General features: G+C 54.0%; 60 protein-coding genes, 2 tRNA genes, 1 other RNA gene and 1 pseudogene (2 of these 64 cut by a window edge). 36 read left to right on the top strand and 28 right to left on the bottom strand.

The window, feature by feature from the left end; genetic code table 11:
* The 3 genes from efeB to VF709_RS07725 form a co-directional block, all read left to right on the top strand.
* A protein-coding gene (gene efeB, locus VF709_RS07735; protein WP_038419084.1) for an iron uptake transporter deferrochelatase/peroxidase subunit crosses the window boundary here: on the top strand, positions 1-203 show its 3' portion. It extends 1081 nt beyond the left edge of the window; the window shows 203 of its 1284 coding nt (coding positions 1082-1284); its start codon lies off the left edge, out of view; its stop codon occupies positions 201-203.
* 500 nt (positions 204-703) lie between these two features.
* Complete coding sequence (phoH, locus tag VF709_RS07730; RefSeq protein ID WP_013097183.1) at positions 704-1495, top strand: phosphate starvation-inducible protein PhoH; 792 nt, start codon at positions 704-706, stop codon at positions 1493-1495.
* 409 nt (positions 1496-1904) lie between these two features.
* Complete coding sequence (locus VF709_RS07725) at positions 1905-3410, top strand: alanine/glycine:cation symporter family protein (protein WP_038419085.1); 1506 nt, start codon at positions 1905-1907, stop codon at positions 3408-3410.
* Positions 3411-3577: 167 nt separating this feature from the next.
* Here the strand turns inward: VF709_RS07725 and VF709_RS07720 are convergent.
* The 4 genes from VF709_RS07720 to VF709_RS07705 all read right to left on the bottom strand — a co-directional run bounded on the left by VF709_RS07720 (position 3578) and on the right by VF709_RS07705 (position 5543).
* A non-coding RNA gene (locus tag VF709_RS07720) (RtT sRNA) lies at positions 3578-3715 on the bottom strand.
* 44 nt (positions 3716-3759) lie between these two features.
* Positions 3760-3847: transfer RNA gene (locus VF709_RS07715), tRNA-Ser, on the bottom strand.
* Positions 3848-3984: 137 nt separating this feature from the next.
* On the bottom strand, positions 3985-4662 hold the full coding sequence (locus VF709_RS07710) for an isochorismatase family protein (RefSeq protein WP_020689641.1): 678 nt from the start codon (positions 4660-4662) through the stop codon (positions 3985-3987).
* Between the two features lie 20 nt (positions 4663-4682).
* Entirely contained in the window at positions 4683-5543 is an 861-nt protein-coding gene (locus VF709_RS07705) for a pirin family protein (protein ID WP_149897010.1), read from the bottom strand.
* A 109-nt stretch (positions 5544-5652) separates the two neighbouring features.
* On the opposite strand from VF709_RS07705, the gene VF709_RS07700 reads away from it, so the two are divergent.
* Positions 5653-6558: a LysR family transcriptional regulator gene (locus tag VF709_RS07700; RefSeq protein WP_029881942.1), complete on the top strand. Its 906-nt coding sequence runs from the start codon at positions 5653-5655 to the stop codon at positions 6556-6558.
* Positions 6559-6689: 131 nt separating this feature from the next.
* Here the strand turns inward: VF709_RS07700 and VF709_RS07695 are convergent.
* A tRNA-Ser gene (locus VF709_RS07695) sits at positions 6690-6777 on the bottom strand.
* 231 nt (positions 6778-7008) lie between these two features.
* On the opposite strand from VF709_RS07695, the gene ghrA reads away from it, so the two are divergent.
* From ghrA to VF709_RS07675, 4 genes are all read left to right on the top strand, one after another.
* Positions 7009-7947 carry a glyoxylate/hydroxypyruvate reductase GhrA gene (ghrA, locus tag VF709_RS07690; protein ID WP_149897008.1) on the top strand — a complete coding sequence of 313 codons (939 nt, stop codon included), beginning with the start codon at positions 7009-7011 and terminating at the stop codon, positions 7945-7947.
* An 84-nt stretch (positions 7948-8031) separates the two neighbouring features.
* Positions 8032-8769 carry a phosphatase gene (locus tag VF709_RS07685; RefSeq protein ID WP_040019375.1) on the top strand — a complete coding sequence of 246 codons (738 nt, stop codon included), beginning with the start codon at positions 8032-8034 and terminating at the stop codon, positions 8767-8769.
* A 20-nt stretch (positions 8770-8789) separates the two neighbouring features.
* Positions 8790-9344, top strand: a complete 555-nt coding sequence (locus VF709_RS07680) for a TorD/DmsD family molecular chaperone (RefSeq protein WP_013097176.1) — start codon at positions 8790-8792, stop codon at positions 9342-9344.
* A 96-nt stretch (positions 9345-9440) separates the two neighbouring features.
* Positions 9441-9923 carry a DUF1097 domain-containing protein gene (locus VF709_RS07675; protein ID WP_072200468.1) on the top strand — a complete coding sequence of 161 codons (483 nt, stop codon included), beginning with the start codon at positions 9441-9443 and terminating at the stop codon, positions 9921-9923.
* A 43-nt stretch (positions 9924-9966) separates the two neighbouring features.
* On the opposite strand, the gene csgG is transcribed toward VF709_RS07675, so the two are convergent.
* From csgG to csgD, 4 genes are read right to left on the bottom strand one after another with little or no spacing between them, the layout of a single operon-like run.
* Positions 9967-10800, bottom strand: a complete 834-nt coding sequence (gene csgG / locus VF709_RS07670; protein ID WP_028027948.1) for a curli production assembly/transport protein CsgG — start codon at positions 10798-10800, stop codon at positions 9967-9969.
* 26 nt (positions 10801-10826) lie between these two features.
* Complete coding sequence (gene csgF / locus VF709_RS07665; protein ID WP_013097173.1) at positions 10827-11240, bottom strand: curli production assembly/transport protein CsgF; 414 nt, start codon at positions 11238-11240, stop codon at positions 10827-10829.
* 23 nt (positions 11241-11263) lie between these two features.
* Positions 11264-11653, bottom strand: coding sequence for a curli production assembly/transport protein CsgE (csgE, locus tag VF709_RS07660; protein WP_440231221.1), 390 nt, complete (start codon positions 11651-11653; stop codon positions 11264-11266).
* A gap of 4 nt (positions 11654-11657) precedes the next feature.
* Complete coding sequence (csgD, locus tag VF709_RS07655) at positions 11658-12308, bottom strand: biofilm master transcriptional regulator CsgD (protein WP_023620195.1); 651 nt, start codon at positions 12306-12308, stop codon at positions 11658-11660.
* A gap of 744 nt (positions 12309-13052) precedes the next feature.
* On the opposite strand from csgD, the gene csgB reads away from it, so the two are divergent.
* The 5 genes from csgB to ymdB all read left to right on the top strand — a co-directional run bounded on the left by csgB (position 13053) and on the right by ymdB (position 15535).
* Positions 13053-13508 carry a curli minor subunit CsgB gene (gene csgB / locus VF709_RS07650; RefSeq protein WP_013097170.1) on the top strand — a complete coding sequence of 152 codons (456 nt, stop codon included), beginning with the start codon at positions 13053-13055 and terminating at the stop codon, positions 13506-13508.
* Positions 13509-13549: 41 nt separating this feature from the next.
* Positions 13550-14011 (top strand): curli major subunit CsgA, encoded by a 462-nt coding sequence (gene csgA, locus VF709_RS07645; protein ID WP_023620194.1) that lies wholly within the window; start codon positions 13550-13552, stop codon positions 14009-14011.
* Between the two features lie 61 nt (positions 14012-14072).
* Positions 14073-14405, top strand: a complete 333-nt coding sequence (gene csgC / locus VF709_RS07640) for a curli assembly chaperone CsgC (RefSeq protein ID WP_013097168.1) — start codon at positions 14073-14075, stop codon at positions 14403-14405.
* Positions 14406-14566: 161 nt separating this feature from the next.
* A complete protein-coding gene (locus tag VF709_RS07635; RefSeq protein WP_028027947.1) occupies positions 14567-14887 on the top strand; it encodes a type 1 fimbrial protein in 321 nt (106 codons plus the stop codon).
* A 105-nt stretch (positions 14888-14992) separates the two neighbouring features.
* Positions 14993-15535, top strand: a complete 543-nt coding sequence (gene ymdB / locus VF709_RS07630; RefSeq protein WP_149897007.1) for an O-acetyl-ADP-ribose deacetylase — start codon at positions 14993-14995, stop codon at positions 15533-15535.
* A gap of 33 nt (positions 15536-15568) precedes the next feature.
* Here ymdB and mdoC read toward each other — a convergent pair whose 3' ends face one another.
* Positions 15569-16708 (bottom strand): glucans biosynthesis protein MdoC, encoded by a 1140-nt coding sequence (mdoC, locus tag VF709_RS07625; RefSeq protein WP_013097165.1) that lies wholly within the window; start codon positions 16706-16708, stop codon positions 15569-15571.
* A gap of 255 nt (positions 16709-16963) precedes the next feature.
* On the opposite strand from mdoC, the gene mdoG reads away from it, so the two are divergent.
* The 3 genes from mdoG (at position 16964) to VF709_RS07610 (ending at position 21350) form a co-directional block, all read left to right on the top strand.
* The gene (gene mdoG, locus VF709_RS07620; protein ID WP_020689627.1) at positions 16964-18517 is read left to right on the top strand and encodes a glucans biosynthesis protein MdoG; all 1554 of its coding nucleotides are present in this window, start codon (positions 16964-16966) and stop codon (positions 18515-18517) included.
* A complete protein-coding gene (gene mdoH, locus VF709_RS07615; protein WP_020689626.1) occupies positions 18510-21038 on the top strand; it encodes a glucans biosynthesis glucosyltransferase MdoH in 2529 nt (842 codons plus the stop codon). Before mdoG ends, mdoH begins: the two co-directional genes overlap by 8 nt.
* Before the next feature lie 84 nt (positions 21039-21122).
* Positions 21123-21350 (top strand): YceK/YidQ family lipoprotein, encoded by a 228-nt coding sequence (locus tag VF709_RS07610; RefSeq protein ID WP_013097162.1) that lies wholly within the window; start codon positions 21123-21125, stop codon positions 21348-21350.
* A gap of 6 nt (positions 21351-21356) precedes the next feature.
* On the opposite strand, the gene VF709_RS07605 is transcribed toward VF709_RS07610, so the two are convergent.
* The 3 genes and pseudogenes from VF709_RS07605 to VF709_RS07595 form a co-directional block, all read right to left on the bottom strand.
* Entirely contained in the window at positions 21357-21731 is a 375-nt protein-coding gene (locus VF709_RS07605; protein WP_014831418.1) for a MysB family protein, read from the bottom strand.
* A gap of 97 nt (positions 21732-21828) precedes the next feature.
* Positions 21829-23041, bottom strand: a pseudogene (mdtG, locus tag VF709_RS07600) (multidrug efflux MFS transporter MdtG).
* 142 nt (positions 23042-23183) lie between these two features.
* The gene (locus VF709_RS07595) at positions 23184-24110 is read right to left on the bottom strand and encodes a Kdo(2)-lipid IV(A) acyltransferase (protein ID WP_029881949.1); all 927 of its coding nucleotides are present in this window, start codon (positions 24108-24110) and stop codon (positions 23184-23186) included.
* Positions 24111-24333: 223 nt separating this feature from the next.
* Between VF709_RS07595 and trhO the strand changes: the two genes are divergently transcribed.
* Positions 24334-25383 (top strand): oxygen-dependent tRNA uridine(34) hydroxylase TrhO, encoded by a 1050-nt coding sequence (gene trhO / locus VF709_RS07590; RefSeq protein WP_149896487.1) that lies wholly within the window; start codon positions 24334-24336, stop codon positions 25381-25383.
* A 41-nt stretch (positions 25384-25424) separates the two neighbouring features.
* Here the strand turns inward: trhO and VF709_RS07585 are convergent, their stop codons facing one another.
* From VF709_RS07585 to mdtH, 9 genes are all read right to left on the bottom strand, one after another.
* Entirely contained in the window at positions 25425-26003 is a 579-nt protein-coding gene (locus VF709_RS07585; RefSeq protein WP_040019425.1) for a YceI family protein, read from the bottom strand.
* A 1-nt stretch (position 26004) separates the two neighbouring features.
* Positions 26005-26571, bottom strand: coding sequence for a cytochrome b (locus VF709_RS07580; RefSeq protein WP_028027945.1), 567 nt, complete (start codon positions 26569-26571; stop codon positions 26005-26007).
* Positions 26572-26789: 218 nt separating this feature from the next.
* Entirely contained in the window at positions 26790-26903 is a 114-nt protein-coding gene (locus VF709_RS07575; RefSeq protein ID WP_020689623.1) for a YceO family protein, read from the bottom strand.
* 56 nt (positions 26904-26959) lie between these two features.
* Positions 26960-28078: an N-methyl-L-tryptophan oxidase gene (gene solA, locus VF709_RS07570; RefSeq protein WP_044158660.1), complete on the bottom strand. Its 1119-nt coding sequence runs from the start codon at positions 28076-28078 to the stop codon at positions 26960-26962.
* A 116-nt stretch (positions 28079-28194) separates the two neighbouring features.
* Positions 28195-28449: a biofilm formation regulator BssS gene (gene bssS / locus VF709_RS07565; RefSeq protein WP_008500827.1), complete on the bottom strand. Its 255-nt coding sequence runs from the start codon at positions 28447-28449 to the stop codon at positions 28195-28197.
* Between the two features lie 272 nt (positions 28450-28721).
* The gene (gene dinI / locus VF709_RS07560; protein ID WP_013097151.1) at positions 28722-28967 is read right to left on the bottom strand and encodes a DNA damage-inducible protein I; all 246 of its coding nucleotides are present in this window, start codon (positions 28965-28967) and stop codon (positions 28722-28724) included.
* Between the two features lie 74 nt (positions 28968-29041).
* The gene (gene pyrC / locus VF709_RS07555) at positions 29042-30088 is read right to left on the bottom strand and encodes a dihydroorotase (RefSeq protein WP_020689622.1); all 1047 of its coding nucleotides are present in this window, start codon (positions 30086-30088) and stop codon (positions 29042-29044) included.
* A 127-nt stretch (positions 30089-30215) separates the two neighbouring features.
* Positions 30216-30776 (bottom strand): lipoprotein, encoded by a 561-nt coding sequence (locus VF709_RS07550; protein ID WP_013097149.1) that lies wholly within the window; start codon positions 30774-30776, stop codon positions 30216-30218.
* 121 nt (positions 30777-30897) lie between these two features.
* Entirely contained in the window at positions 30898-32106 is a 1209-nt protein-coding gene (gene mdtH, locus VF709_RS07545) for a multidrug efflux MFS transporter MdtH (RefSeq protein WP_023620180.1), read from the bottom strand.
* A 236-nt stretch (positions 32107-32342) separates the two neighbouring features.
* Between mdtH and rimJ the strand changes: the two genes are divergently transcribed.
* The 4 genes from rimJ (at position 32343) to murJ (ending at position 36178) form a co-directional block, all read left to right on the top strand.
* Positions 32343-32927, top strand: coding sequence for a ribosomal protein S5-alanine N-acetyltransferase (rimJ, locus tag VF709_RS07540; protein WP_013097146.1), 585 nt, complete (start codon positions 32343-32345; stop codon positions 32925-32927).
* Positions 32928-32936: 9 nt separating this feature from the next.
* Positions 32937-33587: a YceH family protein gene (locus VF709_RS07535; protein ID WP_013097145.1), complete on the top strand. Its 651-nt coding sequence runs from the start codon at positions 32937-32939 to the stop codon at positions 33585-33587.
* Positions 33588-33589: 2 nt separating this feature from the next.
* Complete coding sequence (locus tag VF709_RS07530; protein WP_149896486.1) at positions 33590-34513, top strand: Gfo/Idh/MocA family protein; 924 nt, start codon at positions 33590-33592, stop codon at positions 34511-34513.
* Between the two features lie 129 nt (positions 34514-34642).
* Complete coding sequence (gene murJ / locus VF709_RS07525; RefSeq protein ID WP_023620179.1) at positions 34643-36178, top strand: murein biosynthesis integral membrane protein MurJ; 1536 nt, start codon at positions 34643-34645, stop codon at positions 36176-36178.
* Between the two features lie 59 nt (positions 36179-36237).
* Here the strand turns inward: murJ and flgN are convergent, their stop codons facing one another.
* The 3 genes from flgN to flgA form a co-directional block, all read right to left on the bottom strand.
* Complete coding sequence (gene flgN / locus VF709_RS07520; RefSeq protein WP_028027944.1) at positions 36238-36663, bottom strand: flagella biosynthesis chaperone FlgN; 426 nt, start codon at positions 36661-36663, stop codon at positions 36238-36240.
* A 4-nt stretch (positions 36664-36667) separates the two neighbouring features.
* Complete coding sequence (flgM, locus tag VF709_RS07515) at positions 36668-36961, bottom strand: flagellar biosynthesis anti-sigma factor FlgM (RefSeq protein WP_013097141.1); 294 nt, start codon at positions 36959-36961, stop codon at positions 36668-36670.
* Between the two features lie 93 nt (positions 36962-37054).
* The gene (gene flgA / locus VF709_RS07510; protein ID WP_013097140.1) at positions 37055-37711 is read right to left on the bottom strand and encodes a flagellar basal body P-ring formation chaperone FlgA; all 657 of its coding nucleotides are present in this window, start codon (positions 37709-37711) and stop codon (positions 37055-37057) included.
* 157 nt (positions 37712-37868) lie between these two features.
* Between flgA and flgB the strand changes: the two genes are divergently transcribed.
* The 11 genes from flgB (at position 37869) to flgL (ending at position 47720) form a co-directional block, all read left to right on the top strand.
* A complete protein-coding gene (gene flgB / locus VF709_RS07505) occupies positions 37869-38288 on the top strand; it encodes a flagellar basal body rod protein FlgB (protein WP_013097139.1) in 420 nt (139 codons plus the stop codon).
* On the top strand, positions 38289-38693 hold the full coding sequence (gene flgC, locus VF709_RS07500; protein WP_013097138.1) for a flagellar basal body rod protein FlgC: 405 nt from the start codon (positions 38289-38291) through the stop codon (positions 38691-38693).
* A gap of 11 nt (positions 38694-38704) precedes the next feature.
* Positions 38705-39415: a flagellar hook assembly protein FlgD gene (gene flgD / locus VF709_RS07495; RefSeq protein WP_013097137.1), complete on the top strand. Its 711-nt coding sequence runs from the start codon at positions 38705-38707 to the stop codon at positions 39413-39415.
* A 26-nt stretch (positions 39416-39441) separates the two neighbouring features.
* Positions 39442-40650, top strand: coding sequence for a flagellar hook protein FlgE (flgE, locus tag VF709_RS07490; protein WP_013097136.1), 1209 nt, complete (start codon positions 39442-39444; stop codon positions 40648-40650).
* 20 nt (positions 40651-40670) lie between these two features.
* A complete protein-coding gene (locus VF709_RS07485) occupies positions 40671-41426 on the top strand; it encodes a flagellar basal body rod protein FlgF (RefSeq protein ID WP_013097135.1) in 756 nt (251 codons plus the stop codon).
* A gap of 11 nt (positions 41427-41437) precedes the next feature.
* The gene (flgG, locus tag VF709_RS07480) at positions 41438-42220 is read left to right on the top strand and encodes a flagellar basal-body rod protein FlgG (RefSeq protein WP_008500810.1); all 783 of its coding nucleotides are present in this window, start codon (positions 41438-41440) and stop codon (positions 42218-42220) included.
* A 57-nt stretch (positions 42221-42277) separates the two neighbouring features.
* Positions 42278-42976, top strand: coding sequence for a flagellar basal body L-ring protein FlgH (gene flgH, locus VF709_RS07475; protein ID WP_003857987.1), 699 nt, complete (start codon positions 42278-42280; stop codon positions 42974-42976).
* A 12-nt stretch (positions 42977-42988) separates the two neighbouring features.
* The gene (locus VF709_RS07470; RefSeq protein WP_013097134.1) at positions 42989-44086 is read left to right on the top strand and encodes a flagellar basal body P-ring protein FlgI; all 1098 of its coding nucleotides are present in this window, start codon (positions 42989-42991) and stop codon (positions 44084-44086) included.
* Positions 44086-45039: a flagellar assembly peptidoglycan hydrolase FlgJ gene (gene flgJ, locus VF709_RS07465; RefSeq protein WP_020689612.1), complete on the top strand. Its 954-nt coding sequence runs from the start codon at positions 44086-44088 to the stop codon at positions 45037-45039. Before VF709_RS07470 ends, flgJ begins: the two co-directional genes overlap by 1 nt.
* Positions 45040-45114: 75 nt before the next feature.
* Positions 45115-46752 (top strand): flagellar hook-associated protein FlgK, encoded by a 1638-nt coding sequence (flgK, locus tag VF709_RS07460; protein ID WP_062934265.1) that lies wholly within the window; start codon positions 45115-45117, stop codon positions 46750-46752.
* Positions 46753-46766: 14 nt separating this feature from the next.
* Positions 46767-47720: a flagellar hook-associated protein FlgL gene (gene flgL / locus VF709_RS07455; RefSeq protein WP_013097131.1), complete on the top strand. Its 954-nt coding sequence runs from the start codon at positions 46767-46769 to the stop codon at positions 47718-47720.
* Positions 47721-47795: 75 nt separating this feature from the next.
* On the opposite strand, the gene VF709_RS07450 is transcribed toward flgL, so the two are convergent.
* Positions 47796-49010, bottom strand: coding sequence for an MFS transporter (locus tag VF709_RS07450; RefSeq protein ID WP_095427228.1), 1215 nt, complete (start codon positions 49008-49010; stop codon positions 47796-47798).
* A 145-nt stretch (positions 49011-49155) separates the two neighbouring features.
* Here VF709_RS07450 and VF709_RS07445 point away from each other — a divergent pair, with 145 nt between their 5' ends.
* Positions 49156-50058 (top strand): LysR family transcriptional regulator, encoded by a 903-nt coding sequence (locus VF709_RS07445; protein ID WP_095427227.1) that lies wholly within the window; start codon positions 49156-49158, stop codon positions 50056-50058.
* 40 nt (positions 50059-50098) lie between these two features.
* On the opposite strand, the gene rne is transcribed toward VF709_RS07445, so the two are convergent.
* Positions 50099-53203 (bottom strand): ribonuclease E, encoded by a 3105-nt coding sequence (gene rne / locus VF709_RS07440; protein ID WP_038419103.1) that lies wholly within the window; start codon positions 53201-53203, stop codon positions 50099-50101.
* Positions 53204-53774: 571 nt separating this feature from the next.
* Between rne and rluC the strand changes: the two genes are divergently transcribed.
* Positions 53775-54722, top strand: coding sequence for a 23S rRNA pseudouridine(955/2504/2580) synthase RluC (gene rluC / locus VF709_RS07435; protein WP_028028073.1), 948 nt, complete (start codon positions 53775-53777; stop codon positions 54720-54722).
* Between the two features lie 94 nt (positions 54723-54816).
* On the opposite strand, the gene VF709_RS07430 is transcribed toward rluC, so the two are convergent.
* Positions 54817-55401 (bottom strand): Maf family protein, encoded by a 585-nt coding sequence (locus tag VF709_RS07430; RefSeq protein WP_149896484.1) that lies wholly within the window; start codon positions 55399-55401, stop codon positions 54817-54819.
* A 140-nt stretch (positions 55402-55541) separates the two neighbouring features.
* Between VF709_RS07430 and yceD the strand changes: the two genes are divergently transcribed.
* Together yceD and rpmF are read left to right on the top strand one after the other, a co-directional pair.
* A complete protein-coding gene (yceD, locus tag VF709_RS07425; RefSeq protein ID WP_013097124.1) occupies positions 55542-56063 on the top strand; it encodes a 23S rRNA accumulation protein YceD in 522 nt (173 codons plus the stop codon).
* Between the two features lie 16 nt (positions 56064-56079).
* Positions 56080-56250: the 5' portion of a 50S ribosomal protein L32 gene (gene rpmF / locus VF709_RS07420; protein ID WP_003857964.1), read on the top strand. Its footprint extends 3 nt past the window's final position; the window shows 171 of its 174 coding nt (coding positions 1-171); it begins with the start codon at positions 56080-56082; the stop codon falls past the right edge of the window.

Raw genomic sequence — 56250 nt, 5'->3', positions numbered from 1 at the left:
CCAACTCCGGTCAGCTGGATATGGGGCTGCTGTTTGTCTGCTATCAGCACGATCTGGAGAAGGGTTTCCTCACCGTGCAGAAGCGGTTAAACGGTGAAGCGCTGGAAGAGTACGTTAAACCTATCGGCGGCGGCTATTTCTTCGCGCTGCCCGGCGTGCGCGATTCGAACGCATGGCTCGCGCAAGGGCTGATAGAAGCCTGATAATTGTCCCTGCGATAGTTCGCGGGGACATTATTTTTTCATATGACTATCCCTCTGTTATATTTCTGTAATATTCCTGTATGAGACTGTTTTCAACTGCAGGAGCAGTCTTAAAAGTTGCGTTCAGGTAAAATAAATGTTGCATTTATGATAATCCCTGATGTACTTAAGATAAGACAGCGGTAGTTCCCGGCAGTGATGCTGAATCACTATGGAGATCGCGAATGGTATCGTCCTGTACTGGACAAGGTAAACACAACAACCGCAGTACCCGGCGCGGAGGCTCAGACTCCGGCAGCGATTTCCTCACCACTAAATTTTCCCCTTCTATTCAGAAACCAGATTCTACCGACGTGCAGAATGGTGCGCGTAGCTATTCTGTATCGTCATCCGGCAAGGCAAGCAATGGCTTACAAGGAAGCCAACCCTCTGATGTTCGTGCGCATAATCGTGCCGAAACTGGCGCGTGTGATGAATACCAACAACTCAAGGTGCTATCCATGGGAAGACAAAAAGCAGTGATCAAAGCTCGTCGCGAAGCAAAACGTGTGCTGAGACGGGATTCACGTAGTCATAAACAGCGTGAAGAAGAATCGGTCACCTCGCTTGTGCAGATGAGTGGCGTAGAAGCAATTGGCATGGCGCGGGACAGCCGTGATAATTCCCCAATTGTGGCGCGCAATGAGGCTCAGGCGCACTACCTGAATGCTATCGAGAGTAAACAGCTCATCTTTGCAACCGGTGAAGCCGGATGCGGGAAAACCTGGATCAGTGCAGCCAAAGCAGCGGAGGCCCTGATCCACAAGGACGTGGAGAGAATTATTGTTACCCGTCCGGTACTGCAAGCTGATGAAGATCTCGGCTTCTTGCCCGGTGACATATCGGAGAAGTTTGCCCCTTACTTCAGGCCCGTTTATGACGTGCTGGTGAAGCGACTGGGTGCATCCTTTATGCAGTACTGCCTGCGACCAGAGATTGGCAAGGTGGAAATCGCGCCGTTCGCCTATATGCGCGGACGTACATTTGAAAATGCGGTCGTCATTCTTGACGAGGCTCAGAACGTGACCGCTGCGCAAATGAAGATGTTCTTAACGCGCCTCGGGGAGAACGTGACGGTTATCGTCAATGGCGATATTACCCAGTGCGACCTGCCATCCGGCGTGAAATCCGGCTTGAGCGACGCCATGTCACGTTTTGAGGAAGACGACATGATTGGGGTAGTACGCTTTACCAAAGAAGATTGTGTGCGGTCGGCGCTGTGCCAGCGCACGCTGGAAGTCTATTCCGACTGACGGTAAAACATCGCCGTTTTACCGCTCACCTGTCATCCCTTCCCGGCGTAATGCCGGGAAGCTTCTTTTATTTCTTCTCACGACTCGCGTCTGGTTGTCTTTTAAAAGATTGCCTGTCTTGCGGAATTCATCATGTCGGTTATTCATTTTTGACGCTGGTTTTTTTATCACGCTCAGCGAAATGTGATGTGTATTTATAATATCCACAAAGTACCCATGAATATCATGATCGCGCTAATTGTTCGCTCAAATTTAAACGTGAATGTTGTCACATAATGTTACTAAGATGTGAAAATTAAGTTGGTGTATTGTGTCTAATTCTCTATGTTTCGTACTGATTCAAACAACATTCTAACAAGAAAATCCCATGGGGAACCGTTTCCCTGGAACATCACGTTGAGGGTCATACATGAACGAACTGGTTGGTGCAATTAACGGTGTTATCTGGAGCCCGGCGTTAATATTTTTATGTCTGGGTGTCGGCCTCTATTTCTCATTACGTAGTCGTTTTTTGCAGTTACGTCATATAAAACATATGATTACCTTGATGTTCCAGGGGCGTCCTACCGATGCTGGCGTATCGTCGTTCCAGGCACTGACGATGACGCTGGCAGGGCGTGTAGGGACCGGGAACATTGCTGGCGTCGCCACCGCTATTACCTTCGGTGGACCGGGCGCACTTTTCTGGATGTGGATTGTGGCGTTTTTGGGGGCCAGCTCTGCGTTTGTGGAATCTACGTTGGGCCAGGTTTATAAAGAAAAAATCAACGGTGAATATCGTGGCGGTCCTGCCTTTTATATTGAAAAAGGATTAGGCGTTAAATGGTATGCATGGTTATTTGCCGTCGTCACCATTTTCTCCTGCGGTTTATTACTGCCAGGGGTACAAGCAAACTCGATTGGTGCTAGCCTGGATATTGCATTTGGGCTTGATCCAAATGTCACGGCGGCATTACTTGCCGTACTGTTAAGTTTTATTATTTTCGGTGGTGTGAAAAGGATCGCCAGTTTTAGCAGTATGGTCGTTCCGTTTATGGCGCTCGGCTATATTATTGTGGCTTGCGTTATTATCGCCATTAATATTACTGAGCTTCCTGGTGTGATTCTGTTGATCTGGAAAAGCGCTTTTGGTCTGGAAGCTGGTTTTGGTGCCATTCTTGGTCAGGCTATCATGTGGGGCGTTAAGCGCGGGGTCTATTCCAACGAGGCGGCGCAAGGTACCGGGCCGCATGCGTCATCTGCGGCGGCAGTGAGCCATCCGGTGAAGCAGGGGCTGGTTCAGGCTTTCTCGGTCTATATCGACACGCTGTTTGTCTGCTCGGCGACCGGGTTTATGCTGTTGATCACCGGTCTGTATAACGTCCAGGGCATTGACGGTGCTGCACTCTATACCGGTATTTCCGGCGTGGCAGCAGGGCCTGGCTATGTGCAGACGGCAATGGAAAGTATGATGCCAGGCTTTGGTAATTACTTTGTTGCTGTTGCGCTGTTCTTCTTTGCCTTCACAACCATTATTGCTTACTACTATATTGCTGAAACTAATATCGCCTTCATCAACCGCAAAATTCACCGTCCATGGCTGACATTCGTTCTCAAATTATGCCTGATGGCTTCAACGGTATATGGCACAGTCCGTACGGCGGATCTGGCATGGGGGCTGGGGGATATTGGGGTAGGGCTGATGGCATGGCTTAACATTATTGCCATTGTGCTTTTACATAAAAAAGCGTTTGCCAGCCTTAAGGATTATGAAATTCAGAATGCGCAGGGGGTGGATCCGCACTTTGACCCGATTCGACTGGGGATTAAAAACGCGGATTACTGGCTGGAAGAGCGTAAAGATGAACCTGCTGCGAATCCAGAACAGACGACTTCTGTCGTGAGAGAGCAGAACGCAGGGAAACTGAACAATTAATCGTGGTAGCCCGTATTGCTATACGGGCTCAGACAGCTGGCAATGTGCGCTTTGTGGGTTTCGCCCGGCGGCGCTACGCTTGCACGGGCCTACGAGGCTTGTCGGCGGGATAAGGCGACTATAAAAGAAAAAAGCCCGTACTTTCGTACGAGCTCTTGTCTTGAATATGGCGGTGAGGGGGGGATTGACTCGCTTCGCTCGCCCTTCGGGCAGCCTGTTCGCTGCGCTCGCAGTCTGTCCAACTGGCTGTCGCCAGTTGTCGAACCCCGGTCGGGGATTCTCATCCCCCCGCAAGCGAGCAACATGCGAAAAAAAAGCCCGCATTTTCATGCGAGCTCTTCTTTAAATATGGCGGTGAGGGGGGGATTCGAACCCCCGATACGTTGCCGTATACACACTTTCCAGGCGTGCTCCTTCAGCCACTCGGACACCTCACCATATTGTTTTGCTGCCTGACCGCTTGGGGGGCAACGGGGCGCTACTATAGGGAGTTGCGCTAAAACGGTCAAGCAGATTTTCAGCTTTAGTGCGTGTTCGGTTAAGCCTTAATCAGCTTTGGTCACAGCACGGGCACTTAACGCTGTGAATCGAGCGCTTCGCTGTTTTTAACCACTTCCTGTGCCTTGCCGTAGCTCTCGATCAGCAGCTGGTACGCCGGGAAAATGTGCGTGTAGACTTCTGCCCACTCGGCCGCATCTTCACGGTTCCATGTCCGCTGGATCTCAGAGGCAACAGCCGCCGTATCCATTGGCACTACGCCCGCCTGCACCACACGGGCCAGGGTGATCTCCTGCGCCATTTTGCTGTAAGTACCGGACGCATCAATCACCGCAAAGACTTTATAGCCATCCGCCACTGCGCTAATCGACGGAAATGCCATGCAGACGCTGGTGATGGTACCGGCGATAATCAACGTCTTACGTCCGGTGGCTTTAACCGCGGCCACAAATTCCGGGTTATCCCAGGCGTTGATCTCCCCTTTACGTGCCACATACTGTGCATGCGGCGCGTTGGCATGAATTTCCGGGATGAGCGGACCGTTCGGGCCCTGCGGGACGGAAGCGGTGGTGATCACCGGGATGTTCGCAAGCGTCGCGATTTTCGCCAGAGCCGCCGCACGGGCACGCAGCTCTGGCATCGGCATATCGCCGACGGTCTGGAACAGGCCACTCTGGTGGTCGATAAGCAACATCACCGCATCGTTCACATCAATGACCGGACGTGCTCCATTAAAGTTGGCAGGTGTAGACATGTTCATCTCCTTTATTACGGTTAGATCTGGCCGAAACGGCCGGAGTTGAAATCACGAATGGCTTCATTGATTTCGGTTTTACTGTTCATCACGAACGGGCCGTAGCCCACAATCGGTTCATTCAGCGGCGCACCGGCCATCAGCAGTACTTTGGCATCGCTGCTGGCTTCCAGGTGTAACCTGTCACCTTCCTGACTCATGACCACCAGTTGTGCTTCTCCCGCGTGAGCCGTACCGTTCACCGTGACATGGCCTTCCAGCACCACCAGCGCCGTGCTCCAGCCCTCTGGCTGACTGAACGTGACGTGGCTGCCCTGGTTGAGGGCAATGTCCCACACGTTCAGCGGTGAGAAGGTATGCGCCGGGCCGCTAACATCGTCGTAGTGACCAGCGATAACCCGCAGCGAGCCGCTGTTGTCGGGCAGCGTCACCACCGGGATATCGGCTTTGGTAATGCTCTGATAGCCCGGCGTGGCCATTTTGTCTTTCGCCGGCAGGTTGACCCAAAGCTGCATCATCTTGAGTTCTCCGCCTTTGTGCGCGAACGCGCTGGAGTGGAACTCTTCATGCAGAATGCCTGCACCGGCTGTCATCCACTGCACGTCGCCTGGACCAATGACGCCGCCTCTGCCGGTGGAGTCGCGATGCTCCACTTCGCCGGAATAGACGATGGTGACCGTTTCAAAACCACGATGCGGATGCTCGCCCACCCCGCGTTTTGTGCCGTCCGCCGGGAAGGTATGCGGGCCTGCGTAGTCCAGCAGTAAGAACGGGCTCAGCGACTCGCCGTGTGTCTGATAAGAAAACATCGAACGCACCGGGAAACCATTGCCAACCCAGTGTTGACGGGGGGCGGTATAGACGCCTGTTACGTTTTTCATGATGAACTCCTGATGTTCTGTTGATGTAATTAGCTTATATTCAGAGTTAATGTTTCGGTAGAGAGTGAAAATGGCATTCACTGTTCTGAAAATAGAACGATGAGGATTTATGCAGGATCTCAATGACTTTGTGTGGTTTGTGAAAGTGGTCGACTACGGTGGTTTTGCTGCAGCAGGGCGGGCACTCGATCTGCCTAAGTCGAGGCTGAGCCGCCGTATTGCGCAGCTTGAAGAGCGGCTCGGCGTGCGGTTAATTCAACGTACAACGCGACAATTTACGGTAACGGAGGTCGGGCAGACGTTCTATCAACACTGCAAAGCCATGATGGTTGAAGCGGAAGCGGCGGAAGAAGCCGTGGCCGCGCTGCAGGCGGAACCGCGCGGTATCGTCAGGCTCACCTGTCCTGTCACGTTGTTGCATGTGCATGTCGGCCCGATGCTGGCGCGCTTTATGGTGCGCTATCCCGGGATCAACCTTCAGCTGGAAGCAACGAACCGGCGGGTGGATCTGGTGGGGGAGGGTGTAGATGTGGCGATCCGCGTGCGTCCCCGTCCGTTTGATGACAGCGATCTGGTATTACGGGTGCTTGCCGACCGGGGACATTGCCTGGTCGCGGGCCCGGCCTTGATTGAACGCCTGGGAAAACCGTCGATGCCGTCAGAACTCAGCGCCTGGCCAGGGTTGAGTATGGGCGAGGGTAAGCATATCCATAAATGGCAATTATGCGGCCCGGAAGGCGCGAAAGCAGAAATCCATTTTTCCCCGCGCCTGATTACCACCGACATGCTGGCGCTGCGTGAAGCGGCCATGGCGGGGATCGGTGTGGTGCAACTGCCGATATTGATGGTGAAAGATCAACTGGCATCAGGAGAGCTGATTCGGGTGCTGGAGGCGTGGGAGCCAAAAAGAGAAGTGATTCATGCGGTTTATCCATCAAGACGCGGATTACTGCCGTCCGTCAGGGCGCTGGTGGATTTTCTTACAGAAGAGTATGCACGGATGGTTGAAGAGTAGCTTTTTGTAGGTCGGGTAAGCGCAGCGCCACCCGACATGAAGAGCGTAGGGGGCTCAAGGTTCTCATCCCCCTCAAGCGAGCAACATGCGAAAAAAAAGCCCGCATTTTCATGCGAGCTCTTCTTTAAATATGGCGGTGAGGGGGGGATTCGAACCCCCGATACGTTGCCGTATACACACTTTCCAGGCGTGCTCCTTCAGCCACTCGGACACCTCACCATATTGTCATCCCGTTGTTGTCGGGACGGGCGCTAATGTAAGGAAAAGCCGAACAGCCGTCAACACACTTTTTCAGTAAATTAGCGCATTTAGACAAACTTCAAACAACATGATTCTTAAATGTGCTGAAAGCGCCTTTTTTATCGGCAACGCGGTCCGGCGATAAATTTGTTATGCTGGCAATCCAGTTGAAAATGAAAATAAAACAGCGCAAAAAAGGCAGGAATGAGTATGGATATTATCTTCTATCACCCCACTTTTGATACGGCTTACTGGATTAAGGCACTTTCGGCAGCGTTACCGGGGGCGCGCGTGCGTGAATGGAAGCGCGGTGATAACGAACATGCAGACTACGCGCTGGTGTGGCATCCCCCGGTCGAGATGCTCCAGGGGCGCAAGCTGAAGGCCGTTTTTGCCCTCGGCGCCGGTGTGGATTCCATTCTGAGCAAACTGAAAGCGCACCCTGAAATGCTGCCGGAGGAAATCCCCCTGTTCCGCCTGGAAGATACCGGCATGGGCCAGCAAATGCAGGAATATGCCGTGAGTCAGGTGCTGCACTGGTTCCGACGTTTTGACGATTACCAGGCCTTAAAACTGCATTCCCGTTGGGAGCCGCTGCCAGAATATCAACGTGAAGAGTTTACCATCGGTATTCTCGGGGCGGGCGTGCTCGGCTCAAAAGTGGCCGAAGCGCTGGCACCGTGGGGCTTCCCGCTGCGCTGCTGGAGCCGCAGCCGCAAGAACTATCCTGGCGTTGAGAGTTTTGCCGGAACAGATGAACTCCCGGCGTTTCTGAAGGGGACGCGCGTACTGATCAATCTGCTGCCGAATACGGCGGAAACGGTCGGCATTATTAATAGCGCGCTTATGAATCAGCTGGCGGATCAGAGTTACGTGATGAATCTGGCGCGCGGGGTTCATCTGGTGGAAGCCGATCTCCTCAAAGCTCTTGATGGTGGCAAGGTGAAAGGCGCGATGCTGGATGTGTACAGCCGCGAGCCGTTGCCGGCAGAGAGCCCGCTGTGGGCACATCCGCGCGTGGCGATGACCCCACACGTCGCCGCCGTGACGCGTCCGGCAGAGGCGGTGGCCTATATTACGCACACCATCAGTGAGATAGAGCAGGGCAACGCGGTGACCGGGCAGGTCGACAGAACGCGCGGCTACTGAGTGAAACCCGGCGTTAGCCGGGTTTTTGCTAATAATCGCAGCAGATAACTGCTATCCTTTGGAAAAACCGCAGAGGAGAGAGAGATGTATCCCGTTGACCTGCATATGCACACCGTCGCCAGCACCCACGCGTATAGCAACCTCCATGATTACATTGCACAAGCGAAGCTCAAGGGCATCAGGCTTTTTGCGATCACCGATCATGGCCCGGATATGGCGGATGCGCCGCACTACTGGCATTTTGTGAATATGCGGATCTGGCCACGCCTGGTGGACGGTATTGGGATACTGCGTGGCATTGAGGCGAACATTAAAAATACCGACGGTGAGATCGACTGCACCGGCCCGATGCTGACATCTCTTGACCTTATTCTCGCCGGTTTCCATGAACCTGTCTTTGCGCCTCAGGATAAAGAGACCAACACCGCGGCGATGATTGCCACCATTGCCAGCGGCAACGTGCATATTATTAGCCACCCCGGCAACCCGAAGTACCCAATCGATATTCAGGCTGTCGCGCAGGCGGCAGCGAAGCATCACGTGGCGCTGGAGATTAACAACTCCTCCTTCGTGCACTCGCGTAAGGGCAGTGAAGCGAACTGCCGCGAAGTGGCGGCCGCAGTGCGTGATGCCGGAGGCATGGTGGCGCTGGGTTCAGATTCCCATACTGCGTTCACACTGGGTGATTTCAGCGAGTGCCTGAAAGTGCTGAATGATGTTAACTTCCCGGAAGCGCAAATCCTGAACGTGACCCCTCGTCGCATGCTCGATTTCCTTGAGTCGCGCGGAATGGAACCGATTGCCGAATTTGCCGATCTTTAATTGTGTAATGGAATAAAAAAATGAATGAGTTTTCCATCCTTTGCCGCGTGCTGGGCACGCTGTACTACCGCCAGCCTCAAGACCCGCTGCTGGTCCCGCTCTTTACATTAATTCGTGAAGGGAAACTGGCGCAGAACTGGCCGCTGGAACAGGATGATTTACTGGAGCGCCTGCAGAAAAGCTGCGACATGCAGCAAATCTCCACAGATTACAACGCGCTGTTTGTGGGGGAAGAGTGCCGTGTTTCACCTTACCGCTCTGCCTGGCAGGAAGGGGCAACGGAAGCGGAAGTGCGCGCTTTTCTTTCAGAGCGCGGCATGCCGCTGACCGACACGCCTGCCGATCATATCGGTACGCTGCTGCTGGCCGCATCCTGGATTGAGGACCACGCCGGTGACGATGAGAACGAAGCCATCGAAACCTTGTTCGAAATGTACCTGCTGCCGTGGGTCGGGACATTCCTTGGGAAAGTTGAAGCGCATGCCACCTCGCCATTCTGGAGAACGCTGGCTCCCCTGACGCGTGACGCCATCGCTGCAATGTGGGATGAGCTGGAAGAAGAGAATGAAGAGTGATCATGATCACATTAGTTCTGCAACGCAACGCATCATCTTGCATATAATGTGCTTCTGATCTCATTTCCATGGCGCGCTTCTGCTAAGATGCGCGCCATGAACATATTACTTTGTATCGCACTCACAACAGGTATCCTCTCCGGGCTTTGGGGATGGGTAGCCGTCTCTCTCGGACTGCTCAGCTGGGCTGGATTTCTCGGCTGCACGGCCTACTTCGCCTGCCCGCAGGGTGGGATCAAAGGGCTTTTTATCTCAGGCTGCACTCTGATGAGCGGCGTTATCTGGGCGCTGGTTATCATGAAGGGCAGTGCGCTCGCTCCGCATCTGGAGATCCTCGGCTATATCATGACGGGTGTGGTCGCCTTTTTGATGTGCGTTCAGGCAAAGCATCTGTTGCTGTCGTTTGTACCCGGCACGTTTATGGGGGCGTGTGCCACCTTTGCGGGGCAGGGTGACTGGAAGCTGGTGGTCCCCTCGCTGGCGCTGGGGTTGCTGTTTGGCTATGCCATGAAGAACAGTGGTCTATGGCTGGCGGCACGACGAGAAAAAGCGCAAAACGTGCCAGCGGTGAGTGAATAAAAAAAGGCGAGATAACTATCTCGCCTTTTTTATGCGCGTCCTGTCAGGATTCCGGAGGAACCGACATATCGCGGTATTTCACCAGTACCGGGTTTTGCACGTCTGCTTTGTTTTGCAGATCCCACAGCCCGCGGTCGATACCATCATTTATCAGGAAGATAACTCCGGTTTCAATGGCTGACATCAGGCACATCATCACCGGCTCGTTAGAGGTATAACCGATTTCACCCTCCAGCAGACGCTGATAGTCAATGAAGCGGAACACCCCGGCCTGCACTTCATAAGAGAGTATGGTTTTGCTGGTGGTTACCGAAGAGAGCACTTCCCCGGTACTGACGTTAACGACACGCAGGTTAACGGCAATTTGGTCGAGCTGATACTGCGTATCTGCACCGATACCGAAATAACGTGCGCCAGCACCGCCAGATTTCACGTTACTTTCGTAACCGATAATCGACCCTTCAATCATAACATTCGCCGCAGCCAGAGATTGCAGCGGCATGCGGTTATTATCTGCAACGGTACCATTCTCCTGCGCCGCACGAATAATTTTTCGTTCATTTAACAGGTTTTGCAACCCCTGACGTTCCAGTGGAATAAACCAGCGCGAATCTTTCAGCGCGGTCACCAGCATGGCGGTGGCGCTTTGCGGTACGGCCGTAGAGAAGTTACTTGCCGGGTAAGGTTTAAATTGCCCGGTTTCATCCTGAATGTTGTAGACGGAGACAAATATTTTACCTGTCGGGGCAGGCAAATGGGTTAAATCACGATAACTTTGAGCCCGAGGCATTAATGTCGGTTTTGCAGCTTCTTTAGGTGGAGCAGTTAAACAACCGCTCAATAAGCACACTGCAACAAGTATCAGGAAGCGCTGCATGATCGTTGTCCTTATTTTGGGGTTGTTCAAAAGTCAGTCGAGTTATTTTGTAAACCGGAAACCTGAATGGTTGAGGTTTTTCCGGTTTTACGATCGGTAACGTTCAACTGGAGCTGCCCGTCCCTGTTGGCGATATCGACAATGAAGTCATTGGTCACCATGCGGCCGGGTTTGCCGGTGTTGATATTGGTCAGCAAACCGCCCAAAATTTGTGACTGGATCGCCTGGGTGAAGTTATCCAGTGCAGATGGCGTATCCACGCTAAAATCCTTGAAGCTGGGATCTTTATAAGAATTTTGCGCCTGGGCTTCATTCAACATGAACGCCCCATTATTTGGGTTACCACCAAAGTTGGGATTACGGAACTGGAATGTCATATTCCCGGCCCAGCTTAATGGGGTGATGAGCATTATCGAAACAACTGCATATGCAATACGCATGACAGCCTCCGGATATAGGTTCGCTAGAACTCGTCTTTTGCTAAATCTCTTGTGCTTAATAGCACTTTGTCTATTTGCATGCGATTAATAGCGTCTTCTGATTGCGCCAGCGCCAAGGCTACGTTTTTATCGAAGTCTATTTTGGTGGGAAATAAAAATGTTTGATAAATAACGAACTGATTAGCCGTTATTGTTATCCAACTTCCCCATCGTGCACTGGGCCGCTCGTTGATTGTTATATTTCCAGGATACGTACTGTCCCATTTATCACTGAAGGCACGATAAAAATTGTGTCCGACAGAAGAGACGGTATGGTCCGTTAACAATCCGGGAACTTCGACCTCGACGGCCTTCAGGTTCCCGGCAGCGAGCAGAAAGCCCGCTGCGGCAATCCAACTCATGGTGCGTTTCATGTGATTAACGCCTGAGGTTATCGTTTGCCCATGAAACCGCCTGAGTTCGGTTTTTAACAGCTATCTTCTTGAAAAGATTATAAAGGTGCGTCTTTACCGTATTTTCGCTGATAAATAACGAACGGGCGATTTCAATATTTGAAGCACCAATGCGCAATTTGTTCAGGATCTCTTTCTCGCGGTGCGTTAGCAGTGCTGACTCTGAACTGTTGTAGCGGTAATTTCCGGAGTGCGTGATAAGGTAGCTGGCCAGCTTTTGCGAAAAATAACACTCTCCTCGCAAGATACCTTGCAGGCCTTCTACCACCCGATTCTCTTCTTCAGTGACGTAGAACACGCCATTGATATGCGGCCAACTTTCAATGTCCCGGAAAGGATACTCGTCAGGCGTATTCAATAATAACACGCGGATGTTATTGTTTTTCCTGCTCAAAGTATCTTGCCAGTAATGGATGAGCTTTTTATCCGCTTCCATCATATCGAAAAGAATAATGCAGCCAGGTGCAATATCATCGAAAGAACGTTGAATATTATGCAATTTCCCGTTCAGTGATAAAGATTGCTTTAAATGTTGTAATAAAGCGGTCGCCTGCAAAGAAGGTTTTGTGATCAACAGTAATGTATGACCATGTAAACTATGGACTTCATTATACATGATGAAACCCCACTTTTTTATGACACCTGGCAGTTGTCCTCCTGCGAAAAGAGGACACCAGAAGTACTGACAGATGTTGCGCTGCTGTGTGTAGAATCAAACCATAACCTCCACAAGGGAGGAAAATATAAAACGAATTTCGTACATCTAATTTCAATCTAGCTTTTACGAAGTTTAAAGCAAGTGTTAAACGTGTAACAAGATGTAAAAATCAATATTAATTTGTGAAATTACACCTTCTTAAACGCCTTTAATTGATGAGAAAGTTGTACAGATAAATAACGCTGCATAGATTTTAAAAATCATACAAATATTTATATGTGACTGATTTTAATGTTTTTATGCTATTCTTTTTCAGAAATTTTAAAGTATGAGTTTCAAAAAAAATCTAAGCTACGGAATGAATGCCGCTTCGCCTTAAGAAATCGCGTCTTGTGTCACACGTTAACGTTAATGTCATCCTGTCGTTACGTTTAACCCTTCCTCTCTCGCGTCGGAACAGCCGCTGCGATGTTTCACCCATTTGCGATGGATAAGGCTTTATAAAAATTAAATGGCTTCGCTTATCACTATTTTTGTTCAGGAATTAATACTTTGAGGTGACCTGTAAAATAAAAATAAGCCGCGCGGGTGAGATATTTAACGTGTTTCGGCAGACATACTCTTCACCGTAACGACGCGTTAACAAAATATGCGTTGTTCTAACCTGAAGTCTTTTAAAACAGCCAGGTCCAGGGTGGCAACATGAAAAACACATCGTTATTTATGATGTTTACATTACTGGGAGCGCCTGGGGTTGTCACCGCGGCGAATTCAGATTTGGCTACCTCTGAATATAACTTTGCGGTAAATGAATTAAGCCGTACATCATTAAATCAGGCAGCCATTATTGGTCAACAGGGTGTACTTAATGACGCTCAGGTGCGCCAGGACGGTTCAAAATTATTGTCCATCGTTTCCCAGGATGGGTCAGGTAACAGGGCGCGGGTTGATCAATCAGGGACTTATAATATTGCGTATATTGCTCAGAGCGGCTTTGCGAATGATGCAGATATTACGCAGGACGGATTTGGTAATAGTGCGAAAATTATCCAGAAAGGGTCGGGTAATAGGGCAAGCATCACGCAGTACGGTACACAGAAAAACGCAGTTGTAGTGCAAAAACAGTCGCAAATGGCAATTCGCGTTATTCAACGTTAGTTATTCGCGGCGACTTTAATCAATCCGATGGGGGTTTTACCATGAAATTTATCAAAGTGGCAGCTCTTGCAGCAATCGTCGTTTCTGGTAGTGCTATGGCCGGTCTCATTGATCAAGGTGGCTGGGGCCATGGACACGGTCATGGCCATGGTCAAGGCGGTAATGGCCCAAATTCAACCCTGAATATTTACCAGAACGGTGGCGGTAACTCAGCTGTCGCCTTGCAGACCAATGCCAGAGATTCAACGCTGTCTATTAGCCAGAGCGGTGGCGGTAATGGCGCAGATGTTGGACAAGGTTCTGACGACAGCACCATCTCTCTGACTCAGAATGGTTTTGCCAACAGCGCAACGCTTGATCAATGGAACAGTCACGACTCCACAATGAATGTGAGCCAGTACGGTGGATTTAACGGCGCAATGGTTGATCAGACTGCGTCTAATTCTACGGTCAATGTTACCCAGATTGGTTTTGGTAACCACGCTGCAGCTTATCAGTATTAATACTGAAATCTGTGCTACAAAAAAACAGGGCCTCAGCCCTGTTTTTTTTCGGGAGTGCATCATGAATACCTTAATTCTCCTTGCCGCGCTTTCCAGTCAAATAACGTTTAACACATCGCAGCAGGGCGATATGACCACCATTATTCCCCAGGTTACGCTGACAACGCCGTGTGATTGTCAGGTACAAATCGTGGCTGAACGGGAAGGGCAGAGTGGCCAAAGTACATCACGCCAGCAAAACAGGCTTTTTATCCCCGCTAATCAGACGATCGATTTAATGCGGCTGAGTTTAAATATTGGTACGGGGGATACGGTGAACATTATTGTCACCGTCTCTGATGGTAAATCGCTTCATTTATCACAGCAGTGGTCACCGCCGGAGAAGAGGCTTTAATCATTCATAAAATCAATGATTTGCCAATGTGGCAGGCCTTCACCGTTGAGCTATGCTGATAACAGGAACTGAGCAACTAAGTTCCGGAACGTGAAACTACGTTTGCTTTAATGGAGCGCTTTTACCCCTCAAGGACGATTTTCATTGAGGAGTACATACACGTGACCAAATATATCGCTCAACTCGCTTCTGGTTTTAGTCTGCTCGTTTCTCTTTTTGTAACCCCGGTTTTTGCGGCGACGGTTGTTGAGGGTGGGGTCATTCATTTTCGCGGCGCGATTGTCGCCGACCCCTGTGAAGTGACTGCACAAACGCGGCAGTTTGCGTTGTCATGCCCGGAAAATAACCGGATGCATACGCGCATGGTCAGTTATGAAGATGCACTTAATGGCCATGTGACCGATACCAGCCTCGCCACCCTCAGCATGAAGTACCTCAATCCTGAAAAAACGCTCGCGGTAGTACAAATTCAGTACCGCTGATGTGTGCTCTTCCGCTTTACGGCGGAAGAGGTTTTTCCCGATAGTTTTTTCTCTCGGGTACCTCTGCGATACACTTAAGAAAATGGCGGGAAGCAGAGGGTATTTATGAAACCGCAAATTGACGTTATTCATGGCGATATCACGACGATGCACGTTGATGTGATCGTCAATGCAGCCAATCCGTCACTGATGGGCGGCGGTGGCGTGGATGGCGCTATCCACCGGGCTGCCGGACCGCAACTGCTGGAAGCCTGCAAGACTGTGCGTCAGCAACAGGGGGAGTGCCCACCGGGTCATGCCGTTATTACGCTTGCGGGCGATCTTCCCGCGAAAGCGGTGATTCATGCCGTGGGGCCAGTATGGCATGGCGGCGATCGGCACGAGGCGAGTATCCTCGAAGAGGCCTACCGAAACTGCCTGCGTCTGGCCGCTGATAATGTCTATAAAACCATGGCGTTTCCGGCCATCAGCACCGGAGTGTATGGCTATCCGAAAGCTGCCGCAGCGACGATTGCGGTAGACACCGTGTATCGTTACCTGTCGCTTAAACCGATGCCCGAAAAAGTGACATTTGTCTGTTTCGATGAGGAGACACTGCATCTTTATCAGCGGCTGTTGACCCAGCGCGGACAGGAATTAGAGACCTGAAACACACGCGGCGCACTGAGTGCGCCGCGTTTTTTATGATGCTCTTACCTGCGGTTTCCCGGAGAAAAGGAAACGCAGAAGCGGTATCCGCAGATGGATTTCGTAAAGCACGATGGCGATTCCAATCACAAAGACCAGCCCGGTAAAGAAGCCCAGCGTGTTGGAGGCGATATGCGGTGTGATATAGGCCCCGAAGAACAACGTCAGGGGGTGGTGCACCAGATAGATAAACAGCGAAGCATTGACGAAATAGGTGACGCGGCTGGACTTAAAATTAAGCAGCCGGTGGCCCAGCGCAAAGACCACATTCACCATCCACAGGCCCAGCAGCATGGTAATGACGCTCTCGGTTTCATACATCCACGCATCGCCGCTGCCGTAGCGCTGATTTAACAGATAGGCCGCAAACGCGATGGCGGCACCAAAAGCACACCACGGTGAGGGCGTCGTAAACAGCGATTTAAGCTTCGGATAAATAAAGGCCAGCGCCCCGATTAAAAAGAAGGGAATGTAGAACAGCGACTGCATCACCACAAAATTGAATAATCCGTCGCTCAGAATCGGCGGATAAACAATAAACAGCGTCCGTCGCACTGCCGCATAGGCGATGCCCAGCAGCAAAAAGAGCAGCGACAGTTTTCCCAGGGTGATACTGGCGAAAAAGGCGTTAGCTTTGTCGCTTAAATGGCGGCGAAAGCGGCTAAAAATCAACACGCTGACTGTGGTAAGGACCACCAGTACCAGCAGGAACCAGAGGTGGGACACCAGCTCCCAAACCAGGGTGTTGTATTTTTCGTATAGCGACAGATTAGGCCAGTTTTCCGCCTTACCCTTTACGTACTGCAACATGATGAACTGCGGCAGCGTCAGCAGAGGAATGGCGGTGAGCATCGGAATGCCGACGCGCTCCACGCGCACTTTCCACCAGCGCTTGATGGGGTAGCGCAGAAACAGCATATAAGAGAAATAACCTGAAATGACAAAAAACACCTGCATGCGGAAGGCGTGAATAAAGTCATTAAACAGCGTCAGCCACCAGGAGGGCATTTGACTATTAACATGCCAGGTGTGGCTGGAGTAAATCAGTGAAATGTGGAAGGGGATCCCCAATAGCATCAGCCATGCCCGGATCGAGTCGAGGAAGTATTCACGTTCTACAGGTGTTGTGCTCATATAACTTTGTGCATTCTCAGACTTTTCGCCTTATCCCTAAGACTCATAATGGTTACATTCGAAGCCAACCCTACACCAAGACCGACACCCTGTCTCCAGGATAAGCACGCAAAGTGAAAAGCGGGTTCTTTCATTTGCTTAATCCCTGAGCCAGCGAGCTGAACAAAGCGGTGATAATGTTGTCGGATTGCCTGAGTTTCCATTAAAATGGATCGGATCGATATAAGCACACAAAGGGGGAAGTGCTTACTTATTATGAAACATAAACCACAGATGATGAAAATGCGTTGGTTGGGTGCTGCAGTGGTGTTATCCCTGTATACCTCATCGGCACTGGCCTTTAACATCGACGATGTCGCAAAACAGGCAAAATCGATGGCAGGCAAGAGCTACGAAGCGCCGAAAAGTAACTTGCCCTCCGTTTTCCGCGACATGAAATATGCGGACTATCAGCAGATCCAGTTCAATCACGATAAAGCGTACTGGAACAATATTAAGACCCCGTTCAAGCTTGAGTTTTATCATCAGGGTATGTACTTCGATACCCCTGTTGCCATCAATGAAGTGACGGCAACGGCGGTACGTAAAATCAAATACAGCCCGGATTACTTCAATTTTGGCGATGTGCAGCACGACAAAGATACGGTTAAAGATCTGGGCTTTGCAGGCTTCAAGGTGCTTTACCCGATTAACAGCAAAGATAAAAACGACGAAATCGTCAGCATGCTCGGCGCCAGCTACTTCCGCGTTATTGGCGCGGGACAGGTGTACGGGCTTTCTGCGCGCGGCCTGGCTATTGATACCGCGCTGCCATCAGGTGAAGAATTCCCACGTTTCCGCGAGTTCTGGATCGAACGTCCAAAACCAACGGATAAACGTCTGACTATCTACGCACTGCTGGATTCCCCGCGTGCAACGGGCGCGTACCGCTTTGTGATCATGCCTGGGCGTGACACGGTGGTTGACGTGCAGTCTAAAGTCTACCTGCGCGACAAAGTGGGTAAACTGGGCGTTGCGCCGCTGACCAGTATGTTCCTGTTTGGGCCGAACCAGCCGTCACCGGCGACCAACTTCCGTCCTGAACTGCACGATTCCAACGGCCTGTCTATTCATGCTGGTAATGGTGAGTGGATCTGGCGTCCGCTGAACAACCCGAAACATCTGGCTGTCAGCAGCTTTGCGATGGAAAACCCGCAAGGTTTCGGCCTTCTGCAGCGTGGCCGTCAGTTCTCTCGCTTTGAAGATCTGGATGACCGCTACGACCTGCGTCCAAGCGCGTGGGTGACCCCGAAAGGTGACTGGGGCAAAGGGAAGGTTGAACTGGTTGAAATCCCAACCAATGATGAAACCAACGATAACATCGTCGCTTACTGGACGCCGGATCAGCTGCCGGAAGCCGGGAAAGAGATGAACTTCAAATACACGATCACCTTTAGCCGCGACGAAGACAAACTGCATGCGCCGGATAACGCGTATGTCATGCAGACTCGCCGTTCAACGGGTGACGTGAAACAGTCTAATCTTATCCGTCAGCCTGACGGTACCGTCGCTTTCGTGGTGGACTTCACCGGCCAGGACATGAAGAAACTGGCGCCAGATACTGCCGTGACCGCCCAGGCCAGCATCGGTGATAACGGTGAGATCGTTGAGAACACCGTACGTTACAACCCGGTAACGAAAGGGTGGCGTCTGACCCTGCGCGTGAAAGTGAAAGATCCGAAACAGACCACTGAAATGCGCGCTGCGCTGGTCAGTAACGATCAGCCGCTGAGTGAAACCTGGAGCTATCAGCTACCTGCCAATGAATAATACATCTGAATATATTGATGCCATGCCGCTGACGGATATCGAAAAAGCGGCACTGCCTGAGAGCGACATCCGCGCGGTACATGCCGCGCTGGATGGGGAACATCGTCAGTTTTCACGTGATGACGATTCTCCGCTGGGGTCAGTGAAGGCACGTCTGGAGCAGGCATGGCCGGACTCGCTGGCAGAAGGGCAGTTGATTAAAGACGACGAAGGACGCGATCAGCTTCAGGCGATGCCGAAAGCAACGCGTTCTTCCATGTTCCCCGACCCCTGGCGTACCAACCCGGTTGGCCGCTTCTGGGATCGCCTGCGCGGGCGTGACGTGACGCCACGCTATCTGTCGCGTCTGACAAAAGAAGAGCAGGCCTCCGAACAGAAATGGCGTACCGTGGGGACGATCCGTCGCTACATTCTTCTGCTGCTGACGCTGGCGCAGACTGTTGTCGCAACCTGGTACATGAAGACGATTCTGCCTTACCAGGGCTGGGCGCTGATCAACCCGGCAGACATGATGGGCCAGGATATCTGGGTCTCCTTCATGCAACTGCTGCCGTATATCCTGCAAAGTGGCATTCTTCTGCTGTTCGCCGTTCTCTTCTGCTGGGTCTCGGCCGGTTTCTGGACCGCGCTGATGGGCTTCCTGCAGCTGCTGATGGGACGAGACAAATACAGCATTTCGGCGTCTACGGTCGGGGATGAACCCCTGAATCCTGAGCACCGCACGGCGCTGATTATGCCTATCTGTAACGAAGACGTTGACCGCGTATTCGCGGGGCTGCGCGCAACCTGGGAGTCCGTTAAGGCGACCGGTAACGCCGCCCATTTCGACGTCTATATCCTGAGCGACAGCTACAATCCGGACATCTGCGTTGCCGAGCAAAAAGCCTGGATGGAGCTGATTGCAGAAGTACAGGGCGAAGGTCAGATCTTCTACCGTCGCCGCCGTCGTCGTGTGAAGCGTAAAAGCGGTAACATCGATGACTTCTGCCGTCGCTGGGGTAACCAGTACAGCTACATGGTGGTGCTGGACGCCGACTCGGTGATGAGCGGTGATTGTCTGAGCGGTCTGGTGCGTCTGATGGAAGCTAACCCGAACGCGGGTATCATCCAGTCTTCGCCAAAAGCGTCCGGCATGGACACGCTTTACGCGCGTTGCCAGCAGTTTGCCACCCGTGTTTACGGGCCGCTGTTTACTGCCGGTCTGCACTTCTGGCAGTTGGGTGAGTCCCACTACTGGGGTCACAACGCCATTATCCGCGTGAAGCCGTTTATTGAGCACTGTGCGCTGGCACCGCTGCCGGGCGAAGGTTCGTTTGCCGGCTCGATTCTGTCGCACGACTTCGTGGAAGCGGCGCTGATGCGTCGTGCAGGGTGGGGCGTCTGGATTGCCTACGATCTGCCTGGATCCTATGAAGAACTGCCGCCGAACCTGCTGGACGAACTTAAGCGTGACCGCCGCTGGTGTCACGGGAACCTGATGAACTTCCGTCTGTTCCTCGTGAAAGGGATGCACCCGGTTCACCGTGCGGTGTTCCTGACCGGCGTGATGTCTTATCTCTCCGCGCCGCTGTGGTTTATGTTCCTGGCGCTGTCCACGGCTCTGCAGGTGGTGCATGCGCTGACGGAGCCGCAGTACTTCCTGCAACCGCGTCAGCTGTTCCCGGTGTGGCCACAGTGGCGTCCGGAGCTGGCGATAGCGCTGTTTGCCTCCACCATGGTGCTGCTGTTCCTGCCGAAGCTGCTCAGTATCATTCTGATCTGGTGCAAAGGCTCGAAGGAGTATGGCGGTTTCTGGCGGGTAACGGTTTCACTGCTGCTGGAAGTGCTGTTCTCCGTGCTGCTGGCACCGGTACGTATGCTGTTCCATACCGTGTTTGTGGTCAGCGCGTTCCTGGGCTGGGAAGTGGTCTGGAACTCACCGCAGCGTGATGATGACTCCACGCCGTGGGGTGAAGCCTTTATGCGTCACGGCTCGCAGCTGCTGCTGGGGCTGGTGTGGGCTGCTGGGATGGCATGGCTGGATCTGCGCTTCCTGTTCTGGCTGGCGCCGATTGTCTTCTCGCTGATCCTGTCGCCGTTTGTGTCGGTTATTTCAAGCCGCTCAACGGTTGGCCTGCGTACCAAACGCTGGAAGCTGTTCCTGATCCCGGAAGAGTATTCGCCGCCGAAGGTGCTGGTGGATACTGACACCTATCTGGAGCAGAACCGCCGTCGTACGCTGGATGATGGCTTTATGCACGCGGTGTTTAACCCGTCGTTTAACGCCCTGGCAACGGCAATGGCTACCGCGCGTCACCGTGCAAGTAAGGTGCTGGAGATTGCCCGCGATCGTCACGTTGAACAGGCGCTGAACGAGACGCCAGAGAAACTTAACCGCGACCGCCGTCTGGTGCTGTTAAGCGATCCGGTGACTATGTCGCGTCTGCACTACCGTGTGTGGTCTTCCCCGGAGCGCTACTCCTCGTGGGTGAACTACTACAACGATCTGAAGCTTAACCCGCTGGCGCTGAAGGCGAAGTAAGTGGCAACGTAGGGCGGGTAAGCAATGTGCCACCCGCCAGATAAAATACCGGCTTAAACGCCGGTATTTTTTTAGAGGTAACGGATGAAAATAATCATCGTCGTCATGATGGCATGTCTGCTGAGCGGCTGCGGCAGCATCATCAGTCGCACCATACCGGGGCAGGGCCACGGGAATCAGTACTATCCGGGCGTGAAATGGGATGTCCGGGATTCCGCATGGCGCTACCTGACGGTGCTCGATCTGCCGTTCTCGCTGATTTTCGATACGCTGTTGTTGCCCATCGATGCCAGCCACGGCCCCTATGAGTAGCGGGAATTAACGCTCGTCCCATTCGTCAGCTGCGGTTTGACCTTCTTCCGTATCCAGCGGTGGCTCGAGCTGAAATTCACCCTCATCCCACTCGTGCAGGGTGTTCTCTTCCAGCCACTCCTGACGCAACTCAATTTCGTCATAGTCACCATCAAAGACGGCCTGAGCTCCTTCACCGCTCAGGATCGGCAAACATTCGCCTTCTTCACCTTCGTCAGCAAAGAATTCGGCCTGCCACATAATATCTCCGTCCTGAAGGACATACTTTTGGATGTTGAGTTGTTGCACGTCCGCATCTTCTTCATCAACGCCGGGGTTATCGGCGAGGAACTCTTCACGAGCGGCATCAATAGCTTCTTCCAGCGTGGCGTACATGGTCATTGGTGTCTCCCTGTTTTCCAGAAGGTTTCAGGGAAAGAATAGCTGAATATCTGATTCTGCAAGTATGAATGCGAAAATAAGCCGTCACGTATTTGTCTTATTCCGCCACCGGCCGTAATGTCCGGGATAAACTGAACCACGAGTAAACCGCATTAAACAGTACTACGCCCGCCGTGACGATAAACACGGCGCGAAAACCGAAGCTGGCGGAGATCCCGGCCCCCACCAGCGGGCCGGTAACGTTGCCGATGTCGCGAAATGACTGGTTGTAGCTAAAGATACGCCCGGCGATCTGGTTCGTGGAGTTGTAAACCAGCAGGGTCTGAACGGCGGGCAGTAACGCCCCGTCGGCGGCACCCAGCAAAAAGCGCAGAACGCCCAGTTGCCAGGGTGATTGCACCATCGACATGGGAATGAGCAGCAGCACGGAGATCACCAGCGCACAAATCAGGATCTTTTCCGGGCCGACGCGGTCTCCCAGTTTCCCTAACCTCGGGGCGCTAAGCAGCGCCGCCACGCCGGGTACGGAGGCAATCAACCCGCTGATAAACGCAATGTTGCTCACGTTACCTGCCAGATCGCGAACGTACAGCGTCAGAATAGGGGCAATCGAACCGGTCGCGACCTGAATAATCAGGGTCGTCACGAACAGGCTCAGTACCAGTCTGGGGTTTTTGAGTGAAGCCAGCACATCCCGTGCGTGGAGCATCTCTTTTTTGGCGACGGGGGTGAAGTTTTCACGAATGCAGATCAGCGTAACGATAAAGCAGAGGAACAACACGCTGGCAGTAATGAAAAATACCGGGCGTAGGCCATAGCTGTCCGCCAGCAAGCCGCCCGCCAGAGGTCCCAGCAAGGCGCCGCTGACGCCTCCGGTTGAGAGCGTCCCGAGCGCCCAGCCGCTTTTATGACGCGGGATCTGGGTGGCGATCAGCGCATTCGCGTTGGGAATAAATCCTCCCAGCAGGCCAAGTAGCGCGCGCAAAATCAGAAACTGCCAGACGTTCTGCGCCACACCCATTAACGCCATGATGATGGCCATTCCCAGCGCCGAGCGCAGCAGCATGATTTTACGCCCTTTACGGTCGGCAAGGCCGCCCCAGAACGGCGAAGCAATGGCGGAGAAGAGGAAAGTGATGCTGAACACCAGACCACATATTGAGCGCACTGTGGCCCGTCACGCCCAGTTGTTCAACGTACAGGGGCAGAAAGGGCATCACGAGGCTAAACGCCGCGCCGGTAAGAAAACAGCCAAGCCAGGCAACCGTAAGGTTACGTTTCCAGTTTATGGGGGCATCTGAGGGTGACATAACAATCCGCATAATGAGGTGCAGCGCACCGTAAGGCATGAAGTAATAAGCCTGCTAATTATGCGCCTGGGTTATGATTGCCGCAATGAGGGAGAGCTTTTAAAGCTAAAACAGGGAGCGGCCCAAAGGGCCGCAGGGGGAATTAATAGCGGGACGGCGTACCTTCTGGCCGCGTTTTAAAGCGGCGGTGCAGCCACATGTACTGCTCCGGTGCGAGCATAATGCATTTCTCGACAATGCCGTTCATCCAGCGTGCGGTGGTTTCAGCATCATCCAGTGGAGGCGCCAGTTCGGGCTCCAGCATAATCAATTCGTAACCCGAACCATCCGGTTTGCGGCGCGGAACAAAAGGGACGATGGCGGCTTTGGACATGCGTGCCAGCATCCAGGTGCCCGTGGTGGTGGCCGCCTCTTCAACGGCAAAGAACGGAACAAATACGCTTGATTGCGGGCCGTAGTCGTGATCGGGGGCATACCAGACTACTTCACCTGATTTGAGGGCGCGGATCATACCCTTCAGATCCTTACGGTCGATCATGCTTTTGTTGGACCGCATACGGCCATTGGTCTGGATCAGATCAATAACCGGGTTGTCGTTTGGACGATAAACCCCAATGCCGGGCGCCTGCATACCGAACATACGGGCGCCGATTTCCAGGGTCAGAAAGTGTACGCCAATCAGCAGCACGCCCGTCTGATTCGCCTGCAGCGAATGTACCGGCTCCATCCCCGTACCGGCAACGACGCTCCAGCGTGCCATGCGTTTGTCCGGCCAGAACCACGCCATTCCTGTTTCCATCAGCCCCATGCCGACAGACTCGAAATTCCTGGTCACCATGTCATGACGTTCAGCCTCGCTCATGTCCGGGAAGCACAGTTCAAGGTTGCGGTAGGCGATTCTGGCGCGACGCTTCATAAACATTTGCGCAAGACGACCCAGGTTTTTTCCCAGACGGAAAATAACCGGGTAGGGGAGTTGGACCAGAAGCCATAAAAAGCCAATGCCAAGCCAGGTCAACCAATAGCGAGGATGCAAAAGGGTGACGGTAAATTTCGGTAATTGGGTCATGTCGGTCCTGTTTTCTAACGTCCTGAAGGTCTTAGTGTCTCATTTTTTACTACATAGCCAAAATGTCTGATGTCGAAACGCGCGCTAATGCAGCAAATGTTATGACGCATAGTTCAGGCTGACAGAAATGTAGCGTAAATTGTGTGGATGTAAATTGTTATTGTTTGCTATATGATGCCGACCGATTTTCCTTTCTCAATAACGATTGCAGGACTTGTACACCATGCCAGTGTTACACAACCGCGTATCGAATGAGATGTTGAAAGCGCGTATGTTGACTGAAACCGAACCGCGCACGACCATCTCATTCTATAAATACTTCACGATCAACGATCCGCAAGCGACCCGCGATGAGCTCTATAAAGCCTTCACCGCGTTGAACGTCTTTGGGCGCGTCTATCTGGCGCGTGAAGGTATCAACGCCCAGATCAGCATCCCGGAAAGCAACGTGAGCGCCTTCCGCGATTTTCTTTACGGCTTCGATCCGGCGCTGAACGGCTTACGCCTGAACATCGCCCTGGACGATGACGGTAAATCATTTTGGGTGCTGCGTATGAAAGTGCGTGAGCGCATCGTGGCAGACGGCATTGACGACCCGGCCTTCAACCCGGCCGACGTGGGGGAATACCTGAAGGCGGCGGAAGTCAATGCGATGCTTGATGACCCTGACGCGGTATTCATCGATATGCGTAACCACTACGAATATGAAGTGGGCCATTTCGAGAACGCAATGGAAATCCCGGCCGACACCTTCCGCGAGCAACTGCCGAAAGCGGTTGAGATGATGCAGGAACATAAAGATAAGAAAATCGTTATGTACTGCACCGGCGGTATTCGCTGCGAAAAAGCCAGCGCGTGGATGAAACATAACGGATTTAATAAGGTCTGGCATATCGAAGGCGGTATCATCGAGTATGCCCGCCGTGCCCGTGAGCAGGGGTTACCGGTGCGTTTTATCGGTAAAAACTTTGTCTTTGACGAGCGAATGGGTGAGCGTATTTCAGAAGACGTGATTGCCCATTGCCACCAGTGCGGCGCACCGTGCGATACCCACACCAACTGCAAAAATGACGGTTGTCATCTGCTGTTTATTCAGTGCCCGGCGTGCGCAGAGAAATTTAACGGCTGCTGTAGCGAACTTTGCAGTGAAGAGAGCATGCTGCCGGAAGAGGAGCAGCGCCGCCGTCGTGCGGGACGTGAAAACGGCAATAAGATTTTTAATAAATCCCGAGGCCGCCTGAATACCAAACTGGGTATTCCTGACCCGGAATGATAATGACGCCCGGCAACGTCAAACCCTGCCGGGCGTGTTTATTATGCCTTCTGCTGAACACCTTCAACGGAAATAATCAGTTCTACGTCCTGAGATGCCGGACCTAAATCCGTGGTGATATTAAAATCTTTCAGATGAATTTTCCCTGCGGCTTCAAAACCTGCGCGTTTGCCACCCCACGGATCGTCACCCTGGCCGAGTAATTTGGCTTCCAGGGTCACCGGTTTCGTGACGCCATTGAGCGTCAGATTACCGATAATATTCAGCTTATCACCTTCTTTCTTCACCTCGGTCGACGTAAAGGTCGCCTGTGGGAATTTTGATACATTCAGGAATTCCGCACTACGCAAATGTTTATCGCGCTCTGCATGGTTGGTGTCGACGCTATTCGTATTAATGGTCACATTGACCTTATCGGCGGCAGGATTTTTATCGTCAAAGGTGAATGTGCCGTCAAAATCTTTAAAGGTACCGTACAGCCAGCTATAACCGAGGTGCTGAATACGGAAATTGACGAAAGCATGCTGGCCTTCTTTATCAATTTTATAATCAGCCGCCACGGCAGAACCGGTGGTGAATAACAGAGAACCTAATGCGATACCCAGCAGGTGTTTTTTCATTTTATGCTCCAGAGTCAACTGACGAACGGCCAAGCATGCGCTTTAACGTATCGTCTTTATCGATGAAATGGTGTTTAAGGGCGGCAAGCCCGTGCAGGACAGACAGGATCACCACGCTCCACGCGAGCCAGAGATGCACCACGCCTGCGGTATCGGCCTGAACCCCTGCGTCAGAGAGCGTGGCCGGAACCTCAAACAAGCCAAAGACGTTAATCGGCTTGCCGTCTGCAGTGGAAATGAGATAGCCGCTAATCAGAATGGCGAACAGCAGGATATAGAGCGTAACGTGCGCGGCAACCGCGCTGACACGCGTTAATTTACTGTGGGTTTTGGGCGCGGCGGGCGGCGGGGAAATGTGACGCCAGATCACGCGAATAACCAACGTCATCATCAGCAGGATGCCGATGCTTTTATGCAGTTCTGGTGCCTGGTGATACCAGCCATCGTAATAACTGAGCGTCACCATCCACAGACCCAGTCCGAACATTGCATAAACGGTAAGAGCAACTATCCAGTGTAAACACATGGATATTATTCCGTAGCGCTGAGAGGAGTTACGCAATTGCATCAGAATGACCATTCGAAGAAAAACAGAATAGTAAAAATGAACGGGAATAAATGATATTGCAACTGAAATAATTGAATATAGATTTTTATTTTATTTATTTCAGCGGTTTTGAAAATGATCCGCAAATGTAATTCAATCGCTTCGTCCAAGGCGGAATAAGCAGCAAGCAAAAGATTAAGCTAACCTAAAGTAATGTCAGTAATTGTCAGCTTCACTTTTCAGTAAAATACAATATAAATAATATCGATGAGTGCCAGCAGCACCCATAATAAAATATAGAGCATAAAATGCTCACGAATGTTATTGATAAGAAAGCCAACGATCCTGCGCATAATGTCCCGTTTTCTGTCTGGAAAACGGGTTCCGGACGTCCGAAACCCGCGGCGGATTATCTGCTAAAACGCGAAAGTGAGAAGGGGGTGAGATCAAACTGCGGTGCGATCCCCTGGGCAAACTGCGCAGCAATCTCGCCCAGCACGGAGGCGAACTTAAAGCCATGACCACTGAGGCCGGTGATGAGTAGCGTGTTGTCATGCCCCGGCAGGGTGTCAATGATGAAGTCTTCGTCCGGCGTGTTGTCGTAGGTGCAGGCAGCACCATACAGTAAACCGCCTACGCCCGGCAGGATATTGCGCAGGAAGGTAAACGCTTCGGATCCATCCTGTGGGTATGCACCGAACGGTTTACGCTCTTCAGGGGAGGAGATCGCCTGCCCGCCATTGTGTTTTCCGATTTTGAGCGCGTCTTTCTCAGACGGGAAGCCGTAAAACTGATCGCCGTTCGGTAACTCCCCGGTAAATGCCGGGAATTTATTCTGTGCACTGTAACGGCCATCCGACTGGAACCAGGAGAAGACCTTGCGCACTGGCTGAACAGGCAGATCGGGCAGCAGACGGGTGACCCAGGTGCCTGCGCTAATCAGCAGACGGGACGCTGAATATTCTCCGTCCGCAGTGGTGACCGTAACGCCGTCAGCGTGATGAGTGAGGGATTCCACCGGACAGTTGAAGAGCTGAGCGCAGCCCGCTTTTTCCGCAAGATCGATCCAGGTTTTGATGGCCGTTTCACTGTGTAAGACCCCGGAGTTGGCTTCAAACAGGCCGATATAATCGTCCGGGACGGCAATCTCTGGCCAACGGGCCATGATGCCTGCCGCGTCCAGCTTCTCCACATCAAGATTAAACGCTTTCGCACTCTGCTCAACGTTGGCCAGAAAATCAGAGCGGGCAGGGCCCAGGTTGATGATGCCCGTGCGTTCGAAAATGCGTTCTTCCGTCAGCTTCGCCAGTTCATCCCATAGCGTCTGGGCGCGAAGCACCAGCGGAACATAGCGCTCGCCTTCACCATAGGCGTGGCGAATAAGCCGGGTGTCGCCATGATGGCTGCCCTCTGCATGGGGAGGACGATGGGCATCGATCATCAGGACCTTCAGACCCGCTTGCGTTGCGTAATAACCGGCGGCAGACCCCACGGATCCGCTACCAATAATGATTAAGTCGTATCTCATATCCATCTCTCGAACTCACGCTTTGTTAGCAGAGTAATTAACTATGCGGGCTGACACAAGGGAGAAATAAATAAGGCACCCGGAGGGTGCCTGTTGAGCGAAGAATAGGTATAAACCTAGTGCCGTTTATACTCATTTTCCTGATAGTCGCCAGATTCTATTTTGGCAATACCTGCCTCTAAAATAGAAATAAACTGACGGGCGACGTCTGTTGTAAGCCACAGCGTCTGTCCAACTTCCGCTTCTTCACGGTTGAGTTGATTCGGGGTCTGGTAGTGCAAACGCAGCATCAGCGCATCGTAGCTATCTACGGTACTGATATCCCAGCCAACAAGCGGATGGGTCTGGATGACTTCGCTATTCTTTTCCATTATAACCCCCTTAATGCGTGTTAGAAGACAACGGCTCCGAGGTTCAATGCATGTTTTTCTGAAAGCATCTTCAGTATACAAGTAATAAGGGTTCGCAAGGGAAAAATAAACAGTTGGCAACACATTTTTCTGCTTTTTAGGATTGTTCGAACAATAAAACACCACCTTGTTCACGATTTTTAAATTTGTTGCCGAATTAATTTGAACGAACCGGATTTCAGACGAAAAAAAGCCGGGGCGACCCGGCAAAAAAGAACAATGAGGGAGCAAGATTAATCTGTGATGAACCAGTCGTCGGCGCTTTCCCAGGTTTCCTGCAGGATTTCGCTGATACGGTCTTTATCTTCTTTCGCGCCGCCAATGACGGAGAGGTTGTTTGCCGCCGCATAACGAACCGTTACGGCACCAGCGTTGTCAGGGAAAGTACTGTTAATACGGCGGGATAATTCACCGGCCAGCGCATCAAGCGCGCCAGCAGGCAGAACGGTTGTTTTGGCTATGGTGACTTCAATACGCATAAATGCCCCCTGTGTAATATACTGTTTATTTATACAGGTATATTATAGGTTTGACAACAAGGGGAACTGTTTTTTTAGCGTTTTACCGTCCAGTTGACGGTTTCACCGGCAAGGAATGGGATGAGCGTGTCATCCGTCAGCGGAATGGCCTCGTCCACGCGGCTCTCTTTACGCTCCAGTTCAATGAACGTTTCGTTGACCGGCAGCCCGTAGAAGCGTGGTCCATTGAGCGAGCAGAACGCTTCAAAATGCTGCAGGGCATTCATCTCTTCAAACACGGTGGCATAGCTGGCGAGCGCTGTAGGGGCGTTAAAGCAGCCTGCGCAACCGCAGCTGGCCTCTTTGCGGTGGCGTGCATGAGGCGCGGAGTCCGTGCCGAGGAAGGCGCGGGAGAAACCGCTGGCAACGAGTTCACGCAGCGCCTGCTGATGAACGTTACGCTTCAGAATGGGCAGGCAATAGAGATGCGGACGAACGCCGCCAACCAGCATGTGGTTGCGGTTAAACATCAGATGCTGCGGCGTAATGGTGGCGGCAATCAGTTCATTGCCATCGCGGACATACTCTGCGGCATCTTTGGTGGTGATGTGTTCAAACACCACTTTAAGCGCAGGAAGACGCTGGCGCAGCGGCTCCATTACGGTTTCGATAAAGCGGGCTTCACGGTCGAAGATATCAATGTCGGCGTGGGTCACTTCACCATGTACCAGCAGCGGCATGCCCAGTTTTTGCATGCGCTCCAGAACCGGCATGATGGCGTCAATACTGGTGACACCGTGGCTGGAGTTGGTGGTAGCGTTAGCCGGGTAGAGTTTCGCCGCGGTGAACACGCCTTCGTTAAAGCCGCGTTCCACTTCATTCGGATCGAGGGTGTCGGTCAGATAGCAGGTCATCAGCGGAGTGAAATCATGTCCTGCCGGCACGGCATCAAGAATTCGCTGGCGATAAGCCATAGCGGCATCAACGGTGGTGACTGGTGGAACCAGGTTAGGCATGACAATCGCGCGGCCATAAATTTCGCTGGTATACGGCACGACCGTTTTCAGCATATCGCCATCACGCAGATGGATATGCCAGTCGTCAGGGCGGCGGATTTTAAGAACCTGGGGTTGTGCAGTCATGGAAGCTCCGGCTTGTCAGGAATCAGTCATTAGGATGGCTGTTTTTGCCGGACACAAATCATAAGCGGAAACGTTTTCGTTTGCACACTTTTCCGTAAAAAAAAGGGCGCTTTTGCGCCCCTTCAGGTTAATCGGTGAATGGAATAACGATCTCTCCCGGTTTCACCTCGATGCCTTTGGCATATTTTTTCGCCAGCGCCTCACCCTTGCTCTTGTCTTCACTTAAGACATAGGCCGGCTGCTGGTTAAAGTAGTTGCGCAGGGACTGGTTCAGGTAGGGCATCAGGGTCTGCATCACCGGTTTCATCTTGTCCGGCGTGACGTCCGCGTCTACCACTTCCATCTCCTGCAGGAAGATGGCCCCTTTCTCTTTGTTAAAGACCGGCAGCGCCTTGAGCTTCAGCTTAATGTTGGCTTTCTGGTTACCGAAGAGAGAGGTCATATCGAGATTGGCATCCCCGGCGAGAGTGACTTTATTCGGCTCTTCGCGCCCAATCTGGCTGGTGAGGTTGCTGAGGACGATATGCGCATCGGCAAGCCCCGGCACACCAATGTCTTTTGAAAAATTATTATGTTTTTCCAGCGCCTGATTAATTTCCTGCTCACTGACGGTGTATTGCGTAAGCTGGTTACAACCTACCAGCAGGCCGCTGACAATGAATGCGGCGGCAATGACAATTTTTTTCATAGTGTTCCTCAACGAAAAATCGGCGCTACTGTCCTGTTACGCCAGTATGTCAGGGTGAAATAGCGGAAACCAGCAGAAAAAACTGATAATGGCGGCGGGAGAGGCCCCGCCGCAGGGAATATTATGCCCCAGGTTCGAGCATGCCGCTCGCGCTGCGCTTCTGGCTGAATTGCCACCACAGCGCAAGGAGCGTCATAAAGCCGACCACGCCGAGCATGACCCAGGGCAGTTCCGGCTGGCTTAGGGCTTTTCCGGCATCGAACAGCCAGCCGCCGCCGGCGTAACCCAATGCACCGCCAAAGGCCAGCCCCAGGCGGCTGAACCCCATATAGCTGCCGCGAGCGCGCGCGTCGGCAAGCGAGGCGCTCAGCGTTTCACGAGCTGGTTCGGCAATAATGGAGCCGATATAGAAGGTGCAAATCAGCGTAAACAGTTGCTGGAGCGAGTTCACCAGCCCGATGGGCATCATGCTGAGCGTCATCAATAACAGCCCTGCCATCAGGCGATGCTCCAGGCGAAAACGCCGTTCGCTCCAGCGGGCGATCGGGTAGAGCAGGGTCAGAGAGAGGCAGGCTTCTATGGCGTACATCCATTTTACGGCGGCCGGGGTGCCCGCAATGTCGTTTACCATGATCGGCAGCATCAGCATGACCTGAACGGCCAGCATGTAATACCCCGTAAGGGTCAGCACGTACGTAACAAAGCGTTTGTCTCGCAGCACGCGGCCAAGACCTTCGCGTACCGGGGCTTTGACCGTCGACAGTTTCCATGCCGGCAGAAACAGGGCATTAAAGAGCGCACACAGAATAAAGAGCAGCGCACCCGCCGCGCAGACCAGACGAAAGTCGTACTGCAACAGCCAGCTTCCCAGCAGGGCGCCAATTACCGCCCCGGCACTGTCCTGCATCATCAAAATTGAGAAGAAGCGTCCCCGGTGCTGCGGACGAATGAGTTTAACCACCAGCGCGGTGCGCGGCGGGTCAAACAGGGTGCCACCGATACCGGAGAGGAAGCAGGAAAACCACAGCAGCCACGGCTCCTGGGCAATTGCCATGGTGGCGAAGCCTGCCGCGCGTAGCAGCATGCCCGTCACGATCATCGGTTTGGCACCAAAGCGGTCGGCGATGGCACCACCAAACACGCCCAGACCCTGCTGGACAAACTGGCGTAACCCGAGCGCGATACCGACCATCAGTGCCGCCCAGCCCATTTGATCGACAAAGCGGATCGAGATGAGGGGAAACACAACGAAAAAGCCGAGCACGACCAGCATGTTATCGACTAGCAGGAAATATTTACCCAGGCTCCTGGCCTGTGATACGCGGGACATTTTCCCTCCAGGGAAAACAGGATGGTGAGCACGCTAATATTCTGCGGTGTCGCCACGTTTTTTCCCACCCCCGCGCGTGACAATATTTTTTTATCAAAAGAGCGCTTTGATAGAGAGTTCTCATCGAAAAATGTGAAAAGAGGTCAAAATGGTATGTCACTGTTTTCACAGACGGCACAGGCGCAGGTATAGTAAAGCTAATGGGTAAGCAGAAGTGACGGGAAGGAGTGGTATCGATGTTTGGCTATCGCAGTAATGTGCCAAAAGTGCGTCTGACAACGGACAGGCTGGTTGTTCGTCTGGTGCACGAGCGTGATGCCTGGCGTCTGGCGGATTATTACGCCGAGAATCGCCAGTTTTTAAAACCCTGGGAACCCGTTCGGGATGAGAGCCACTGCTACCCTTCCGGCTGGCAGGCGCGCCTCAGCATGATTGCAGAATTCCACAAGCAGGGAAGCGCGTTCTATTTCGCGCTGCTGGATCCGGAGGAAAAAGAGATCATCGGTATTGCCAACTTTTCCAACGTGGTGCGCGGATCGTTTCACGCCTGCTACCTCGGCTACTCCATCGGCCAGAAATGGCAAGGACAGGGGCTGATGTATGAGGCGCTAACGGTGGCGATCCGTTATATGCAGCGCACGCAACATATCCATCGCATTATGGCGAACTACATGCCACACAATCAGCGCAGCGGTAATTTGCTCGCGCGGTTGGGGTTTGAGAAAGAGGGGTACGCCAAAGATTATCTGCTAATAGACGGAGAGTGGCGCGACCACGTACTGACAGCATTAACCACCCGGGACTGGACGGCAGGCCGCTAAGGAGAAGAGATGAAATATCAGTTAAGCGCAACAGAAGCGCGTGTGATTGGCTGCCTGCTGGAAAAACAGGTCACCACGCCGGAACAGTATCCGCTCTCCGTCAATGCCGTGACGATGGCGTGTAACCAGAAAACCAACCGTGAGCCGGTGATGAATCTCGGCGAACATGAGGTGCAGGATATTCTCGATGAACTGGTTAAACGCCATTACCTGCGCACGGTCAGCGGTTTCGGTAACCGCGTGACCAAGTACGAGCAGCGGTTTTGCAATTCTGAGTTCGGCGATCTGAAGCTGAGTGCCGCCGAGGTGGCGGTGATCACCACGCTGTTACTGCGCGGCGCGCAAACACCCGGTGAACTGCGCACCCGGGCCTCCCGCATGCATGAGTTCGCCGATATGCAGGAGGTTGAGCAGACCCTGGATGGGCTTGCCACCCGCGAGGATGGCCCTTACGTGGTACGTCTGGCGCGTGAGCCGGGGAAACGTGAAAGCCGCTATATGCACCTGTTTAGCGGTGAGGTTGATACGTCAACGGTGTTAGCAGATTCGGCTGCCCCCGCCGCGCATGACAGCCTCGCAGCACGCGTAGAGGCGCTGGAGGAAGAGGTGGCCGGGCTGAAACAACGCCTGGATGCATTGCTGGCACATTTAGGAGACTGACGGTGAAAAAATTACGCGTTGGCGTGGTAGGGCTGGGCGGTATTGCGCAAAAGGCCTGGCTGCCTGTTCTGGGGGCCGCGACGGACTGGACGCTGCAAGGGGCGTGGTCACCTACCCGCGAGAAGGCCGAGCGGATCTGCGAAACCTGGCGCATGCCGTATGCGGCATCGCTTCAGGATCTGGCGCGCGACTGCGATGCGGTCTTTGTGCACACCTCTACCGCCACCCATTATCAGGTGGTCAGCGAATTACTGAATGCCGGGGTCCACGTTTGTGTGGATAAACCCCTGGCGGAAAACATTCAGGATGCCGAACGGCTGATTGAACTCGCTGCACGCAAAAAACTGACGCTGATGGTGGGTTTCAACCGCCGTTTTGCGCCGCTTTACCAGCAGTTGAAGGCCCGGTCTGGTGGGCTCGCGTCCCTGAGAATGGACAAGCATCGTACCGACAGCGTTGGACCGAACGATCTGCGCTTTACCCTTCTGGATGATTACCTGCACGTAGTAGATACGGTGCTCTGGCTAACCAACGGGCAAGCCCAGCTTAAAAGCGGCACCCTGTTGACCAACGATCAGGGCCAGATGGTTTACGCTGAGCACCATTTTGCTCTTGAGCATCTGCAGGTCACCACCAGCATGCATCGCCGGGCCGGCAGTCACCGGGAATCTGTGCAGGCGGTCACGGATGGTGCCCTGTATGACATTACCGACATGCGCGAATGGCGCGAAGAGAAAGGCAGCGGCGTGGTCACGCTACCGGCGCCTGGCTGGCAAAGCACCCTCGAGCAGCGCGGCTTTGACGGATGCGCCCGCCACTTTATCACCTGTGTGCAAAATCAGACGGTTCCGGAAACATCCGGTGAGCAGGCCATCATGGCACAACGCATTGTGGAGCGGCTCTGGCGAGAGGCCATGAGCGAATAATTCTCTGTAACATCTGCCGATAGTAATTCCCTTAAATCCGGGTAGACTAAGCGCCGTTTGTTGGTTTCAATGGGTGGCGCTTTCGCTTACCCGTCCTGGAAATCCGTAGGGTTGTGGGAATTCTCATTAATGAACTTATTAAAATCGCTGGCGGCAGTCAGCTCGATGACCATGTTTTCCCGCGTGCTGGGTTTTGCGCGCGATGCGATTGTGGCAAGAGTATTTGGTGCAGGGATGGCAACGGACGCCTTTTTCGTCGCGTTCAAATTGCCGAATTTATTGCGTCGCATTTTTGCCGAGGGGGCATTTTCCCAGGCATTCGTTCCTATCCTGGCGGAATATAAAAGCAAGCAGGGTGAAGACGCCACGCGCGTGTTTGTCGCTTACGTTTCAGGCCTCCTGACGCTGGCCCTGGCGATCGTAACGGTACTCGGGATGCTGGCTGCGCCCTGGGTGATTATGGTGACGGCACCCGGCTTTGCGGACTCGGCAGATAAATTTGCCCTGACCACTCAACTGCTGCGTATTACCTTTCCTTATATCCTGCTGATCTCCCTGGCCTCGCTGGTGGGGGCAATCCTCAATACCTGGAACCGTTTTTCCGTTCCGGCCTTTGCGCCAACTTTCCTTAACATCAGCATGATTGGCTTTGCGCTGTTCGCCGCGCCCCATTTCAACCCGCCGGTGCTGGCGCTGGCCTGGGCGGTGACGGCAGGTGGCGTGTTGCAACTGGCGTATCAGCTGCCGCATCTGAAGAAAATCGGCATGCTGGTTCTGCCGCGAATTAATTTCCGTGACGCCGGTGCGATGCGCGTGATTAAGCAGATGGGGCCTGCCATTCTCGGGGTTTCGGTTAGCCAGATCTCGCTTATCATCAACACTATCTTCGCCTCTTTCCTCAAATCCGGTTCCGTTTCGTGGATGTATTACGCGGACCGTTTGATGGAGTTTCCCTCCGGGGTGTTGGGGGTGGCGCTGGGGACTATTCTCCTGCCGTCGCTGTCGAAAAGTTTTGCCAGCGGAAACCATGACGAATATTGCCGTCTGATGGACTGGGGGCTGCGTCTCTGCTTCCTGCTGGCGCTGCCGAGTGCGGTAGCGCTGGGGATCCTCGCGCAGCCCCTGACCGTTTCCCTGTTCCAGTACGGCAAATTCACCGCTTTTGACGCGTCGATGACGCAGCAGGCGCTGATTGCCTATTCGGTGGGGCTGATGGGGCTGATCGTCGTTAAAGTGCTGGCACCAGGCTTCTACTCGCGCCAGGACATCAAAACGCCGGTGAAAATTGCCATTGTGACGCTGATTATGACTCAGCTGATGAACCTGGCCTTTATTGGCCCGCTGAAGCACGCCGGTCTGGCCTTGTCTATTGGTCTTGCGGCCTGTCTCAACGCCGGGCTGTTGTACTGGCAGTTGCGTAAGCAGGATATCTTCACGCCGCAGCCGGGCTGGAAAAGCTTCTTTGTGCGTCTGATCGTTGCGGTGCTGGTTATGGCAGCGGCGTTGCTTGGCATGCTGCATGTCATGCCGGAATGGTCGCAGGGCACCATGCTTTACCGTCTGATGCGGCTGATGGCCGTTGTGGGTGTTGGGGTTGTGGCCTACTTTGCGACGCTCGCGGTGCTGGGCTTCAAAGTGAAAGAGTTTGCCCGCCGTACCGCATAAACGCCAAAAGGGGAGTTCACCTTAGGGTGCTCCCCGCTGCCTGATTTGTCGCCTGGGCTTCAAATCGAAATCTTTTTCCCGCCCGTGACACGTGCCGTTGATGTTTGACCATCCGCACCGTACAGCCCGGGCTCTTTATGCGGCTTTAACACCTCAAGCGCTTGCTGATTACGCTCAATCTGGCCTTCCAGCAGCCAGCCGTTGTGCTGATTGAGATGGCGCAGATGCTGGGTTTTTTCTGTAATGGTCTGCCAGCGTTCTACAATATCGTCATTCGCACTGCGCTTAGGATCTTGCTCAGCGCGACGCTGTTGTTCCAGATAATCCAGCGTCGCCAGAAGCGAACTTTTATCTTCCGTAATACGCTGCAACGCGCTGCCGTTGATCTGACCGGAAGAGAGGTGCTGTTGCTCCGCGTCCATGACCGTTTTCAGGTCGTTCAGGACAACCGTCATTTGATCCAGTATTTCTGACAGTCGACTCATACGGTTAGTTACTCTGTAAGAAACTCTGTGCTTCCTGAATCAGGGCGTCAGCAATTTTGCTGGTATCCATCTTCAGCTCACCATTACGAATAGCCGTTTTCAGCGCTTCCACGCGTTCCATATTGATATCGCTGCTGCCTGGCTGCATCAGTTTTGCCTGAGCATCGCTCAGGGTGACGCTGGTGCTGTTGGACGTTGACGGTTTTTCCACACGCGTTTTCTGCGGCGTGGCGTCATTCGTTTCGCGAGGCTGTACAGCGCTTACCGGCTTCAGGGCTGATGTACGATCAATGCTCATAGTGTTGTCCTCATCGAGGGTTCGCGGCGTTGGCGCCTGACATCATCATTAGTTGATTATTTATCGGCAGTCGCAGCGATTTCTTTAAAAAGATTATAGGTTAATCAGAATATTCCCATCAGAATCGACGGTTCCGCTAACCACCTGGCCTGAGGACATCCTGACGCGGGCATTTTGCGCCACCGCGGCATTGTTTAATGCCTTCCCTTCACTGTTTATCTGAAAACCATCGCCGTTGGCCACCACCATCACCTGCTGACCCGCTTTAACCCGCCATGCCTGACGCAGCATGGAGAGCTGTATCGGCTGGCCTGGCGCGACATCACGCAGGCTGACGGCATCCTGTGCCTGGTTAATGTCAAGCATGGTGCGCGGCGGAAGCTGATCCAGACGACCGCGTTTCAGAGTCACGCTACTGGCGTGCAACATGCTGCCGCGAGCAATGGGAACGGCGGCCACAACATAATTGCCCGTCGCCTGTACCGCAACCTGTAAATAGCGTTTTTCTCCCGGACAGCGCGCCAGCACGTTCACGTTCCCCCACAGTTTTGTGGTGCCCGTTACGCTGAACGACGGCTGCTCACAGGAGGGATAGAGATTAGGTGGCGTGCGCACGGTGACGTTGACTTCGTCGCTAAAGCCCGCCAGTTGCTGAGCAAAGAAAGCCGTCAGTTGATCCTGTACTTCAGCCTGTACCAGGGGGCTGAAAAGCAGGGCCGTAGCCACCAGGCCGCGTTTTAACGTTTGCATCGCACATTCCACCGTTACCCGAATTGAGAGGATTCTACCTGCAGTGGTTTTGCATCAACGGAATAAATAGCGACGCATTTTGCGCTTATTCCGTCGATAGGGGTGACGGGGTGAGATTTAAGCTGTGAACTGAAATTTTGCCATCAGCGGAGGAGACATGCTCGATAAACTCGACGCCGCGTTACGTTTTCAGCAGGAAGCGCTCAATTTACGCGCCCAGCGGCAGGAGATTTTAGCCGCCAATATTGCCAACGCCGATACGCCAGGGTATCAGGCGCGCGATATTGATTTTTCCAGTGAGCTTAAAAAAGTGATGGAGCGTGGACGTGCAGAAGGGAGCGGTGTCGCGCTCGCTCTGACCTCCTCACGCCATATTCCTGCTCAGGCGATGACGGCGCCCACGACCGATTTACTTTATCGCATTCCCGACCAGCCTTCACTCGACGGTAACACCGTGGATATGGACCGGGAGCGTACGCAGTTTGCCGATAACAGCCTGAAATACCAGATGGGCCTGACCGTACTCGGCGGACAGATCAAAGGCATGATGAACGTCCTGCAGGGGGGCAACGGATAAATGGCCTTGCTGAATATTTTCGATATCGCCGGCTCGGCGTTAACCGCGCAGTCCAAGCGCCTGAACGTGGCTGCCAGTAACCTGGCGAACGCCGACAGCGTGACCGGACCTGACGGACAGCCTTATCGTGCAAAGCAGGTGGTGTTCCAGGTGGATGCTGCACCAGGCGCGGCGACGGGCGGGGTGAAAGTCTCTGACGTGGTGGAAAGCCAGGCACCGGACAAGCTGGTGTATGAGCCCGGCAACCCGCTGGCGGATGCGAACGGCTACGTGAAAATGCCAAACGTGGATGTGGTGGGGGAGATGGTGAACTCCATGTCCGCCTCACGTAGCTACCAGGCAAACGTCGAAGTGCTTAATACCGTGAAGAGCATGATGCTCAAAACCCTCACTCTCGGCCAGTAAAGGAGACATGCATGTCCATCGCCGTTAATGTGAATGATCCAACGAACTCGGGCGTCAGTGGCGCCAAAAGTTCGACGGGTTCCAGCTCCCTGACGGGAAGTAACGCCTCCGATCTGCAAAGCAGCTTTCTGACGCTGCTGGTGGCACAGCTGAAGAACCAGGATCCCACCAACCCCATGCAGAACAACGAACTGACCACGCAGCTTGCGCAGATCAGTACCGTCAGCGGCATTGAGAAACTCAATACCACCCTCGGCTCTGTTTCCGGGCAAATTGATAACAGCCAGTCCCTGCAGGCTGCGAGCCTGATTGGTCACGGGGTGATGATCCCGGGCACCACGATCCTGGCGGGCACCAGCACCACCGAAGGCAACACGACCACCACCACCACGCCGTTTGGCGTTGAGCTGCAGCAGGCGGCCGACAAAGTCACCGCGACGATCACCGACGCTACCGGTGCCGTGGTTCGCACGATTGATATCGGCGAACTGAAGGCGGGCGTTCATACCTTTACCTGGGATGGCAGCCTGGCCGACGGCACCAAAGCGCCAAACGGTTCTTACAAAGTGGCAATCAGTGCCAGCAATGGCTCTACCCAGCTGGTGGCTCAGCCGCTGCAGTTTGCGCTGGTCCAGGGCGTCATTAAAGGTAGCGATGGCAACAAACTGGATTTGGGTACTTCTGGTACCACCACACTCGACGAAGTTCGGCAGATTATCTAAGCCTTAACACTTATCAGGAGTAAGTCATGGCCTTTTCTCAAGCGGTCAGCGGCCTGAATGCTGCGGCCACCAACCTGGACGTCATTGGCAACAACATCGCCAACTCCGCGACCTATGGTTTTAAATCCGGTTCTGCTTCATTTGCAGATATGTTTGCCGGTTCCAAAGTGGGTCTGGGCGTAAAAGTTGCAGGCATTACCCAGGACTTTACCGACGGCACCACCACCAATACCGGTCGTGGCCTGGACGTTGCCATCAGCCAGAACGGTTTCTTCCGTATGGTCGATGCTAACGGCTCGGTGTTCTACAGCCGTAACGGCCAGTTCAAGCTGGACGAAAACCGTAACCTGGTGAACATGCAGGGGATGCAATTAACCGGTTATCCGGTTGCCGGGACGCCATCAACGGTTCAGACCGGTGCGAACCCACAGCCTATTAATATCCCGACCACGCTGATGGCCGCGAAGGCCACCACCACGGCTTCCCAGCAGATTAACCTCAACTCCACCGATACCGCACCGACCACCGCCTTTGATCCGGCCAACCCGGATACTTACAACAAAAAAGGTACGGTCACCGTCTTTGACAGCCAGGGTAATGCGCACAACATGAACCTGTTTTACGTCAAAGATGCGACCCCGGCTAACTCCTGGAAAGTGTATGCCCAGGACGGTAGCGTGGCAGGCAGCACGGCCTCTCTCGCCACGACGCTGACCTTCAACAACAACGGTACGCTGATCGGCGGTGGCAACATCAACCTGACTACTGCGACCATTCCTGGTGCCACGCCTGCGACCTTCGCCATGAGTTTTGCGAACTCCATGCAGCAGAACACCGGTGCGAACAACATCGTTGGAACCAGCCAGAATGGTTTTAAACCGGGCGACCTGGTGAGCTACCAGATCAACGACGACGGCACCGTGGTCGGTAACTACTCCAACGAACAGACCCAGGTTCTGGGCCAGATCGTGCTGGCAAACTTCGCCAACAACGAAGGTCTGAAGTCTGAAGGTGACAACGTCTGGTCTGCCACGCAGTCCTCCGGCGTCGCGCTGCTGGGTACCGCGGGTTCCGGTAACTTCGGTACGCTGACCAACGGTGCGCTGGAAGCCTCTAACGTCGACCTGAGTAAAGAGCTGGTGAACATGATTGTCGCGCAACGTAACTATCAGTCGAACGCGCAGACCATCAAGACCCAGGATCAGATCCTCAACACGCTGGTTAACCTGCGTTAAGCGGCTAACAGGAAAGCGCAATGGATCACGCAATATATACCGCGATGGGCGCGGCAAGTCAGACGCTCAATCAGCAGGCCGTTACCGCCAGCAACCTGGCGAACGCCTCTACGCCGGGGTTCCGCGCACAGCTCAATGCGCTGCGTGCGGTGCCGGTAGAAGGGTTGTCCCTGCCGACGCGTACGCTGGTGACCGCCTCCACGCCGGGTGCAGACATGACGCCAGGGCAGATGGATTACACCGCCCGTCCGCTGGACGTTGCTCTGCAGCAGGACGGCTGGCTGGCCGTGCAAACGGCAGACGGCGGCGAAGGCTATACCCGCAACGGTAATATCCAGGTCAGTGCCACGGGCCAGTTGACGATTCAGGGGCACCCGGTAATGGGTGAAGCGGGTCCGTTGACGGTGCCGGAAGGCTCAGAGCTGACCATCGCCGCAGACGGTACCATCTCCGCGTTGAACCCAGGCGACCCGGCCAATACCGTTGCGCCCGTCGGGCGTCTGAAGCTGGTCAAAGCGGATGGCAAAGAGGTGCAGCGTGGTGATGACGGTATGTTCCGTCTGACCCAGGCGGCTCAGGCCACCCGTGGCGCCACGCTTCAGGCCGACCCGACCATTCGAGTGATGTCCGGTGTTCTGGAAGGCAGCAACGTCAAGCCGGTCGAAGCCATGACCGACATGATCGCCAGCGCCCGTCGTTTTGAAATGCAGATGAAGATTATCAGCAGCGTTGATGAAAACGCGGGCAAAGCTAACCAACTTCTGGCTATGAGTTAACAGGACTCCCTATGATCAGTTCTTTATGGATCGCGAAAACTGGCCTGGACGCGCAGCAAACCAATATGGATGTGATTGCCAACAACCTGGCAAACGTCAGCACCAATGGTTTCAAGCGTCAGCGTGCCGTTTTCGAAGATTTGCTTTACCAAACCATTCGTCAGCCGGGTGCGCAGTCCTCTGAGCAAACCACGCTGCCGTCAGGTTTGCAGATCGGTACCGGTGTTCGTCCGGTCGCCACCGAGCGTCTGCACAGCCAGGGCAACCTGTCTCAGACCAACAACAGCAAAGACGTCGCCATTAAAGGCCAGGGTTTCTTCCAGGTGCAGTTGCCTGACGGGACCTCTGCCTATACCCGTGACGGCTCGTTCCAGGTCGATCAGAACGGCCAGCTGGTCACGGCCGGTGGTTTCCAGGTTCAGCCTGCTATCACGATCCCGGCGAATGCCCTGAGCATCACCATCGGGCGTGACGGCGTGGTGAGCGTCACCCAGCAGGGACAGGCCGCGCCTGTTCAGGTGGGGCAGCTCAACCTGACCACCTTCATGAACGATACCGGTCTGGAAAGCATTGGCGAGAACCTCTACACCGAAACGCAATCCTCCGGTACGCCGAATGAGAGCACCCCGGGCCTGAACGGGGCAGGGCTGCTGTATCAGGGTTATGTGGAAACCTCGAACGTGAACGTGGCGGAAGAGCTGGTGAATATGATCCAGGTCCAGCGCGCGTATGAAATTAACAGTAAAGCAGTGTCGACGACCGACCAGATGCTGCAGAAACTGACGCAACTCTAAGGCGCAGCCCGGTGCGGTGAATGCCGCACCGGCTCCCTGTTTTCGAAGATGAAGGCAATGCAAAAAAACGCGGCGTTTCGTTATCCGATTCTGACTGTTCTGGCCGTCACCCTTAGCGGATGTGCCTGGATCCCGTCTAAACCATTGGTCCAGGGTGCGACGACCGCCCAACCCGTTCCTGGCCCTGCGCCAGTGGTGAACGGCTCCATTTTCCAGACCGCGCAACCGATCAACTATGGTTATCAGCCGCTGTTTGAAGACCGTCGCCCGCGTAACGTCGGCGATACCCTGACCATTGTGCTGCAGGAGAACGTCAGCGCGAGCAAGAGCTCGTCGGCGAATGCCAGCCGCGATGGCAAAACCAATTTTGGCTTCGATACCGTACCGCGCTATCTGCAGGGACTCTTCGGCAATGCACGTGCGGATGTTGAGGCGTCTGGCGGCAATACCTTTAACGGTAAAGGTGGCGCGAACGCCAGCAATACCTTCAGCGGCACGCTGACGGTAACGGTTGACCAGGTGCTGGTTAACGGCAATTTACATGTGGTGGGTGAAAAACAGATCGCCATTAACCAGGGCACTGAGTTCATTCGCTTCTCCGGTGTGGTTAACCCTCGCACCATCAGCGGCACCAACACCGTTCCGTCCACCCAGGTGGCGGATGCGCGCATTGAATACGTCGGTAACGGCTATATCAACGAAGCGCAAAATATGGGTTGGCTGCAGCGCTTCTTCCTTAATTTATCGCCGATGTAAGCGAGGTGACCCATGTTTAAATCGATCTTCGCCGTGGCGCTGATGCTGGTGGCAACATTTGCCCAGGCTGACCGCATTCGCGATCTCACCAGCGTTCAGGGCGTGCGTGAAAACTCCCTCATTGGCTATGGTCTGGTGGTTGGCCTGGATGGCACGGGTGACCAGACCACCCAGACGCCATTCACCACCCAGAGCTTGAACAACATGCTGTCCCAGCTCGGTATCACCGTACCGGCGGGCACCAACATGCAGTTGAAAAACGTGGCGGCGGTCATGGTAACCGCTTCCTACCCGGCGTTTGCGCGTCAGGGGCAGACCATCGATGTGGTGGTTTCCTCCATGGGTAACGCCAAAAGCCTGCGCGGCGGTACGCTGCTGATGACTCCGCTGAAAGGGGTGGATAGCCAGGTTTATGCTCTGGCGCAGGGTAACATTCTGGTAGGCGGCGCGGGAGCCTCTGCAGGCGGCAGCAGCGTGCAGGTCAACCAGCTGAACGGCGGGCGTATCACTAACGGTGCAATCATTGAGCGTGAACTGCCGACCCAGTTCGGCGCGGGGAATACCATCAACCTGCAGCTGAACAACGAAGATTTCACCATGGCGCAGCAGATCGCCGACACCATCAACCGCAGCCGCGGCTATGGCAGTGCGACGGCGCTGGACGCCCGTACCGTGCAGATCCGCACCTCAACGGGCGGCAGCAACCAGGTGCGCATGCTGGCCGATATCCAGAACATGGAAGTGAATGTCCCTGTTCAGGATGCCAAAGTGATCATCAACTCCCGTACCGGTTCGGTGGTGATGAACCGTGAAGTGTCGTTGGACAGTTGCGCCGTGGCGCAGGGTAACCTCTCGGTAACGGTCAACCGCTCCGCCAACGTCAGCCAGCCGGATACCCCGTTTGGTGGTGGGCAGACGGTGGTAACGCCGCAAACCCAGATCGATTTGCGTCAGAGTGGGGGCTCGCTGCAGAGCGTACGCTCCAGTGCCAACCTCAACAGCGTGGTGCGTGCCCTGAATGCCCTGGGTGCAACGCCGATGGATCTGATGTCTATTCTGCAATCCATGCAAAGTGCGGGCTGTCTGCGCGCCAAACTGGAAATCATCTGATGCTGACCGATAGCAAACTGTTGACCAGCGCGGCCTGGGATGCCCAGTCGCTTAACGAACTGAAAACCCAGGCAGGCAAAGACCCGGCGGCGAATATCCGCCCGGTCGCCCGCCAGGTGGAGGGGATGTTTGTACAGATGATGCTGAAGAGCATGCGTGAAACTCTGCCTAAAGACGGCATGTTCAGCAGTGATTCAACGCGCCTGTATACCAGCATGTATGACCAACAGATTGCGCAGCAGATGACCGCCGGTAAAGGGCTCGGTCTGGCTGACATGATAGTCAAACAGACCGAAGCCGCGCAGGGGATCCAGCCGAAGGATGAGCCGCAGCAGGTGCCGATGAAGTTCGACCTGCAAACGGTGACCAGCTATCAGAACCAGGCGCTGACGCAAATGGTGCGTAAAGCGATACCGAAGGCGACGGTGAGCAGCGATGAGCCGCTCTCCGGCGACAGCAAAGACTTCCTGGCACAGCTTTCGCTGCCAGCCCGTCTTGCCAGTGAACAGAGTGGGGTGCCACATCACCTGATTCTGGCCCAGGCCGCGCTGGAATCGGGCTGGGGTCAGCGCCAGATCCGTAAGGAAAACGGCGAGCCGAGCTTCAACATCTTTGGCGTGAAGGCGAATGCCAGCTGGAAGGGGCCGACAACGGAGATCACCACCACCGAATATGAAAACGGAGCGGCTGTGAAGATCAAAGCAAAATTCCGCGTTTACAGCTCTTATCTGGAAGCGTTGTCCGATTATGTAGGCCTGTTGAGCCGCAACCCGCGTTATGCCGCCGTTACGCAGGCGGCTACGCCTGAGCAGGGTGCGCAGGCCCTGCAAAATGCGGGCTATGCCACCGATCCGAACTATGCGCGTAAGCTCACCAGCATGATTCAGCAGCTTAAATCGATGGGCGAGAAAGTCAGCAAAGCCTATAGCACAGATATCGAAAATCTGTTCTGAAATTTCTCAAGTCCCGGTGGAGGCTGCCGATAACTTTCATCAGGACTCGTGTCTGAACGAATAAAAGGAACCTCCATGTCCAGTTTGATTAACAGCGCCATGAGTGGCCTCAGTGCTGCTCAGGCGGCACTCAATACCGTCAGTAATAACATTTCAAGCTATAACGTGGCAGGTTACACCCGCCAGACGACCGTGCTGGGTGCGTCTAACAGCACGCTGACCGGCGGTGGCTGGGTGGGCAACGGGGTGTATGTGTCTGGTGTGCAGCGTGAATATGATGCTTTCATCACCAACCAACTGCGCGCCGCGCAAACGCAGAGTAGCGGTCTGACGACGCGCTATCAGCAGATGTCAAAAATTGACGATGTGCTCTCTGATTCCACCAACTCACTTTCGACGACGCTTCAGGATTTCTTTAAAAGCCTGCAAACGCTGGTGAGCAACGCGGAGGACCCGGCCGCAAGACAGACGGTGCTGGGAAAAGCGGATGGTCTGGTCAATCAGTTTAAAACGAACGACCAGTATCTTCGCGATCAGGATTCTCAGGTTAATACCGCCATCGCTTCAAGCGTTGAGCAGATCAACAACTACGCAAAACAGATTGCGAATCTGAACGATCAGATTTCACGTCTTACCGGCGTAGGGGCAGGTTCATCGCCAAATGACCTGCTGGATCAGCGCGATCAGCTGGTGAGTGAGCTGAACCAAATTGTGGGTGTTGAAGTGGCTGTTCAGGACGGTGGCACCTATAACGTCTCCTTTGGCAACGGTTACAGCCTGGTGCAGGGGAGCAAAGCAAACCAGTTAGCTGCGGTGAAATCCAGCGCCGATCCGACCCGGACGACTATCGCCTACAGCGATGAGGTGTCCGGCAACGTCGAAATTCCCGAGAAAATGATCACCACCGGTTCTCTGGGGGGCTTGTTTACGTTCCGCTCAGAAGATCTGGATAAAGCGCGCAACAACCTCAATCAGCTGGCACTGGCCTTTGCGGACGCGATGAATAAGCAGCATGAAGCCGGGTTTGATGCCAATGGCGATGCCGGTGGCAAGCTGTTCGACTTTGGTTCGCCAGCCGTGGTAACCAACAGTCGCAATACCGGTACGGCCGCAATGACGGCCACTGTGGCAGACAGCACCAAAGTGCAGGCAACCGATTATAAGCTGCAGTTTAACGGCACCGACTGGACTATTACCCGTTCGGATAAAACCAGCTTCACCATGGCCCCGGACGCAAGTGGCAATCTCTCCTTTGATGGCCTGAGCGTCAACGTGACCGGTAGCGCGAACGCCAAAGACAGTTTCATCGTCAAGCCTGTTTCTGATGTCATCGTCAATATGGAGCTCAAGTTCAAAGATGAGTCCAAACTGGCTATGGCATCCGCAAGCAACGGCGGCGAGAGCGACAACCGCAATGGCCAAAAACTGCTCGATCTGCAAAACAGTAAGGTTGTTGGCGGCAATAAGACTTTCAACGATGCCTATGCTTCCCTTGTCAGTACGGTCGGCAGCTCAACCGCCGCGCTGAAAACCAGCAGCGAAACGAAAGCGAATGTGGCGACGCAACTGACTAAGCAGCAGCAGTCCATCTCTGGGGTAAACCTCGACGAAGAGTATGGCAACCTGCAGCGCTATCAGCAGTATTACCTTGCCAATGCGCAGGTTTTACAAACTGCCAGCACGCTTTTTGATGCAATTATCAATATTCGCTAAGGCTGAGGTGAAAAATGCGTATTAGCACCCAGATGATGTACGACCAGAACATGCGGGGAATCACCGATTCCCAGAGTAAGTGGCTGAGCTACGGTGAACAAATGTCCACCGGTAAGCGTGTTAACCGTCCGTCGGACGATCCTATTGCGGCGTCGCAGGCGGTTGTGTTGTCACAATCTCAATCCCAGAATAGCCAGTTTGCCCTGGCGAGAACATTCGCCACGCAAAAAGTCTCTCTGGAAGATAACGTGCTGAGCCAGGTTAACGCGGCAATTACCAGTGCGAAAGAGAAACTCGTTAACGCAGGAAATGGCACGTTAAGTGATGACGATCGTCTGTCACTGGCGAGTGACTTGCAGGGTATCCGCGATCAGCTGATGAACCTGGCAAACTCAGCGGATGGTAATGGTCGGTATATTTTTGCTGGCTATAAGACCGAAGCTCCACCGTTTGATTCCGTTACCGGTGATTACAACGGGGGAACACAGGCCATCTCTCAGCAGGTTGATACCGCCCGTAATATGGTGATTAGCCACACTGGTCAGCAGATCTTCGAAAGTATTACCAGTAACGCCAAAGAATTGCCTGGCGGCGGTTATGGCGAGACGAATATGTTCAAGATCCTCGACTCGGCCATTTCCGCGCTGAAGGTTCCTGTTGATAACGACTCTGCGGCGGCGGAAGTGCAGAACAAAGCGATTTCTGACGCACAGATCGGCATCACCAATACCCAGAACAATGTCCTTACCGTCGTGGCGGATGTGGGTACCAAGATGAACGAACTGGAAAAACTCGATAACCTGGGCGATGACCGTGCGCTGGGGCAGACTCAGCAGATGAGCGATTTGGTGGATGTTGACTGGAACAGTGCCATTTCTTCTTACATTATGCAGCAGGCTGCCTTGCAGGCGTCCTATAAAGCGTTTAGCGATATGCAGGGTATGTCGCTGTTCCAGTTGAACAAATAACATCTTTACCTCTTAGAACATGTCTTGAAACTGGGCATGTTTTGACTGCCCAATCCGTCTGGATTGGGCATTTTTTTAGGCGATGTCTGCCTGCACGGCGCTGACGCGAGCGCTCTCAATCAGGCGAATGACCAGCGCAATGACGCCGCATACCGTCGCAAGCGCGACCACCCCGGTCCATCCCGCCAGCGTATAGATATTACTGCCCAGCGCAGAGCCCAGTGCCATGCCGATGAAGATTACCGTAAAGAGCAGGGCGTTCAGGCGTCCACGGGCCTGCGGCTCAAGGCTATACACCAGATTCTGATGCGCCACCAGGCTTGATTGCAGACCCAGATCGAACCCGACGGCGGAGAGGGCAATCAGGATGAGCTGTCCATGAAGGCCCAGCGCGGGCATCAGGAACATCAGGGCAAATGAGACGGTCACGAGAAGCGCACCGAGTTGCGTGACTTTTCCGGCACCCAGCTTATCGGCCAGACCTCCCGCCAGCGGGGCGGCTAACGCACCTGCAGCACCTGCAATACCAAATCCCCCCGCGACCGCACTTCCTAAGTGATAACGTTCCAGCAGCATCACCGCCAGCGTGGACCAGAAGGCGCTAAAGGCAATCGACAGAAAACCCTGAGCCAGCGCCGCGCGACGCAGAGCCGGATAACGACGCCACAGGTGTTCCATAGAACGCAGCAGCGCCGGATAGCTCAGGGTGGAGTGGATGGCAAACCGCGGGAGTACGGCCCACATAACAACGCCGATAAACGCAATGCTTGCGGAAGCCAGCTGGTACATGACGCGCCAGCCAAAAGCCTCACCTACCACGCCGCTGACGGTTCGGGAGAGCAGAATACCCAGCAACAGACCGGTCATCACCGTACCGACGGTTTTCCCCTGTTTGCCTTCCGGCGCAAGGATTGCAGCGGCAGGGACGATATCCTGCGCCATGGTGGCGGCCATGCCAATAAGCAGACTTGCCAGCAGCAGGGAGTGGATTTGTCCGGTCAGGCTACAGCCAAGCAGAAATAGCGCCAGGGCTGCACTTTTTATCAGGATCAGTGTTCTGCGGTCGTGGCGGTCGCCGAGCGGCAGCAGGAACAGGATCCCCAGAGCATATCCCGCCTGGGTAAGCGTCGGGACCATGCCCATTCCTTCGATACTCAGGTGCAGGTCAGCGCCCATCAGCGGCAGAAGAGGCTGAGCATAATAGATGGATGCCACACTGAAGCCCGCACCGAGCGCCAGCATCAAGATGACCCAGCGGCTTACGGCATGGGCGGCGGATGTTGTGTTCATAAGATGTTCCTCATTCATCGTGTGTGGCTATTTTTTATCAGCACGCCTTGCAGCGGTAGCGGGCCCGGTGGTAAAACGCTTATACGTTTAGCGTATAGGCAAAAAGATGATTAAAAGAGTTGAACGTATAGACAGAGTGGAGCTAATGCGGACGTTTGTTCGTATTGTTGAGGCCGGGTCCCTCTCTGCGGCGGCACGGCAGCTGGCAACCACCCAGGCCACGGTGAGCCGACGGTTGCAGTCGCTTGAGACGATGCTCGGTGTGCGCCTGATATTGCGCACTACTCACACGACGCGTCTGACGGATGACGGCGAGCGCTGCTATCAGCACGCCCGTCGGGTGATTGACAGCTGGCTGGCACTGGAAGATGAGGTAGGGCAGACAGAAGACGAACCGGTAGGCGTCCTGCGGGTACGCGCCCCGCACGCGTTTGGTCAGGATCAGCTCCTGAAACCGTTAACCGAATTTCTGCAGTGTTATCCGCAGCTTTCTATTGAGTGGATGCTCAACGACCGGTCGGCTGACTTCCTCGGCGACAACCTTGACTGTGCGATTCGGGTGGGCGTCGAGGTTGACCCGGCGACCGTGTCCGTGCTGCTGGCTGAGGTGCCGCGCTCAGTGGTGGCTTCTCCGGCATTGCTGGCCCGTTTTCCGGCGGTTAACACCCCGGAAGATTTGCAGCAGCTTCCCTGGATAGCCATCAGCTCTTTCTACCAGCGCCATGTGGAGCTTTTTCACGATGCCTCGCCAGCCACCGCGCGCGTGGCGATTACTCCCCGCCTCAGTACCGACAGTCTGTATGTCGCACGTAATACGGCTCTCACCGGGCTTGGCGTGGCGGTGGTATCAAGCTGGACAGTGCAGGAGGATATTCGGGAAGGGCGGCTGGTGCATTTACTTCCCGAGTGGCAGCCGGCGGCGTTACCGGTGCATCTGGTTTACCCCTGGTCCCGTTACTATCCGGCGCGCTTGCGGCGTTTTCTGGAGTTGATGCGGCAGATCATGCCGGAGGTCACTGGAATGAGAAAGCCGCTACAGCAGCCATAAAAAAGCCGACCCGAAGGTCGGCTTTCACACTTAGCGTGCGTTATTCAACTGACTGCGGACGGGTTGCTGGTGCAGTAGCCTTGTGCGTAGCACTGTGACCACCGGCAGCACCTTTACCTTCGAAGTTGAACTCCGGGCGAACCCAGTCGCTGTGACGCGGTGCTTCAGGCACATACTCAGGCGCAGGGGCGCGAGTCATCGGTGCTGTGGCAACGTGCGCAGGCGCGACGGCAACCTTCACCGGCTCGGGTTTCACTTCCGGCGCTTTCGCTTCTTCAACAACAGGTTCAACCTGAATCTCAACGTCCTGCACAACCTCTTCGGTCGTGGTTTCAACGATGGTTTCAGCGGTTTCTTCCACTGCGGCTACAGGTTCAGCCTCTTCAGCGACTTCTTCAGCCACCACGGCATCTTCTTCGGCAATAAGCTGCGGCGCGGCATCAACCGGCGCGGCAATCACTTCTGGATGGGTGGTTTCGACGTCCACAGCGTGAGGTGCTTCAGTTTCAACAACCTGTGGTTCAACCACGGTTGCCGCTTCCGTTACAACCTCTTCTACCGCTGCTGCTGGTGCTGGTGCAATCACCTCTTCGGTCACTGCCTGTTCTTCAACAGCCTGTTCCGGGCGAGCAACAGGGTAGCGGATCCAGACTTTACCGGATGCCATTTCAGGTGACGCGCACGCCACGGTCATTGGCATTGGGGACTGCGTTGGGTAACGCTCGTCACGGTAGCGACGACGACGCTGACCGCTCACGCGCAGATGACGCGGAGAGCGGCGCGAGCGACGCGGCATACCCGCGTTGTCACGGTTTTCACCGTTTTCATCCTGCTCTATCTGATTTTCCACGACGGCCGGGAGGTCAACTTTCGCAACCTGCGTGCCCGTTGTGGTTTCTGTCACTTCGGCTGCGACAGCTGCGGTTTCTTCTGCCTGAACAGCACCGACGCGCACTTTCTGAGTCAGCTGGCGCTGCTTACGACGTGGCATAACCTGAGTACGTTCTTCCTGCTCGGTCTCCTGCTGCTCAGCAGGCTCTTCGCGATTCAGGTTTTTAACGTCCTGCTGCGCCTGGCGTTTTTCGTCGTTACGGCGACGGTTACGCTCACGGCGAGGCTGCTGCTCGTCGCGCTGTTTGCTCTTCTCGGACTCATCGCCCGCCTGCTGGCGAATTTCACGATCTTCAACGTTCTGCTGTTGTTTCTCGCGACGGTTGCGACGGTTGTCTTCGCGTTGCTCACGGCCTTCATTGTTGTCCGAACGGTTGTCACGACGCTCGTTACGGTCGCTGCGGTCATTACGATCGCGGCGGTTGTTCTGACGCTTACGACGGTCCTGCTGACGCTCAGGTTTAGCCGCTTTAGGTTCTTCTTTCGGCTGCTCTGGCTGAACTTCTTCACCTGCGAACATTTTCTTCAGCGCGCCAAAGAAACGGCTCAGCAGACCCGGTTGTGCTGGCTCGGCTTTTGCCGCCACTGCCGGTTTTTGTGCCGCAGGTTTAGCCGCTGGTTTTTCCAGGGCACTTTCTGGCGGAGCTTCCGGCATGATGAAGGTCGCTAACGCAGGCTGTTCTGGCAGTTTACGCTCGGCTGGCTCTTCATCAGATGGCAGCGCCATCTCTTCTTCATGCAACTTCGGCAGCAGGTAGCTGAGTGTGCTGGTCTCTTCGCCTTTACGGACACGCAGCACGTGATAGTGCGGCGTTTCCATCTGGTCGTTTGGCACGATGATGCAGCGAACGCCGCCCTGGCGCGCTTCAATGGCACTCACCGCGGCACGTTTTTCGTTCAGCAGGTAGGAGGCAATTGGCACCGGAACAATGGCGTGAACCTCTTTAGTGTTCTCTTTCAGCGCTTCTTCTTCAATCAAACGCAGAATGGAGAGAGACAGAGATTCGTTATCACGAACGGTCCCGGTACCGGAGCAGCGCGGGCAAACGTGATGGCTGGATTCGCCCAGAGACGGGCTCAGGCGCTGACGGGACATCTCCAGCAGGCCGAAGCGCGAAATATGGCTAATCTGGATACGCGCACGATCCTGGCGCACCGCTTCGCGCAGACGGTTTTCAACCGCACGCTGGTGACGAACAGGGGTCATGTCGATAAAGTCGATAACAATCAGACCACCCAGGTCGCGCAGGCGGAGCTGGCGGGCGATTTCATCAGCGGCTTCAAGGTTGGTGTTGAAGGCGGTCTCTTCGATATCGCCGCCGCGCGTCGCACGTGCGGAGTTGATGTCGATAGCGGTCAGCGCTTCTGTGGTATCGATAACGATAGAACCGCCGGATGGCAGACGCACTTCACGCTGGAAGGCGGACTCAATCTGGGATTCAATCTGATAGTGGCTGAAAAGCGGGATTTCACCGGTGTACAGTTTGATTTTGCTGGTGAAGTCCGGACGACCCAGTGCGGCGATGTGCTGGCGAGCCAGCTCAAGCACTTTCGGGTTGTCGATGAGAATTTCACCGATATCCTGACGCAGATAGTCGCGGAAGGCACGTACAATAACGTTACTTTCCTGGTGGATCAGGAACGGAGCAGGGCGGCTTTCTGCTGCTTTCTGGATAGCTTCCCAGTGCTTCAGACGGAAGCTTAAGTCCCACTGCAGCGCTTCGGCAGATTTGCCCACACCGGCGGTACGCACGATAAGACCCATGCCATCCGGCAGTTCAAGACTGGCCAGCGCTTCTTTCAGTTCGGTACGGTCATCGCCTTCGATACGGCGAGAGATACCACCCGCACGCGGGTTGTTTGGCATCAGTACCAGATAACTTCCTGCCAGGCTGATAAAGGTTGTCAGTGCGGCACCTTTGTTGCCGCGCTCTTCTTTATCAATCTGAACAATCACTTCCTGACCTTCACGCAGAACATCTTTGATATTCGGACGGCCATGAGCGTTGTAGTTAGCAGGGAAATATTCGCGGGCGATTTCTTTCAGAGGGAGGAAACCATGACGCTCAGCACCGTAATCGACAAATGCAGCCTCAAGGCTTGGTTCAATGCGGGTGATTTTACCTTTGTAAATGTTCGCTTTTTTCTGTTCGTGTCCAGGACTTTCGATATCCAGATCGTACAGGCGCTGCCCATCCACAAGGGCGACACGCAACTCTTCTTGCTGAGTTGCGTTGATTAACATTCTTTTCATCGTAACTTACTCGTTATTCTTACATTGACGACAAAGCTGCGGGCAAGGTGACGCTTTCCGGGGTATGAACCGATGGCCTCGTGTCTATTCACGTCGCCAACCTCACGGTTGTCGCTCGCTTAAGAGGCGCAGAGTGTCGGTTGCCTGTGTTTCATACGGAAACACAGCGCAATTATCAGGGGAATTGCCTGGGTAGAACTCTCCAGAGAACAATCCTTATACCGGGAAGTACTGCAACCCGCAGCCCGCTAACTGCCTGAAAGATCAATACGTCTTACGCCATTGCTGCGTGGATGATCGGTCAGACAAAATTGGTCATTCCGTCGACATCCTTACAAAACCCGGATTTAACGCGGAAAACGGCTTCATTATTCCACTGCTCGCCGGGTTATAGCAAGATGACTTTTACCAATTATCACCCGGTTACTCACAGTTTCTTCACTTCAGGATGGTGATTGGTTTAATAACCACCAAATCGATTGCGCGAAACCGGGGCAGGCCGGATAAAAGTAAATATAAGCATAGAAAAATGAGTGGCGCTAATGCCTGACGATATTTAGAATCGCCAACCATGAAAACAGAGACTCCAGCCGTAAAAATGGTTGCTATCGCCGATGATGAAGCGGGGCAACGTATCGATAACTTTTTGCGCACCCAGCTGAAAGGGGTACCAAAAAGCATGATTTACCGCATCCTGCGTAAGGGCGAGGTGCGGGTTAACAAAAAACGCGTGAAGCCTGAGTATAAGCTCGAAGCCGGTGACGAAGTGCGTATCCCGCCGGTGCGTGTTGCCGAACGTGAAGAAGAGGTCGTGTCGCCTAAGCTGCAGAAGGTGGCCGCCCTGAGTGATGTGATCCTGTATGAAGATGACCATATCCTGGTGCTGAATAAACCGTCGGGTACGGCGGTACACGGCGGCAGCGGTCTCAGCTTCGGCGTGATTGAAGGGCTGCGCGCGCTGCGCCCGGAAGCCCGTTTCCTCGAACTGGTTCACCGTCTCGATCGTGACACCTCTGGCGTGCTGCTGGTCGCCAAAAAACGTTCAGCCCTGCGCTCGTTGCACGAGCAGCTGCGCGAAAAAGGGATGCAGAAAGATTATCTGGCGCTGGTGCGCGGTCAGTGGCAGTCCCACGTGAAAGTGGTGCAGGCCCCGCTATTGAAAAATATTTTGCAAAGCGGTGAGCGAATCGTTCGCGTCAGCCAGGAAGGTAAACCGTCTGAGACGCGCTTCAAAGTAGAAGAGCGCTATGAGTTTGCCACCCTGGTGCGCTGTAGCCCGGTGACGGGCCGAACCCACCAGATTCGCGTGCATACCCAGTTTGCGGGCCATCCGATTGCCTTTGACGATCGCTATGGCGACAGGGAATTTGATAAGCAACTGGCGGGGACGGGGCTGTCGCGTCTGTTCCTGCATGCGGCAGCGCTGAAGTTTACCCATCCGAATACCGGCGAGACTATACGTATTGAAGCGCCGCTGGATGAGCAGTTGAAACGCTGCCTGAAAGTTCTGCGCGGCTAAGGTAAAAGTTAAACGGCAACGGAGTTGCCGTTTTTAATGTTTGCACCCTCTCCCTGTGGGAGAGGGCCGGGGTGAGGGCATCAGGCCGCAACGGTCACGCCGTCAGTGGATTACACGCTTCGCGTCTTAACATCTGGCACAGCGCAATCAGCGGTAAGCCCACCAGCGTGTTCGGATCACGCCCCTCCAGCTTTTCGAAGAGCGCAATCCCAAGACCTTCACTTTTAAAACTGCCGGCGCAGTTCAGCGGCCGTTCACGACGCACATAATCAGTGATTTCTTGCTCGCTCAGGTGTCGGAAGTGAACATCAAACGGTTCGCATTCGGTCTGCAGGTGGCCTACGGCGGAGTTGTAGAGCGCGAGGCCGGTATAAAAGGTAACAATATTGCCGCGCGCCTGCATAAGCTGTTTACAGGCATTCTCTTCGGTGTGTGGCTTACCGGTGATGACACCATCCAGCACGCAAACCTGATCGGAGCCTATAATCAAATGCGAAGGGTATTGTGCGGCAAGCGATTGTGCTTTCTCTTTCGCCAGACGCGTCACTAGATGACGCGGCGACTCGCCAGGTTCTGGCGTCTCGTCAACGTCCGGCGCGGCACACACAAACGGGATCCCGAGCTTTTCCAGCAACATTCGGCGGTAGGGAGAAGTGGAAGCGAGAACGAGATTTGGCATATTTTTATCACCAGATATAGCGTATCGATGCCAGCCATTTTAAACTACAGGCCGCAATGTGTGCGAATAATTGGCAAAAGGCAGCCCTGGTTGCCTTTTTCTTTGACTATATGACGTTACAAAGTTAATATGCGCGCCCTATGCAAAAGGTAAAATTACCCCTGACTCTTGATCCGGTTCGTACGGCTCAAAAACGCCTCGATTACGAAGGTATCTATACTTCCGATCAGGCTGAGCGTATTGCCGAATCCGTAGTCAGTGTGGACAGTGATGTGGAATGCTCCATGTCGTTCGCTATCGATAACCAGCGCCTTGCCGTTTTAACCGGTGATGCAAAGGTGACGGTAACGCTCGAATGTCAGCGTTGCGGGAAACCGTTCACACAGCACGTTCACACAACGTATTGTTTCAGTCCGGTTCGTTCTGACGAACAGGCTGAGGCACTCCCGGAAGCGTATGAGCCGATTGAGGTTAACGAATTCGGTGAAATCGATCTTCTGGCTCTGGTTGAAGATGAAATCATCCTCACCTTGCCAGTGGTTCCGGTGCATGATTCTGAACACTGTGAAGTGTCCGAGGCGGACATGGTCTTTGGGGAACTGCCTGATGAAGCGCAAAAACCAAACCCATTTGCCGTATTAGCCAGCTTAAAGCGTAAGTAATTGAGGAGTAAGGTCCATGGCCGTACAACAGAATAAACCAACCCGTTCCAAACGTGGCATGCGTCGTTCCCATGACGCGCTGACTGCAGTTACCAGCCTGTCTGTAGACAAGACTTCTGGTGAGAAACACCTGCGTCACCACATCACTGCTGACGGTTTCTACCGCGGCCGCAAGGTTATCACTAAG

The sequence above is a fragment of the Enterobacter sp. Lyrl_3 genome (genome assembly GCF_051948675.1).
GTDB classification, from domain to species: domain Bacteria; phylum Pseudomonadota; class Gammaproteobacteria; order Enterobacterales; family Enterobacteriaceae; genus Enterobacter; species Enterobacter cloacae.
Note: the sequence above shows the minus strand (reverse complement) of the source record. Positions and strands in the feature narration are given on the sequence as shown.

Bases quoted from the DNA above. Each gene is read 5' to 3' on its own strand.
- csgF (WP_013097173.1), bottom strand. From the start codon at position 11,240: ATGCGTATTGCATATGCAGTTGTTTCGATAATGCTCATCACCCCATTA.
- VF709_RS07575 (WP_020689623.1), bottom strand. From the start codon at position 26,903: ATGCGCAGGATCGTTGGCTTTCTTATCAATAACATTCGTGAGCATTTT.
- VF709_RS07710 (WP_020689641.1), bottom strand. From the start codon at position 4,662: ATGTCTACACCTGCCAACTTTAATGGAGCACGTCCGGTCATTGATGTG.
- VF709_RS07700 (WP_029881942.1), top strand. From the start codon at position 5,653: ATGCAGGATCTCAATGACTTTGTGTGGTTTGTGAAAGTGGTCGACTAC.
- flgH (WP_003857987.1), top strand. From the start codon at position 42,278: ATGCAAAAAAACGCGGCGTTTCGTTATCCGATTCTGACTGTTCTGGCC.
- VF709_RS07680 (WP_013097176.1), top strand. From the start codon at position 8,790: ATGAATGAGTTTTCCATCCTTTGCCGCGTGCTGGGCACGCTGTACTAC.
- yceD (WP_013097124.1), top strand. From the start codon at position 55,542: ATGCAAAAGGTAAAATTACCCCTGACTCTTGATCCGGTTCGTACGGCT.
- VF709_RS07535 (WP_013097145.1), top strand. From the start codon at position 32,937: ATGAAATATCAGTTAAGCGCAACAGAAGCGCGTGTGATTGGCTGCCTG.
- csgG (WP_028027948.1), bottom strand. From the start codon at position 10,800: ATGCAGCGCTTCCTGATACTTGTTGCAGTGTGCTTATTGAGCGGTTGT.
- bssS (WP_008500827.1), bottom strand. From the start codon at position 28,449: ATGGAAAAGAATAGCGAAGTCATCCAGACCCATCCGCTTGTTGGCTGG.
- flgG (WP_008500810.1), top strand. From the start codon at position 41,438: ATGATCAGTTCTTTATGGATCGCGAAAACTGGCCTGGACGCGCAGCAA.
- csgC (WP_013097168.1), top strand. From the start codon at position 14,073: ATGAATACCTTAATTCTCCTTGCCGCGCTTTCCAGTCAAATAACGTTT.
- csgA (WP_023620194.1), top strand. From the start codon at position 13,550: ATGAAATTTATCAAAGTGGCAGCTCTTGCAGCAATCGTCGTTTCTGGT.
- flgL (WP_013097131.1), top strand. From the start codon at position 46,767: ATGCGTATTAGCACCCAGATGATGTACGACCAGAACATGCGGGGAATC.
- csgB (WP_013097170.1), top strand. From the start codon at position 13,053: ATGAAAAACACATCGTTATTTATGATGTTTACATTACTGGGAGCGCCT.
- phoH (WP_013097183.1), top strand. From the start codon at position 704: ATGGGAAGACAAAAAGCAGTGATCAAAGCTCGTCGCGAAGCAAAACGT.
- VF709_RS07605 (WP_014831418.1), bottom strand. From the start codon at position 21,731: ATGACCATGTACGCCACGCTGGAAGAAGCTATTGATGCCGCTCGTGAA.
- murJ (WP_023620179.1), top strand. From the start codon at position 34,643: ATGAACTTATTAAAATCGCTGGCGGCAGTCAGCTCGATGACCATGTTT.
- csgD (WP_023620195.1), bottom strand. From the start codon at position 12,308: ATGTATAATGAAGTCCATAGTTTACATGGTCATACATTACTGTTGATC.
- VF709_RS07595 (WP_029881949.1), bottom strand. From the start codon at position 24,110: ATGACCCAATTACCGAAATTTACCGTCACCCTTTTGCATCCTCGCTAT.
- VF709_RS07470 (WP_013097134.1), top strand. From the start codon at position 42,989: ATGTTTAAATCGATCTTCGCCGTGGCGCTGATGCTGGTGGCAACATTT.
- VF709_RS07485 (WP_013097135.1), top strand. From the start codon at position 40,671: ATGGATCACGCAATATATACCGCGATGGGCGCGGCAAGTCAGACGCTC.
- trhO (WP_149896487.1), top strand. From the start codon at position 24,334: ATGCCAGTGTTACACAACCGCGTATCGAATGAGATGTTGAAAGCGCGT.
- VF709_RS07450 (WP_095427228.1), bottom strand. From the start codon at position 49,010: ATGAACACAACATCCGCCGCCCATGCCGTAAGCCGCTGGGTCATCTTG.
- flgC (WP_013097138.1), top strand. From the start codon at position 38,289: ATGGCCTTGCTGAATATTTTCGATATCGCCGGCTCGGCGTTAACCGCG.
- flgJ (WP_020689612.1), top strand. From the start codon at position 44,086: ATGCTGACCGATAGCAAACTGTTGACCAGCGCGGCCTGGGATGCCCAG.
- VF709_RS07725 (WP_038419085.1), top strand. From the start codon at position 1,905: ATGAACGAACTGGTTGGTGCAATTAACGGTGTTATCTGGAGCCCGGCG.
- flgN (WP_028027944.1), bottom strand. From the start codon at position 36,663: ATGAGTCGACTGTCAGAAATACTGGATCAAATGACGGTTGTCCTGAAC.
- rimJ (WP_013097146.1), top strand. From the start codon at position 32,343: ATGTTTGGCTATCGCAGTAATGTGCCAAAAGTGCGTCTGACAACGGAC.
- flgA (WP_013097140.1), bottom strand. From the start codon at position 37,711: ATGCAAACGTTAAAACGCGGCCTGGTGGCTACGGCCCTGCTTTTCAGC.
- VF709_RS07610 (WP_013097162.1), top strand. From the start codon at position 21,123: ATGAAAATAATCATCGTCGTCATGATGGCATGTCTGCTGAGCGGCTGC.
- VF709_RS07430 (WP_149896484.1), bottom strand. From the start codon at position 55,401: ATGCCAAATCTCGTTCTCGCTTCCACTTCTCCCTACCGCCGAATGTTG.
- rne (WP_038419103.1), bottom strand. From the start codon at position 53,203: ATGAAAAGAATGTTAATCAACGCAACTCAGCAAGAAGAGTTGCGTGTC.
- mdoC (WP_013097165.1), bottom strand. From the start codon at position 16,708: ATGAGCACAACACCTGTAGAACGTGAATACTTCCTCGACTCGATCCGG.
- VF709_RS07580 (WP_028027945.1), bottom strand. From the start codon at position 26,571: ATGCAATTGCGTAACTCCTCTCAGCGCTACGGAATAATATCCATGTGT.
- VF709_RS07445 (WP_095427227.1), top strand. From the start codon at position 49,156: ATGCGGACGTTTGTTCGTATTGTTGAGGCCGGGTCCCTCTCTGCGGCG.
- flgM (WP_013097141.1), bottom strand. From the start codon at position 36,961: ATGAGCATTGATCGTACATCAGCCCTGAAGCCGGTAAGCGCTGTACAG.
- VF709_RS07550 (WP_013097149.1), bottom strand. From the start codon at position 30,776: ATGAAAAAAATTGTCATTGCCGCCGCATTCATTGTCAGCGGCCTGCTG.
- mdoH (WP_020689626.1), top strand. From the start codon at position 18,510: ATGAATAATACATCTGAATATATTGATGCCATGCCGCTGACGGATATC.
- flgD (WP_013097137.1), top strand. From the start codon at position 38,705: ATGTCCATCGCCGTTAATGTGAATGATCCAACGAACTCGGGCGTCAGT.
- flgK (WP_062934265.1), top strand. From the start codon at position 45,115: ATGTCCAGTTTGATTAACAGCGCCATGAGTGGCCTCAGTGCTGCTCAG.
- dinI (WP_013097151.1), bottom strand. From the start codon at position 28,967: ATGCGTATTGAAGTCACCATAGCCAAAACAACCGTTCTGCCTGCTGGC.
- mdtH (WP_023620180.1), bottom strand. From the start codon at position 32,106: ATGTCCCGCGTATCACAGGCCAGGAGCCTGGGTAAATATTTCCTGCTA.
- VF709_RS07585 (WP_040019425.1), bottom strand. From the start codon at position 26,003: ATGAAAAAACACCTGCTGGGTATCGCATTAGGTTCTCTGTTATTCACC.
- VF709_RS07705 (WP_149897010.1), bottom strand. From the start codon at position 5,543: ATGAAAAACGTAACAGGCGTCTATACCGCCCCCCGTCAACACTGGGTT.
- VF709_RS07675 (WP_072200468.1), top strand. From the start codon at position 9,441: ATGAACATATTACTTTGTATCGCACTCACAACAGGTATCCTCTCCGGG.
- ghrA (WP_149897008.1), top strand. From the start codon at position 7,009: ATGGATATTATCTTCTATCACCCCACTTTTGATACGGCTTACTGGATT.
- solA (WP_044158660.1), bottom strand. From the start codon at position 28,078: ATGAGATACGACTTAATCATTATTGGTAGCGGATCCGTGGGGTCTGCC.
- flgB (WP_013097139.1), top strand. From the start codon at position 37,869: ATGCTCGATAAACTCGACGCCGCGTTACGTTTTCAGCAGGAAGCGCTC.
- ymdB (WP_149897007.1), top strand. From the start codon at position 14,993: ATGAAACCGCAAATTGACGTTATTCATGGCGATATCACGACGATGCAC.
- VF709_RS07685 (WP_040019375.1), top strand. From the start codon at position 8,032: ATGTATCCCGTTGACCTGCATATGCACACCGTCGCCAGCACCCACGCG.
- mdoG (WP_020689627.1), top strand. From the start codon at position 16,964: ATGAAACATAAACCACAGATGATGAAAATGCGTTGGTTGGGTGCTGCA.
- flgE (WP_013097136.1), top strand. From the start codon at position 39,442: ATGGCCTTTTCTCAAGCGGTCAGCGGCCTGAATGCTGCGGCCACCAAC.
- pyrC (WP_020689622.1), bottom strand. From the start codon at position 30,088: ATGACTGCACAACCCCAGGTTCTTAAAATCCGCCGCCCTGACGACTGG.
- csgE (WP_440231221.1), bottom strand. From the start codon at position 11,653: ATGAAACGCACCATGAGTTGGATTGCCGCAGCGGGCTTTCTGCTCGCT.
- rluC (WP_028028073.1), top strand. From the start codon at position 53,775: ATGAAAACAGAGACTCCAGCCGTAAAAATGGTTGCTATCGCCGATGAT.